The organism is Luteibacter sp. P1_D3, from assembly GCF_056406135.1.
The window spans coordinates 1-55,486 of the sequence record NZ_JBFUAT010000016.1 but is presented as its reverse complement, the minus strand read 5'-3'; the positions used below and the strand labels follow the sequence as shown (position 1 = coordinate 55,486).

Genomic DNA, 55,486 nt, shown 5'->3' with positions numbered 1-55,486 from the left:
CTGGAACAGGTGAGGGGCGACACCGAGGAAGCGCGAAAGATCGTCCAGGATGCGAGGGCCGCCGGCGTGGATGATGTAGAAGTCCAATGCGCTCGCGTTCCATCCGGCATCGGCCGCCACCGAGCGGAGCTCGGGTGCGAGCTGTTCCATGGTGCCTGGCACCCGACGATCCAGGTGGAAGTGAAATCCCGTGGCTTTTACCGCGTACGAAATCCAGTCTTCCGTTCCGGGCACCAATCGCGAGCCGTTTCCGGCGAGCCGGACGCCCGTGCCGCCCTCGCCACGAACGACGGCAGCGGCGACGGCATCGCCGAACAATCCATTCGAAAGAAGATTGCCCACCTCCGTGTCCGCGGGTTGATAACACAACGAGCAGAATTCGCATGCTACGACCAGGACATTCGCGCCGGGGTAGGCAAGGCAAAAATCATAAGCCCGGTTGATGGCGGCTCCGCCGGCGGCACAGCCCATCTGTGCGATGGGCAGCTGACGCGTATCGTTGCGAAAACCGATTTCGTTGATCATCCATGGGATCAGCGAGGGCATGGTGAAGCCGGTGCAGGAGACGAACACAATCGCATCGATTCGGTCGGCACTCAGGGCGGCATGCGCCAGTGCACGACTGACCACGTCCGGCACGCGGGCCTTGGCTTCCCTCACATAGATAGCATTGCGTCGCTCGAAACCGGGATGTCTCAGGGTAGCCTCGACAGGCTGGACGAGGTGGCGTTTAGCGACCTGTGTGTTCCTGATCAGACGCAGTATCAGAGACAACTGCTCGTGCCGCGCATGCAACCGGCGCGCGAGATGCAGTGTGTCGTCCAGCGTGATGACGTGCTCGGGTACGGCGACCGCGGGGCGGCAAAGCGTGGGCATAGTCGTACGTCCTTGTTGAACTCTTCCACTTCCGTGTGTGGATGTGCCTGGTGCGCGGAGCTGGGCCGGAAAGAAAGTCAGCGCATTACCGGGAGATCAGGAGGGAAGCGTTGCCACTGACGCTCGTGATGCCCGTGGGCGTCGCACACTGGTTGCTGAGCGTGGCTGCGAGGTTGGACAGCGTGAATTGCGCCATCGCATCCTGGCCTTTGTACCGCCCACCCGTGATCTTGCCGTCAGCGGAAACGATCATGTTCCCGTTGGACGGCGCGGCCTTGGCAACGAATACGAACGTGCTGGTCTGGGGCCAACGGTCGTCCGACCATGCAATGGTCCAGGTTGTCGGTTGCGTCGAGAAAATGCCGTCGCAGGAGAACGAGGTCGAGAATGTCGCGTGGGACGTTGCGCTGGTGGTGACCTCGCTCGATGGCACGCCTTTCCGTTGGCAGGTCCAGGAGGTGTCCGCCGTTACGGTGTGAAGAGCGACAGAATTGGTTACACCCGGCGACCATGTCGCATTGTGCATGCCCACGATACAGGCGACGGATTCGTCATTGTCATGCGCTCTCGACGGAGCAGACGCAAAAAGGGTCATGCCGAACAGCAAGGCGACAAGGACGAGGGTGAAAGGGGATCCGCAAGCCGGACAGCTTGCGAGTGATGTCGACATGGTGGTCCTCCTTGGACGCTTGACGATATTTCCTGTAATCGAGCCGTCGATCTTTCACGCCCGAACCCATGAAGTTACCTACGCTAGGCCGGGCCTTGTTACCTGTATGTGAGGATTTTCTAAGTAAAAGCAGGTGGTTACGCAGCTGGCACTGGCATGCTGCCTGGTAGTAGAAGCACTTGCAGGGCGCCTGCCGAAATCACATGGCGATGGCCTGTCAGTCGTGCGAACCAAGCTCGCGCGTATTCTTCTCGAGGACTTTCAGGCCGTCCTCGTTCTTGCGCTGCGAGGCGCGTTCGCGCTCGGACTGTTCGAGGACGCGCTGGCGTTCCAGCAGTTCGCGCGTCGGCGGCGGGGGCAGCGAGGACGAGGTCTGTGTGGCCACGAAGCCCGAGGTGTCGTTGGGCGACGGCGGTGGAGCGGGCGGCAGGTCGGGAATCGGTGCGCGTGCCGGTGCCGGCGTGGAAGCCGCCGCAGGGGGCAAAGCGTCTGCCACGGCGTCGCGGCGCGACATGACTTTCCAGGCGAACAGGCCGAGCAGCACGCCGATGCCCAGGACCAGCAGCGCCGGTAACAGGCGCGATCCGTGCGAGGAGGTGCCACGGCGACGTGCTGTCTTCGTGCCCTTCCTGGAGGCCGGTGCAGCCGCTGCGCTGCCCGGTACGGCCGTGTCGAGGTGATCGGGAAGCTTGAGCAGCACGCGCAAGACCTCGCCGTCCATCAGCTGCAGGCGCGGCTGGCGACGCTGGATGTTGATCGCCTCGCTGCTGAAGCGTCCGCGGGTGACGAGGATGCCCTTGGTCGCTGCCTCGTTGAGCATCACGCTGAGCAGTTCGTTGACTTCCTGGACTTCGACCTCGAGGGCATCCCAGTGCTTGCACTGCAGGATCACCGATTCGGTGCCGCGGGTCAGGCGCAGGTCGACACCGGCGGACAGGGCCTTGAGCGAGGTGGCCGGTGCGTGGTGCTCCACCCGGTAGCCCTGCGCACGGTAGTGCTCGGCAAGCAGGTGCTCGAAGTCTTGCCAGGTCAGGCGCGCAAGGGCGTCTGTGCCACCAGCGGAAGGCTGTCGAGCGGAAAACATCGTTGGGTAAGTCCTGCCGGAAATCGGATCGGCATCATAACCGCTCGCGCGGCCTCGTCGAAAAGGTTATCGGCGTCACGGAATGGGGCTTTAGCCGTCGCCGGAGGCGTCTTCACATTCGTGAGCGATTGCCGCTGGGGCGACCAACCGCTAAATTGGGAGGAATGTCTTGGGGGATTACAGGGGTTTGAGCACGTGATGAAGTACGCAGTAGTGAAAGGCGCGATGGCTGTCGCCGTGACGACGATGCTGTCCGCCTGTGGTGGCAAGAACCTGATCGAAAGCGACATGAGCCGCACCGTGGCGGCCAGCCCGGCCTCGCCGTGGCTGACGCTGGAAAACAAGGGCGACCACGTGGTGGCCGTTGGCGGCCTGTCGGGCCCGTCCAAGGTCGAGGTGTCGCCGAATATTCCGTCGGCGGTCGAAGCCGTGCTGCGCAGCTCGTTGCAGCCGAAGTACTTCACCGACCTGATCATCGGCTGTCGTGGTCTGCAACAGGCGACCGCCGTGCATACGCCAGAGGGTCAGACCTCGGTCGTGACGATGGACCTGACGGTGAATTGCCGCATCGTTGCCCGTGGGGTCGTGGTTTCGAAGATCTATCACGTCAGCCAGACCGCGCCGGTGGAGTCGGATCCGCCGCGGCTGGATGCGATCGTGCCAACGCTGATTACGGGAGCGTCGACGCAGTTGGCGGACCAGTTGTGGGCTGATGTGGTGGCTACTGGGGTGCGTCGCTGAGGATGGCTAGGGTGTCGCTAGCACCCTATCGCCGATGAATCGGCTCCCACAGGGGTGGCGGTGCGCAGGGCGTCGCGGCAGGCGATCAGCTGGGCCTGGGTGAAGGTCTGGCCGGGGCTCGCCAAGAGCGCGGAGTCCGGATCGGCCAGGCCTTGTTCGATCAATACGTCCAGCATCGCGATGCGGCTGGCGGCGAGCAGGGCGCGTCCCAGCGGCGTGCGTGCGCCGGCGTCGGCGGGATCGGCACGCTCGGCCAGTGCCTGCACCACGCGCGAGGGAAACGCCCAGTGGCGTGCCGCGTGCAGTGACAGCCGCTCGATCTGCTGGGCCAGGGCGGCGACGAGCGGACGGCTGAAGGCCTTGGCGCGGGTGTCGTTCTGTTCCTCGAGCTCGAGCAGGATCGTCTGCGCTCCGGTCTGGCTGATCAGGCCGGCAAGAAAGGCTTCGAACGGGTCGCAGACATCGCGGCCCAGGTAGATGCATGCGCGGGCGCAGCGTTCGGCGTGCTCCCACAACCGCTCCCCGGCGTGGTGGCTGGCGCCGCCCATGTTGGTGCGCAGGATCGGGCGCATCACCAGCTGCATAACCACGCGGCGCAAACCGTCCTGGCCGAGCAGGGTGATCGCCTGCGCCAGGCCGGCCACCGGTCGCGAGGTCTTGAAGAAGGCGCTGTTCGCCACCCGCACGATCTCACCCACCAGTACGGTGTCGCGGGCGATCAGCTCGGCCAGCGCGCGGCTGTCGGCATCGTCGTTGCGCAGCGAGCGCATGAGCTGCGGCACCACCGATGGCAGGCGGGGCAGGGAGCCGACATCGAAGCGCTCGCCACCGAAGGCGTCGCGCACGCGACGCAGCACGCCCTGTTCGGCCGGCGAGAAAGCCGCATCGTCCGATGGCGCGAGACCGAGCACGAGGCGATAGAAACGGTCTTCGATTTCTTCGGCCGCCAGTGCGCTGACCGGTGCGTCCACGGCGGGCACGTCGATGACCACCGGCGTGTGGGTCACGACGGTGTGCGCGGGCACGAAGGATGGGGCGGAAGGCGCGTCGCCGCCGCCGAACAACTTCCTGAAGAACCGGCCGATCACGCGGGTGTCTCGATGTGGGGACCCCGCCAGTATATGCCGCGACCGGGTGGGAAACACTTGGCGGCCCATGCGCTGACGAGTGGCTTCGCGGCCTGGCGTGGCCCGGTTAGGATGGCGCCATGGACCACATGCCACTCAGCAGGATCGCCTTGCCGCCCGGTGCCTGGCCAAGCGTGCTCGATTTCCTCTGCGAGCGCTTCCCGGCGGTCAGCCGCGAGGCCTGGGAAGACCGCATGGAGCGCGGGCTCGTCCAGGCGAACGGTCACGGCGTGGATCACCTCACGCCCTACCGCCCCGGCGACATCGTGACCTACCGGCGCGAGGTGCCGGCCGAGCCGCCCATCCCGTTCGAGGAAACGATCGTCTACCAGGACGACGACCTCGTGGTGGCGGACAAACCGCACTTCCTGCCGGTCATGCCGGCCGGGCGTTACGTGGAGGAGACGTTGTCGGTGCGCCTGGTGCGTCGCCTCGGCAATCCGGATCTGGTCGCGCTGCACCGGCTGGACCGCGGTACCGCTGGCCTGGTCGTCTTCTCGGCACGGCCGTCCAGTCGCGATGCGTACACGCGTCTGTTCCGCGAGCGCGCCATCGCCAAGACCTACGAAGCGCTGGCGCCACCGTTGCCCGGACTGACGTTTCCGCTGTCCCGATGCAGCCGCATCGAGCGTGGCGAGCCGTTCTTTCGAACCCATGAAGTGGACGGCCCGGCTAACGCGACGACCCACGTCGACGTGATCGAGCGCGGCGAGCACGCGTGGCGCTACCGGCTGGAGCCCGTCACGGGGCGCAAGCACCAATTACGCGTGCATATGACGGGGCTGGGTGCGCCCATCCTGGGCGATCCGATGTATCCGGCGCTGCGTGAGGAGACGGCGGATTTCAGCGAACCGATGCAGCTTCTCGCGCGCGAGCTCGCCTTCATCGACCCCTTCAGTGGCGACGAGCGGCGCTTTCTAAGTTTACGTTCACTCGACCTTTGACCCTTGCGGGCGCAGACTATGCGCTCCCCCGCCAACCCTTCCCGGATGACTCCCGCCCCTGGCTTCCGCACCGTAGCCCTGATCATCGCGAGTGCGATGTTCATGGAGCAGCTGGACGGCACCATCCTGGCCACGGCGTTGCCATCCATGGCGGAATCGTTCGACGTGTCGCCGCTGCACATGAGCGTGGCGCTTACCTCGTACATGCTCAGCCTCGCGGTGTTCATTCCCGCCAGCGGTGCCATCGCCGATCGCTACGGCTCGCGCAACGTCTTTCGCGCGGCCATCGCCATCTTCACCCTCGGCTCGATCCTCTGCGGTGTCTCGGGCAGCTTGCCTCTGCTGGTGCTGTCGCGTCTGCTGCAAGGCATGGGCGGGGCGATGATGGTGCCGGTCGGGCGCCTGGTGCTGCTGCGGTCGGTGCCGAAGTCCGAGCTGGTCAGCGCCATGTCCTGGCTTCTGGTGCCGGCGCTGATCGGCCCGGTGATCGGACCGCCGCTGGGTGGCTTCATCGTCACCTGGGTGTCGTGGCGCTGGATCTTCTACATCAACGTGCCGATCGGCATCGCCGGCATGTGGCTGGCCACGAAGTACGTGCCCGACGTGCGCATTGCGGAGCGGCAGCGCTTCGATCGCGTGGGCTTCGTGCTCTCGGGCATCTCGCTGTCATGCCTGGTGTTCGGGCTGGAACTGGCCAGTCGCGGCGGTACGTCGGGCCTGGGTTCCGCCGGGCTGATCGTGGGCGGCCTCATCGTCGGCGCCGTGTACGTCTGGCATTCGAAGCGCGTGGCCAACCCCATCCTCGACCTGTCGCTGATGCGTTTTCCCACGTTTCGTCTCTCGGTGATCGCCGGCTCGCTGACGCGCATTACCGCGGGTTCGGTTCCCTTTCTTTTGCCGCTGATGATGCAGCTGGGCTTCGGTTTTTCCGCGGCGCACAGCGGCGTGGTGACCTTCGTCTCGGCGCTTGGCGCGATGTTGATGAAGGCGACGGCCGCCCCTGTGCTGCGCATGTGGGGCTTCCGTGCGACCCTGGTCTGGAACGGCGTGTTGTCGATGGTCTGCGTCGCGTTGTGCGCTGCTTTCCGGCCTGACTGGCCGTTGTGGACGATCTACACGATCCTGCTGCTGAGCGGCTTCTTCCAGTCGCTGCAATTCAGTGCGTACAACACGGTCGCCTACGCGGATGTACCCAGTGAGCGCTTCTCCAGCGCGACCAGCTTCTACACGACCTTCCAGCAGCTGATGCTGTCGCTGGGCATCTGCGTCGCCGCCGCGGCCCTGCACGTGTCGGTGACCTGGAACGGGCACGCGCATGCGCAGTTGCCTGATTTTAGTGTGGCCTTCCTGGTGGTGACGTTCGTCTCGCTGATCGCCGCGCCGGTGTGTTTGCTGCTGCCGAAGAATGCTGGCGCGGAGATGAGCGGGCATCGCGGCCGGTAGGAAAACCGTCGGCGATCGGTAAGAAGAGCATCGCCGATGAATCGGCTCCTACCTAGCGGGGTGCTGCGATCCGAGCGGGGTGTTGCGATCTGGTGTTCTGCTCGGTAGGAGCCGATTTATCGGCGATGGCCGCGGCAGCGGCCGCCAGATGACAGCTACGGCAGGCTGATCGGGTGCTGCATCCACGAACCAACCAGCCCCGGCATCGCCGCCAGGCGTTTCGCCTGCGCGACGAACTGACGCCGCGGGATCTCCACGGCGCCCATCGACAGCAGGTGGTCGTTGGTCACCTGGGCGTCGAGGAAGGGGAAGCCCCAGCGATGGAGGAACTGGCACAGGCCGGCCAAGGCGACCTTCGAGCCGCCGGTGCGCGCCGAGAACATCGACTCGCCGCAGAACAGCCGACCGACGGCGACACCGTAAATGCCCCCGACCAGCGAGCCGCGATCCCAGACCTCGACGCTGTGTGCGTGGCCTTGGCGATGCAGCTCTTCGTAAGCGGCGATCATGTCGTCGCCGATCCACGTGCCGACCGCGCCGCCACGCGGCGCCGCGCAGGCGCGCATGACGCGGGTGAACGAGGTATCCGCCGTAAGGCGCCAGTTGGACTTCGACAGCTGCTTGCGCAGGCTGCGACTGATATGGACCGCGTCGGTGCGAAACACGCAGCGCGGGTCGGGCGACCACCAGAGGATCGGCTCGTCTTCGTTAAACCAGGGGAACACGCCCTGCGCATACGCCGCGATCAATCGCTCGGCCGAGAGGTCACCGCCCCAGGCGAGCAGGCCATTGGGTTCGATGAGCGCGTCCTCCGGATCGGGAAACAGTCCGGGGCGCAGGGGGTTCAGTTGCGGCAGGCGGATCATCGGTCCGCGTACGGCGAGTGGGCGAGCAGCTCGTCGCGGTACGCCTCGCGATGCAGCGCTTCCTGCTCGAGCGCGCCGGCCACGGCCTGACGGAAACCTTCGTGGGCGATGTAATGCCGCGAGTGAGTCAGCGTCGGCAGGAAGCCGCGGGCCAGCTTGTGTTCGCCCTGCGCGCCGGGTTCGAAACGGGCGATGCCTTCGCGGATCGCATAGTCGATGCCGCGGTAATAGCAGAGCTCGAAGTGCAGTCCGGACACTTCCACGCTGGCGCCCCAGTAGCGTCCGTACAGCGCATCGCCGCCGCGCAGGAAAAGCGCCATCGCGACGATTTCCTGGCCGTCGCGCGCCATCGCCACCTGCACCTTCGGGCCGAGGGTGCGGCCGAGGTACTGGAAGAAGCGCGAGGTCAGGGCGGCGTGGTTGCCCTTCAGGTCGAAGGTGAGTTCGTAGAGCGCGTGGATCTGCCGCCACTCGTCGTCGGAGAGTTCGTCGCCGCCGCGCATGCTCAGGCGCAGGCCGGAGGCCTCGGCATACGCGCGTTCCTGGCGGATGTTCTTCCGCTTCTTCGCCTTGAGCGAGGCCAGGAAGCCGTCGAAATCGGCGTAGCCCTGGTTATGCCAATGGAACTGGTAGTCGCCGCGGACCAGCCAGCGATCGTCAAAAGCGTCCAGATCGGCGTCGGCGAGGAAGTTGGCGTGGATCGAAGACAGGCCGAGACGATCCGCTTCGTCCACCAGCGCGRCCGTGAGCCGGTTGCGCAGGATGTCCGCCTCGAGGCCGTCACGCACCAGCAACCGGGGGCCGGGGACGGGCGAGTAGGGCGAGGCGACCAGCATCTTCGGGTAGTAATCCCCGCCGGCGCGTTCCCATGCCGAGGCCCAGCTCCAGTCGAAGACGAACTCGCCGTGCGAGTTGCCCTTGAGGTAGGTGGGCGAGGCAGCGACCAGTCGGTCGTGGCTGTCGAAGATGCCCAGGTGGTACGGCTTCCAGCCGTAGTCTTCGCGCAGGCAGCCCTTCGCTTCCATGCCGCTGAGGAACGCGTGCGAGACGAAGGGGTTGCCGTCGGGCACAAGCGCGTCCCAGTCGGCGGCCGGAATGCCGCCGAGGCTGTCGAGAAAACGGATGCCGGTCATCGGCGGTTGCCCCGCGCGCAAGGCGCGGGGCCGGTTCCGGTCAGGTCAGCATGTGCTGCTGGTCCAGCCAGCGCTCGGCATCGAGCGCCGCCATGCAGCCGAAGCCCGCCGAGGTGACCGCCTGGCGATAGACGTGGTCGGCGACATCGCCCGCGGCGAACACGCCCGGCACCGAGGTAGCCGTGGCGCCGCCGTGCAGGCCGGACTGGATCTGGATGTAGCCGTCCTTCATCTCGAGCTGGCCTTCGAAGATGCCGGTGGCCGGGGTGTGGCCGATCGCCACGAAGAAGCCCTGGGCATCGAGGTCGCGCTTCACGCCGGAGTTGACGTCCTTGACGCGGACGCCGGTCACGCCGGAGTCGTCGCCCAGCACTTCGTCGACCTGATGGTTCCAGAGCAGCTCGATCTTGCCGGCAGCAACCTTCTCGAACACCTTGTCCTGCATGATCTTTTCCGCGCGGAACTTGTCGCGGCGGTGGACCAGGTAGACCTTGCGGGCGATGTTGGCCAGGTACAGCGCCTCTTCCACGGCGGTGTTGCCGCCGCCGACCACGACTACGTCCTGCTCGCGGAAGAAGAAGCCGTCGCAGGTGGCGCAGGCGGAGACGCCGCGGCCCTTGAACTTCTCTTCCGAGGCGATGCCCAGGTACTTGGCGGTGGCGCCGGTGGTGATGATCAGGGCGTCGGCGGTGTACTCGCCGCTGTCACCCTTCAGGCGGAACGGACGGTTGCCCAGGTCCACGCTGTGGATATGGTCGAACACCATCTCGGTTTCGAAGCGCTCGGCGTGCTCGGCCATGCGCCGCATGAGTTCAGGACCCTGAACACCCTTCTCGTCACCCGGCCAGTTGTCCACCTCGGTGGTGGTCATCAGCTGGCCACCCTGCGCCAGGCCGGTGATCATGGTCGGCTTGAGATTGGCGCGCGCCGCGTAGACGGCGGCCGTGTATCCGGCAGGACCGGAGCCGAGGATCAGCAGGCGGCTGTGCTTGGGGGTGCTCATGTATAATCCTTGAGGTTTACTGCGGCGTGTTTCGGTCGTACCGCTAGCCCCTTGCGGCAGGATGCTAAAGCCGTGTCGAGGGTTTGCGAGGTGTGTCGACCCGGAAGAATGGGGAAGACCGGGGTGCGATTCAAGACTCAATGCAATGACGGCTCTCGCCTTGTCCCCACGGGGCGGCTTTTATCTCATTCAGGATCCTCCAAAAGATGCGCATTGGTATCCCCTCCGAAACCAAGACCCTCGAAGGCCGCGTGGCCCTCATCCCGGCCGCTGCGGCCGATCTGGTCCGCCGTGGCCATGAGGTCTTCATCCAGTCCGGCGCCGGCACCAAGAGCGGCTACTCGGACGCCGACTATTCGCTGCTGGGTGTCAACGTGGTGCCCGACGCCGCCGCCCTGTACGAAAAGGGTGAGCTGATCGTCAAGGTCAAGGAGCCGATCGAGGGCGATCTCAAGTTGCTCAAGAAGCACCACCTGCTGTTCTGCTACCTGCACCTGGCCGCCGAGCCGGCGCTGACCAAGAGCCTGCTGGACATCGGCCTGACCGGTATCGCCTTCGAGTCCGTCGACGAGAACGGCGTGCTGCCGCTGCTGCTGCCGATGTCCGTGATCGCCGGCCGCATCGCCACCCAGATCGGCACGACCCTCCTGCACCAGCCCAACGGTGGCAAGGGCAAGCTGCTCGGCGGCATGGCCTCCACCCCGCGTGGCAAGGTCGTCGTCCTCGGCGCCGGCGCTGCCGGTGGTAACGCCGCTGCCCTGGCCGCCTCGGCCGGTGCCAACGTCGTCGTCTTCGACAAGCGCCAGGACCGCCTCGCCGAAATGATGGCGATGGGCCCGAACGTCAYCGCGCTGTACGCCTACGAGTCGTCGGTCGCCGAAGAAGTCCGCAACGCCGACATCGTCGTCGGTGCCGTGCTGATCCCGTCCGCCAAGGCCCCGCGCGTCGTCACCGAAGCCATGGTCAAGACGATGGAGAAGGGCTCGGTGCTCGTCGACATCTCGATCGACCAGGGCGGCTGCTTCGAGACCTCGCGTCCGACCACCTGGAAGGAGCCGACCTACGACGTCCACGGCGTGACGCATTTCTGCGTGACCAACATGCCGGGCGCCGTCCCGCAGACCTCGTCCACCGCCATCTCGGCCGCCATCTTGCCGTACGTGCAGCGCCTGGCCGCCGGTAACGAGTGGCGCGACCACGCGGCACTGGCTGGCGGTATCAACATCGAGGCCGGCAAGGTCGTGCACCCGGCCCTTCAGGGCATGGCATGATGCCGAAAACCCGATTCGAGGTCCTCTGCTAAGTGGCGCGCAGCGCGAAAGTCGTAAAGAAACAGGCACGGAGCCAGGTCAAGGCCCAGCAGCGCGAGGGCTTGAGCGACGAGCTCAAGCGCCGCCTGCGTGAAGCCGGGGCGTTGCTGCTGTTGCCGCTTGCCCTGTACCTGCTCGTCTGCCTGCTCAGCTACAACGATCAGGACCCGAGCTGGGGTCACATGGGCATCGCCGAGCGGGCCACCAACTTCGGTGGCTCGATCGGGGCGAACATCGCCAACCTGCTCAGGTACATCTTCGGCCTGGTTTCTTACTGCTTTCCGCTGCTCCTGCTGGCTTTGGGCGTGCAGGTGCTCCGCGCGCGCGGCGAACGTCTCGTCGCGCCGTGGGAGCCCTCCCTGCGTCTCATCGGGTTTGTGTTTTTCTTCATCACCGGCCCCGCGCTGGTGTATCTGAACGTCGATTCGCCCGTGCTGCCGGAAGGCCCGGGCGGCATCGTCGGCAAGTGGGTCGGTCGCGGCCTGCACAGCGCGCTTGGCGACAAGGGCGCACCGCTGCTCCTGCTCGCCGTCTTCCTGATCGCCGTCACCCTCGCTACGGGTCTGTCCTGGTTCAAGCTCATGGATCTGACGGGGCAGGGCGTCGTGCGCCTGGGCGGCTGGTTCGGCGGCAAGGTGCGTCGCGCGCCGGAAGTGATGGCCGCACGCAACGCACGCGCCGAGCGTGAAGTGGTCAAGAAGGCCGAGGCGATCAAGCAGGCCAAACGCGAGCCCGTGCGCATCGAGACCCCGGTCCCGATGGTGGTCAAGAGCGATCGTGCGTCCCGCGAGAACCAGATTCCCCTGTTTACCGGTGCATCGATGAACGGCGAAGTCCCGCCGCTGTCGCTGCTCGACGAAGCACCGCCGCAAGGCCCGGGCTACTCCGAGGAAACCCTCGAAGTGCTCTCGCGCCAGGTGGAGCTCAAGCTCAAGGATTTCCGCATCGAAGCCCGCGTCATGGGCGTCTATCCGGGTCCGGTCATTACCCGCTTCGAACTGGAGCCCGCCGCCGGTGTACGCGGCAGCCAGGTCTCCAGCCTCGACAAGGACATCGCGCGCGGCCTCTCCGTGGTCAGCGTGCGCGTGGTGGACGTGATTCCCGGCAAGAACGTCATCGGCCTGGAAATCCCCAACACCAAGAAACAGATCGTCTACCTCTCCGAAATCCTGCGTTCGGAAAAGTACGACCAGATGAAGTCGCCGCTGGCGCTGGCGCTGGGCAAGGACATCGGCGGCAAGGCCGTCGTCACCGACCTGGCCAAGATGCCGCATCTGCTCGTCGCCGGTACCACCGGTTCGGGTAAGTCCGTGGCGGTGAACGCCATGGTGCTGAGCCTGCTGTACAAGGCCAGCCCGAAAGACGTGCGCATGATCATGATCGACCCGAAGATGCTGGAGCTCTCGGTCTACGAGGGCATTCCGCACCTGCTGGCGCCGGTCGTCACCGACATGAAGGAAGCCGCCAACGCCCTGCGCTGGTGTGTGGCCGAGATGGAGCGTCGCTACAAGCTCATGGCCGCGGTCGGCGTGCGTAACCTCGGTGGCTTCAACAAGAAGGTGAAGGACGCCGAGAGCAGCGGCCAGCCCTTGCTCGATCCGCTGTTCCGCGCCAACCCGGACATGCCGGGCATGGTCGCCGAGCCGCTCGAGCCGCTGCCGCACATCGTCATCATCATCGACGAATTCGCCGACATGATGATGATCGTCGGCAAGAAGGTCGAAGAACTCATCGCACGTCTGGCGCAGAAGGCGCGTGCCGCCGGTGTGCATCTGATCCTCGCGACGCAGCGTCCATCGGTGGACGTGATCACCGGCCTGATCAAGGCGAACATCCCGACGCGTATCGCGTTMCAGGTGTCGTCGAAGATCGACTCGCGCACCATTCTCGATCAGTCCGGCGCGGAAGCGCTGCTCGGCCACGGCGACATGCTCTACCTGCCGCCGGGCACGGCCACGCCCGAGCGCGTGCATGGTGCGTTCGTGGATGATCACGAGGTGCATAACGTAGTGGAGTGGCTGCGTGCGCAGGGTGCGCCGAACTACATCACCGGCGTGCTCGAAGAAATCCAGTCCACGTCGGACGGCAAGATCATCAACGACGCCGGCCTGCCGCAGGATGCCGAAGGCGATAGCGACAGCGACAACGCACTCTACGACCGCGCCGTGCGTGTGGTTACCGAGACGCGTCGCGCGTCCATCTCCGGCGTGCAGCGTCACCTGCGCATCGGCTACAACCGCGCCGCCCGCCTCGTCGAACAGATGGAGCAGGACGGCATCGTCAGCGCGCCGCAGCACAACGGCAACCGCGAAGTGCTCGCGCCGCCGCCCCCGAAGGACTGATTCCCCATGAACGACATGAAGCCAGGCGCGCTCCGCCAGCGCCCCTGGGGCTTGCTCGTCACCGGTGATCTCGCACCCACGTCCGAAGTACTGGACGAGGTCGAGAGCATTTTCGAGCTCAATCCCTCCATTCCGGGACTGGAGCTGCGCGCCGACGACGGCCGCGCCTGCTTCGTCACCCGCGATTACCCGACCGGCCATACCGCCGGCGTCGACGATGCGCTCGAAGTGATCTTCGCCGAACAGGAAGCCATCGCCGAGATCGTCGTGCTCGGCCAGGAAGCCCGGCCGGTCCACCACGCCACGCGTGCCGCGCCGTTCTGGCATCGTGACGGCAAGGCCATCGCCGATATCAGCGAGAAGATGGAAGCGGGCGAGATCAGCCCGACCGAAGCCATCGACATGCTTAAGTCGCTGTTCGAAACCGATCGCTGACAATCGCGCTGAACCTAACGGAATTCACCCCATGAAACGCTTCCTGCTCGCCGCGACCCTGTCCCTCCTCAGCCTGCCGACCTTCGCCGCCGCCGGTCCGGCACGCGAGCGACTGGATGCCTTCTCCAAGGGCCTGCACTCGGTGACGGGGCGCTTCAGCCAGACGCTGATCAACGCGAACGGCGACGCCGGCAAGACCACCACCGGCACCATGGCGCTGGAGGCACCGCGTCAGTTCCGCTGGGAGACCCTCGCGCCGTACAAGCAGACCATCGTCGCCGACGGCAGCCGCGTCTGGCTGTACGACCCGGACCTCGAGCAGGTCACGGTGCGCAAGCAGAGCAGCGAGGAAGCGCAGAGTCCTTTGACCGTGCTGACCGACCTGTCGCAGATGGACAAGGACTTCAAGGTCACCGAAAAGGGCGAACACGACGGCCTGGTCTGGTTGCGCCTGCAGTCCACCGGCAAGGACCCGCAGTTCGACTTCGCCGACCTCGGCTTCGACGCAGGCGGCCTCGCACAAATGGTCTTCAAGGATCAGCTCGGCAACACGACGAAGATCCAGTTCGCCGGCTGGGTGAAGAACGGCCCCGTCGCCTCGGGCACGTTCGACTTCGTCCCGCCGCAGGGCACCGATGTGATCGGCGACGCGCCGGTGCTGCAGACCCAGCCCGTCAAGTAAGCGGATAGCCGGTTGTGAACCGGGTAGCCGGCTCCGCCGGCTCATGTTTCATTGTGGGAGCCGATTCATCGGCGATGCTCTTGTAGGAGCCGATTCATCGGCGAAAGGGTGCTTGCCGTAACCGGGCCCGCTGCCGCGGGATCCGCTGAGAATAAGTTCAGACGATTCCGACGGTGGTGCCTGGGCATCTTGCGGCTAATTCCCGACATGCCGCGCCATGAAGCGCCCACGGTGGTTTACGAGGGGCAAGTCGGGAAAAAGCTGCCGCGCCGTTGTAGCCTTCAGTGCTGCCATGGTCGGCCTGCAGAGAACTCGCAATGACTAAAATCATCCGAATTGCCCAAGACTTTTCCGACGTCCCCAGTGGCCGCCATCTAGCGGATGGCGAGTTCAGCGGCGAACGGTTTCGTGAGGAATGGCTGGTTCCCGCGCTTGAAAAAGAGGATGTTGTCGATGTGGTCTTCGACGATGCCGAAGGCTACGGATCTTCGTTCCTGGAAGAAGCTTTCGGAGGCCTCGTTTGCGCCCACGGCTACACCAAGGAGTTTCTGGCAAAGCACCTCCGCCTGATCGCAGAATCCCGTGCCGCTCAGAGATATCGCCGGGTTGCCCAGTCGGTCATCGACGAAGCGTTGGTAACTGCCGGGCGGGAGTAACTAGCCGATGACTGACGGATATATCGATCAAGGCACGAGCGCGCTTATTTCCGTGGGTGTGAGTACGCTGGTCAGTTATCTCGTTGCGAAACGAACTTCCCGAGAAACGAGTGCACAGGCTGCACTCACGGCTGCCAGGGACGCGGTGGGGTCGACCATTGAGCAGATCGCTCTTGCCGTGAAACGTTATTGGCGCGCTGATGGACAGGATCCGAAGCTAGAGTCCGACATTGCCAGTTTGTTTGACGCGCTCGATCTTAGACTCGACGTGCTGTTTGCCCACGCGATTCCCATCGTCTTGCCTGAGGTCGTTCGGGYTCGAATCGACGGGTTGTACACCCTGAGCACCGGCACGACCTACGCTATCGAGCGTGACCTGATTGACTCGGCCCCCCTTCCAACGGGACATTAGATCCTGGGGAAGGAAGGGACACCATGACTGACGACGACGCGATCTGGCTCGGCCGAGATGGCCAAAAATTCGGTATACCGAAGCGATCATTCGCCAGTGGCTCCGCACTGGGCAACTGACCAGCGATACGCTTGCATGGCGCGAAGGTATGGCGGCGTGGGAGCCGCTATCAGCGTTTTTCGCTGTAGACCCCGTCTTTGAGGGCTCTCCGCCACCGCTGCCAGGCGCAGCGTCGATGGCCGCCCGGCAGACACTTCCACCTCCGCCGTCGCTCCATTGGTTTTTGATCGTGCTGTTGGCCTTCTTTACCTTCGGTATCTTTCCGTGGGTGTGGATGTTCGTGCAATCGATCTGGGTCAAGAGGATCGACCCGTCGAATCGCGCAACGGAAATGTTCGTGGCGAGCATGCTCATCGGCGCGCTCGGTAGCCTTGTCGCGAGCGTGATGTCGCGCTCGATAAGTTATGCGCTGCTGCTATCGCTTACCGCCTTTGCCGTGCAGATCGCTGCCTATTTCTCCATGGCGAGGTCGATGCGTGAAGATGCGGCCCGGCGAGGCATCGCGTTGAAGATCGGAGGTCTCACGCTTTTCTTTTTCCAGATGCTCTACCTCCAGAGTCAAATGACCTGGTTGGCTCGCTGGAAGGAAACGGGGCAGACCGAGCCAGAAGCGTCCAAGGAAGTGTTCTGGTTGCTGTTGATGATCCCGACGTTCTTCGGGTTGATCATCGCCATTGGCATCCTCACGCGACATTATCGATAGATTGGTCCAATGACGAGCCGCACGGAGTCGGAGCCGTTTTCGGCACGGTAGGAGCCGATTCATCGGCGATAGGGTGCTCGCCGTAACCTTGCCCGCTGCCGCGGGATCGCCGATGAATCGGCTCCTACAAGTGCCGATCTCGTGGGGCCGGCTCCTCCCGGTTCGCAATTTCATGCCAGACTCGCCGCACACAGGATGGTGGGGAGTGGGGAAGGCATGATTGTGGTCTGGGCCATCATTGGCGCGATCGTCGGGGCATTGGTTACCCAGGGCTGGGAGGGCGCGGTCGGTGGGTCGGCGATCGGGCTGGTCTGGGGACGGATGTCGGGGCTGAAGCGGGACCTCGACGAGGTTCGCAGGCGGCTGGCGACGCTGGGGACGATCGCTGGCAAAGCCGGCTCCCCCACAGAGCAGGGGGTTTCGTCCGAGACGTTCCTGGATGAACGGGCTGAGTGGCCTGCGTCCGGGACTGAGGCTGCGCCTCATGCGGTGTCCGGACCTCATACGCCTATCGCCGACGAAGTCGGCTCCTACCGAGCGGCACCTGCTGTGCCTCCTGCCGGCACAGTCGGCTCCCACAGTTCTGCCACGCCGCCGGCCATGCCGCCGCTACCTTCGGGCGGCGCGGCGCCTGCGCCGCGGCCGATCTTTCCGCCGTCGGTGGTGCCGGCTGGGCCCTCCTGGGTCGAGCGGCTGGTGGAGGCGGGCAAGCGCTGGATCACCGAAGGCAACGTGCCGGTGAAGGTGGGCATGCTGGTGTTGTTTGCCGGCGTGGCCGCGTTCCTTAAGTACGCCTCGGACCAGGGGCTGTTCCATATGCCGATTTCCGTTCGCCTCAGCCTCGTGGCCTTGGCCGCGATTGCCGGTGTGGCGTTCGGCTGGTTGCAGCGCGATAAGCGCCGTTCTTTCGCGCTGGCGTTGCAGGGCGGTGCGATCGGCGTGCTGGTGATGACGGTGTTCGCTGCCTATCGCCTGTACGGACTCCTTCCGGCGACGGCGACGTTCGCCTTGCTCATCGTCTTTGTCGCTGGCCTCGGCGTGCTTGCGGTGTTGCAGGATGCGCTGGCGCTCGCCGTGCTTGGCCTCATCGCCGGTTTCGCCGCGCCGATCATCGCGTCGACGGGGCAGGGCAATCATGTGGCCTTGTTCTCGTATTACGCTGTGCTCAATCTCGGCATCCTCGGGATCGCGTGGAAAAAAGCCTGGCGCGTGCTCAACGTGCTCGGCTTCATCGCGACCTTCGGCGTCGGTACGGCATGGGGTGTGTTGAGTTATCGACCGGCCTTGTTCGCCAGCACCGAGCCCTTCCTGATCCTGCATTTCCTGCTGTACCTCGCCGTGCCCTGGCTGCATGTGCTGCGCTCGCCGAAGCGCGAGCGCGCGATCCTCGATGGTTGCCTGATGTTCGGCAGTCCCCTCGCCAGCCTGCTACTGCAAGGTGCCTTGCTCGACTGGGCGCCGATGCCGCTGGCGATCTCCGCCCTGGTCGCCGCGGCGATCTATGTCGCGATCGCCTTCGCTATCCGCCAGCGCGAGGACATGGGCCTGTTGCGCGAGACCTGGGCCGTGCTGGCCGTGGCCTTTGCGACGATCGCCGTGCCGCTTGCGCTGAGTGCGAGTGTCACGGCAAGCGTGTTCGCGCTCGAGGGTGCGGGCCTGATCTGGCTCGGTTTCCGTCAAGCACGACGTCTGCCACGCTGGGCCGGTGTATTCCTGCAACTGGCGGCGGCAGCGGCGTGGACCCTCGCCACGCTGTTCACGCATCACGCCAACGATCTGCCCATCCTCAATGCCGTGTTCATCGGCAGCTTGTTGCTGGTCGTCGGTGCCGGCATCGGCGTGTGGCAGTTCGACCGGCATGGCATGTCGCGTGGTGTCTCGGGCCTCGCGCGGGTGGGCCTGATGCTCTGGGCGATGGCCTGGTGGCTGGTGAGTTTCGCCAACGAGATCGATACGTTCGTGGTCGATCGTTCCCTGGCCTTCGGTTACTGGCTGGTCGTGCTCGCGGTGACGGCGTGGATCCTGGCCGAAGCCTGCAAGCGCGTGCGCAAGCTCGATCTGGGCGTCGTCCTCGCCTTCAGTGTGCCGTTCTTCCTGTTCGCCGGCATGTTGGTGGCGTTGTCCGCCGCGAATGAAAACATCCAGCCGCTTGCCGGTTGGCCGCTGGCGGGCGTCGTGGTGATGCTGGCAACGGGCTGGTTCACGCTGCGTGCGCTCGTGGCGCATCGGGTCGCCGCCGTGCTCGCCGCGACGATCGCCTGGGTACGTTGGCTCGCCATCGGTACAGCAGCGATCGTACTGGCTTTCGACTTCGCCACGACAATGGGGCAGGGCTGGAAAGTGCTGGCCGCCGCGATGCCGACCCTGCTGCTTGCGGCACTCGTTCTGTGGCGTCCGCGCGTCATCGCCGCGCCGCTGGCGGTCTATGCGGAGGCCATTCGCAACGCCGTCGGCGGCTGCGCGGCGGTGGCCCTGTTCTTCGCCGGCGTCATCGCCCTCGGCACTGCGGGGGAGCCGCGTCCGCTGGTGTTCATCCCCGTCCTCAACCCGGTCGATCTGCTGTTGATCGCGGTGATCCTGTTCACGGCGCGTGGCATCTCCGATGCGAGCGTGCCGGTCGAGGTGCGTCGCGTCCGGCCCGCCGTACTCGCCGTCATGTTCTTCATCGTCGCCACGAGCATGACGCTGCGCTCCGTGCATCACCTCGGCGGCGTGCCGTGGGACAACGCCATGCCGGGCTCGAGCCTCGCCGAGCTGTCGCTCACCGTGGTCTGGAGCATCATCGGTGTGGTCGCCTGGGTGCTGGGTTCGAAGCGCGGGCAGCGCCTGTTGTGGATGGCCGGTGCGGGGACCATGGCGCTTGTGCTGGCGAAGCTCCTGTTGGTCGATCGCGGGCATCTCGGCAATCTGTTCGGCATCGCCTCGTTCATCGCCTATGGCCTGCTCTGCACGGTCATCGGTTACCTCGCGCCCGCGCCGCCGCGGCAAAGCGCTGAAACCCCGCCGGAGTCTTCGCATGCGTCCTGACGTTCGCCACGCGCTGCTGGCCCTTGCCCTGGTGGCGAGCGGCGTCAGGGCCGCTGCGCCCACGGATCAATTCGCCCAGGCGTATCCCATCAAGGCGGCGCCCGGCGCGCCGGCCTATGTCGTGCCGCTGCCGCAAGACGCATACACCTGGACCCGGCCGGATAGGGCGCTCGCCGATGTCGTCGTCGTCGACGCGACGGGCCAGCAGGTGCCGTCGGGTCTCTACCAACCGCTGCAATCGGTGTCGCGACCGGTGACCCTGAGCTTGCCGCTGCTCGCCGTACCGCCGGCAGAGGCGGGGACGCCCGGACCGCGTATCGAGCGCAGCACCAACGGCGACATCGTCATCCAGCCCGGTAACGACAACGGGCCGGGACCGGTGAAGGAATGGCTGATCGATGCGCGCACGCCGATCAACCTCACGCAGATCACCTTCCCGCCGACCCAGGTCAGCGAGGGTGCGGATGCGCAGCTGGACAACGTATCGATCGATGTCAGCGACGATCTGCAATCGTGGACCAGCCTGATCCGCCAGGCCACGATCCTGTCGATGGGACGCGGCGGCAATGCCGCCGATGTCTCCACGGTCAAGATCGAAGGCGCCACGGGTCGCTACTTTCGTGTGCGCATCGTCAGCGGCAGCGTGCATTGGGCGACGGCGGGTGACGCGAAAGCGACCCTCGCCGGTCGCGTGGAAGAAAAACTCGGCGCCGACGAATCCGTGCGCCAGTGGCTCGATGTGCAGCCGACCCGTTCGACGTCCAGCGGGCAGGGCGTCGATTACGACTACAGGCTTCCCTCCGCGTTGCCGATCAACGCGCTGCGCCTGAAGCGCGGTAGCGACGCGGTCGCACGCGTGGATGCGGCGTCGCTCGAGGGCGATCACCTCAGTGAGTCGCTCGGCACGCTCGTCGTCACCGCGGCGCAGGGCGATGGCAGTACCACGCTCGCGATCCCGGCCGGCCGCCGCGATGCGCTACGCCTGCACTCCGCCACGCCGCTGCGCGACCCGCCGCAGCTCGCCCTGGGATGGGTGCCGGATCGCCTCGTTTTCCTGCCGGAAGGGCAGGCGCCGTATCGATTGCTCGCGGGAAGTCGCCTGGCCAGTCGGCCGGCCTGGCCCATCGCCGATGCCCTGGCCGGGCTGCGCAAGCAGCAGCCGGAAGGCTGGCGACCGACGGAGGCCAGCACGGGCCCGGGCGAACGCATGGCGGGCGACGACGCCCTCGCCGCGCCGGATGCGCCTTTCGACTGGACACGCGTGATCCTCTGGGTGGTGCTTGCCGTGGGCGTGCTGGTCGTGGGTGGCATGGCGCTGAGCCTGCTTCGCAAGCCGCCTGCCGGGCCACGTGAGGACCCTTGAGCGCGCGTGCACGGTGAACGCGCGATAATGCCCGTTCACCCTCGGCACCGAGTCCCATGTCTTTCCAGTCTCCCGGCCTTTTCGCCGAACCCGAAGCCCTGAAGCCCCTGGCCGAGCGCATGCGTCCGCGCAGCCTCGACGAAATCGTCGGGCAGCAGCGCGTGGCCGGCGAGGGCAAGCCGCTGCGTCGTGCGCTCGAGGCCGGCAAGGTGCATTCGATGATCCTGTGGGGGCCGCCCGGTTGCGGGAAGACCACGCTGGCTCTTCTGGTTGCCCGGTATGCCGACGCGGACTTCCGTGCGATTTCCGCCGTGATGAGCGGGCTACCGGACGTGCGCAAGGCGCTCGCCGAAGCCGAGGGCAACTTCGCGCAGGGACGTCGCACCGTGCTCTTCGTCGACGAGGTGCATCGCTTCAACAAGGCGCAGCAGGATGCGTTCCTGCCGCACATCGAGCGCGGCGTGATCATCTTCGTCGGTGCGACCACCGAGAATCCGTCGTTCGAGCTCAACTCCGCGTTGCTCTCGCGCTGCCGCGTGCATGTGCTCGATTCGGTCAGCCCGGACGACATTGTCGCCGCGTTGCGTCGTGCGCTTGCCGATAGCGAACGTGGCCTGGGTGATCTCGAACTCACGGTGGAAGAGGCGTCGCTACGCATGATTGCCAGCGCTGCCGACGGCGACGTCCGTCGCGCACTCACGCTGCTGGAAATCGCCGCCGAGCTGGCCGAGGGCGGCCACATCGACGACGCCACGCTCGAGCAGGTGCTCGCCGATCGCACGCGCCGCTTCGACAAGAGCGGCGAGCAGTTCTACGACCAGATCTCGGCGTTGCATAAATCCGTGCGTTCGTCCGATCCGGATGCCGCCGTGTACTGGCTCACGCGCATGCTCGACGGCGGCTGCGATCCGCTTTACCTCGCACGCCGCATGACGCGCATGGCCGTCGAAGATGTCGGGCTGGCCGAGCCCCGTGCGTGGCGCATGGCACTCGATGCGTGGGATACCTACGAGCGGCTGGGCAGTCCCGAAGGCGAACTCGGCCTAGCCCAGTTGGCGATCTGGCTGGCGATCTCGCCGAAGAGCAACGCGGCGTACATGGCCTTCAACAAGGCCCGCGCCACGGTGAAACAGATGGGTACGCTGGACGTGCCGATGCATCTGCGCAATGCACCGACCAAGCTGATGAAGGGCCTCGGCTACGGCACGGGCTACCAGTACGACCACGATGCCGAAGGTGGCGTGGCGCTGGATCAGCAGTGCCTGCCCGATGAACTGGTCGGCATGACGTTCTACGAGCCGGTGGACCGTGGGCTGGAGTTGAAGCTCGGCGAGAAGCTGGCGGCGTTGCGTGCGGCGCGGGCGGCGGCCCGGGAAAAGAAGGGCTGAGATCCTAAGGGACAGGGAATCGGTGTCGACAGGCCTCTACGCTGCCGATATGATCGCAAAAAATTGCGCCTCCCGACGAAACAGAAGGATCTGCACATGGAAGCGAAGCGACCTGTTCGTTGGTGGCGTCTCTGGGTCATCGGTTCCCTCGCCTGGACCGTACTGATCCTCGCCCTGGGGCTGCGGCATATGCCGTGGCCCAACGTGGACGAGCTTCGCGCCGAGCGCGTTACCGATTACTGCACCATCACGCCATTTGGTAAAGATCTGGTATTGACCCAGATGTATTCCGAAGCCAAGGTCCGCGGATTGTTGCAAGACCCGGACGCCTTCGCCGCCCTCATCAAGGAAGCCGGCAAGAACGACGGCTCGTCGGTGTCCCCCGAACTGATGAAGATGGCCGACCGCCGCCGGTTGACTCCCGATGAGCGGGAGGAGCGCGAATCGGAACAGATCAGAAAGTGGACGCCGTGGCTGCAGCGATGTGTCCGGAAGATGGATGTCGATTACAAGGCGCTGCGCAAACACGAGGCTCTTCTGGCGTTGGCTCCGGAGATCAAGATGATCGTCAGCCCGGTGTCGTTCTCCTTCCTGATCGTGTTGATCCTGTGGGTATGCCAACGGCTATTTCGGACGAGGTGAGGCGGGAGGCTCAGGCTTCTGAACGATCAGACCAACTCAAGGGCAGGGGAACTGATCCATCAACCGTTCGAATCTCGGCAGGTTCTTCTCGAAGTTCTTGCCGGTTGCCTTGATCGTCAGCAGGCACAGTAACGAGCCGGAGCCTTTGGTCGCGACGAGACGACGACGCATGGCATCGCCATGAGACACGTACGCGATCTCATACTGGACGGTGGGATGACCTCGCCACGTGCCGTGTTCGGGCACTGGCGTGGCTAAAGCTTGTCCGCCTTTTTTTGCCGAGCTGATATCGCCTGCGATCAAGAGGTCGATGAAGTCGTCCAGTGAGCCCGGAGGATCCACCCATCCGATCGACGCATCGATGGAGGCGATGACCTTGCCGTGCTTTTTCAGGCGTGCGGTGATCTGCTCCGAATAGGGTCGCTGGGAACCATCGTCTGGGGTCACTTCCCAGCCGGCAGGCCAAGGCAGGTCGATGGGCGGCAGCGTATCCGGAGGCGGCGTGCGGACGCGATGCACTCGGGGCTTCGCTACAGCTATGGGTGGGTGTGGCCTGGCATAGGCGCCGAGCATCTTCAGCCCGGTGATGACGGTGAGGAGGCTGAGGAGAATCAGCAGGGCCCACGCAGCGTATTTCATTCCATGAGCCCGTTGGTTTCCTTGGGTGTTCTGCCGGATCGTTGGGTCGTGCTGATTGGCATTCTGGATGCGTTGGCTATTGGGGGGATGATGGCTTTTTGAGCAGCGTCCAGCAACTCGCTCGGTCATGGCGAAGCCTCGGCGGCTGTCTCCGTCCGCAAYACCAGTATCCCGTCCAGATAGTCCGACCACGGAAGGGACTGGAGCCTGCTGTAGACGAAGGCGCGGCCCGGGACGTTGCCCAGCTGTTTCAGCGCGGTAGAAGAAAGGAAACGCGCATTGTCCTGGTTGGCACGCGACGCAAAAGCGAAMGCTTCGAGCGATCCTGAGGGTGGCGGGGCCAGCTCATGGATCGGACCACGGCCGCCGATCGTCCCGTAGCTCCCGCCGAACGCGCTGAATCCCAACGCATAGGCCTGGTTGCCCATGGTTCGGTGGACATAAGTGCCAAAGGACGTTGCCCCGTGGCTCACGCTATCGATCGGTGTCTTCGATGCATGCACGGATGCCGTCCAGACCACCACCTTGGTATCGCTCGGCCACTGCGAGACCAGCCATGTGAGGTTCCGATGCATCGCCCGGTCACGCGCACCTTCATCGGCGCCATGCGGGTCGATCGATTGCAGGTAAGCGCGGTACGAGGACACCATGGCCGAGAGGCGCGACGATGCGGGCCCCGACTGGAGTGCAGGCGCAGCGGCTACCTTGCGAAGGCACTCCTCCAGAGTGTTGAACGCCGCCTGGTCGAAGGGGTGCGCGTCGTCGTACGTCCATTGGTTGTGCCGCGTCATGGCCTCCAGACAGCGACGGCGATCTCCCTCGTCGAGCACCGCTGCAAATGCTTTCGGCAACTCGGCGGGCGAGTAGCGCGCACCGATGCCACCGACCTGCGGGTCGACGCCCGCAAGCCATACACGACCAGCCGATGCCTCTTTGAAGAGCCATGCCTGGAAGGGCTGGAAGACGGCATAGCGCGACCAAAGCGCACCGATCGCGCTCGATAGCTGGGATTCTGTCGCTGCGCCGTCGGCCAGTGAATGCTGAAAGTCGAGCATGTCGTAGAACTGGCTTTCGAACACGACACCGCGAAAACCGCACTTCTGAACCAGTATTTCGACAAGCTGTGCTTTTACGGCGATCGTTTGCGCGCCAGCGTGGTTCGCATCTTCGCCGAGGAACACGATCTTCCTTGAGCACATCTCGCGCACGACCGGCGCCAGCGCTTGGGTGGGCACGGTGGGCGGGGCGTCGGCTGCCCACAGGGAGCCGAATCCAATGCCGCAAAGGCAGAGAAGCACAAACAGCAGGCGGGCCACATTGAGTCCTAAGCAGGGTGGGATTGTCGCTAGCTCCTTATCGCCGATGAATCGGCTCCTACAGGGGGGCGAGGCATGCGAAACGGCAAGGCCGTGCGATTTGGAAAGCCGCACCCTCCCAAAAGGCCGATAGGCGACGCCCCGGTTCCGGACGTACCCTCGAACCACCTCGGCCACGGAGAAGGACCATGCGCATTGCCATAGCCGCCTTGCTTGGCGGGCTTGTGATGTTCCTCTGGGGTGCGTTCGCGCACATGGTCATTCCCATCGGCGAGATGTCGATGCGGGCACCGGTCGACGAAGACAAGCTCATCACGGCGTTGCACGAGAACCTGCCGGCCGAGCACGCGATCTTCGTGCTGCCGTATTTCGACATGGCCAAGGCCGACGATCCCAAGGCGAAGGAGGCGTTTTCCACGAAGGCCAAGGCCTCGCCCTTTGCCTTCATCGTCTATTCGCCCTACGGCCGTGACTATATGGAAATGGGCGCCAACCTGTTCCATCAGTGGCTGTCCGACACCCTGGCCGCCTTGCTGATCGTGCTGATCCTCGTCCGGTCCATGGTTAGTGCAGTTCGAGGGTTGTATGTCGGCCTGGCTTTTGGCGTGTTCGCCTGGCTCTCGCTCATGGTGCCGTTCTGGAACTGGTACCGCTTCCCGGCCGCGTTCACCGTCGGCACCCTGATCGAGCAGGCGTTCGGCTGGCTGCTTGCCGGTGCGGTGATGGGGTGGTGGCTCGGCAGGGGCGTGAAGAAGGGCTTCGCGGCGCGGTAAACAGGCTCCGGCGGGAGACAGGTAGGGTTCGCAAGGTGTTCCGCGCGTCGTAACCTCCACGGGACCGATCCGGAAGGACCCCGCGTTTGACACTCTTCGAAAGCCTCCTGCTCCTGCTCATGGCCGCCGTCGCGTTGATGCAGGTGGCACGACGGCTGTCCCTGCCGTATCCCTCGCTGCTCGCGCTGGCGGGCGTTGGCGTGGCGCTATTGCCCGGTGCGCCGGATTTTCCGATCGATCCGCGCACCGCGTTGCCCTTGTTCATCGCACCCGCCCTGATGGATGCGGCGTTCGATTTCCCGGTCGCGCGTGCGAAGCGCTTCTGGGTCCCGCTGTTTACCCTGGCCGTCGGTGGTGTGGTTTTGACGGCGCTGTTGGTCGCCTGGGCCGGTTGGGCGCTGGCAGGTCTGCCTTTCGCCGCGGCCCTCGTGCTTGGCGCTATCGTCGCGCCGCCGGATGCAGCGGCCGCGACGGCCATCCTTTCGGGCATGTCCATTCCGCGCAACACCGACGCGATCATTCGCGGCGAGAGCCTGTTCAACGATGCCGCGGCGCTGCTGTTGTTTGGCGTGGCGTTGTCGGTGCAGACGGCGGGTGCGGTGACCGCGCCACAGATCCTCGGCTTTGCACTGGCGGCACCGGGTGGCGTGCTGTTCGGCATGCTGGTGGGGTGGTTGTTGCCAATCGCCACGCGATACATCAGCGGCGCACTCGACAGCAACCTGTTCCAGTTCGTCAACACCTTCCTGGTCTGGATCGTCGCCGAACATCTGCATGTATCGCCTGTGCTCGCAGTCGTCGCGATGGCGATGACCGTGGCCAGCAGGCGTTCGGATCCGTCCTCGCCGCGACTGCGGGTGCAGTCGTACGCGGTGTGGGGCGCGGTGGTCTTCGTGCTCAATGTCACGGCCTTCCTCCTGATGGGCCTGCAGGCGCGGCGCATCGTCGGAGCCATGAGCGGCGAGCATCTTCGCCAGGCTTTGATGTTCGCGGGGATCGTCACGGCTATCGTGGTGGTCGTGCGTCTGGTCTTTGCGCTGAGTTTCAACCGCACGGTCGCCTGGTACCGGGTGAAGCGCGGACGGGAGTCGCCCGCCAGCTGGCAGCAGGCGACGCTCGCCGGCTGGTGTGGCATGCGCGGCCTGGTGACCCTGGCCACCGCTTTCATCCTCCCGGAGAACTTTCCGCAGCGCGATACGGTGGTGCTCACCGCGTTCGCCGTCGTGCTGGCGACGCTCGTCGTACAGGGGATGACCCTGGCCCCCGTGATCCGTCTGCTTGGCCTCGACCACCGCGCCGTCGGCGAGCAGGAGCTACGTGCGGTGCGGCTGGGGCTGGTCAAGGTGGCGCTCGAGCGCATGGCCGTCGAAGCGGACGAGGAGGGCAGGCGCCTTGCCGCGCTCTATCGTATCGAGGCCGATGCCTTCGACGAGCCGGCCCGTACCGAAGCCTTCGATCGGCATTGCGGGCTGGCCCAGGCGGCGGTCGCCGCGCAGCGCGTTGAGCTGGAACGCTGCCGCGTGGACTTCCAGTTGAGCGACGACGACTACAACTTCCTCCTCGAACAACTGGATTGGCGCGAACTCACCGTGCTTCCTGCCGAGGCGACACGCATCACCGGCGGCTAGCCGAAGATGCATATACGGCAGTAAGACGCAGTTCTCAGTTACGCCGTTTCCGTCGTGAAAATCAGGTTTTGGCCGATACGGCCGGTGGGGTGCGGCGACATACGGTGCCAGCACCAACCACCGACTGGAGCTCACGATCATGGCAACGACCCTCATCACCTGGCCGCCCGGCTCCGCGGACGAACCCCTTCCCGGCAGCGAGATATCGAAAGATTTTTCGCACGCCAGCCACCTCTGAAGTTCGTTGGGGAGTTGGCACTAGGGATTAATGGGGGTCCAGGATGTCTTMGCATGACCACACCACCGCCCTCCGTGGCGGTGTTTTACGTTATGACCGCACGCTGCCGCTGGCAGGGTGTCTTCCGTGATGCCGGTCACCGTGCTGCTGGCCGATGAGCAGGCGCTGCTGCGTGAGGGCATCGCATCGCTGCTGACCGCGTTACCGCGCTACGAGGTGATCGGCAGCACCGCCGATGGACGCGACTGCGTGCGTAGTGCGCTGCGCTGCCAGCCGGGCCTCATCGTGTTCGACTGCGCCATGCGTGGCCTCAGCGGTCTGGAGGCCATCCGCCGTATCGCACCGCGTTGCCCGCGAACACGATTGCTGTGCCTTTCCTCTTACGACGACTCGCGCTGGGTGCGCGCCGCGTTCGATGCGGGTGCACACGGCTACGTGCTCAAACGCGATGGCTTCGAGGTGCTGCACGAAGCGATCGACAGCGTGATGCGCTCGCGTTTCTTCATCAGTCCGGATATCGCCCATCTGCTGGTGGATGGCATGCGTCGAAGCAGCTCACCGTCGTTCGCGCCGCGTGAGCCTCTCAGTCCACGTGAGCGCGAAATCACCCAGCTGTTCGCCGAAGGACTCAGCGCGAAGGACATCGCATCGCGGCTGCACGTTAGCGTGAAAACCGTGGGCACGCATCGTGAGCACATCATGGCCAAGCTCGGTATCAACGGCATCGCGCAGCTCACGCGTTATGCCTTGCGCGAAGGCCTCACGGCGCTCGAACCGTGACGTGAAGCGATCAGGCATCGCACGCGCGGGAATCAGGTTTTTCCCGATCCCGCGCCTGCGGTGCCGACCGGATAGTGGCTCCACCAGGACCCACCACGCCGCACCGGGAGATCACTCATGGCCGACTTCACAAGCTTCTTTCCCACCTTGCTCAAGCACGAGGGTGGGTTCGTCAACGACCCGGCAGACCCGGGCGGTGCTACCAACAAGGGCGTGACCATCGGGACGTTCGAGCAGTGCGCCCAGCGCCTGCTCAACATTCCGCCCACGCTCGACAACCTGCGTGCACTGACCGACGCCCAGGCCGGCATCATCTACAAGGCGCTGTACTGGGACAAGGTGCATGGCGACGAGATCGCGCTGCAGCCGCTGGCGAACATCGTCTTCGACTTCCAGGTCAATGCCGGCGGCAACGCATCGAAGCTGCTGCAACGCGTGTTGAACACCCTCGGTGCTACGCCGCTACTCGCGGTGGATGGCGCGATCGGTGCCGGCACCATGGCCGCCCTGGCAAAGGCAGATAGCGTGGCCGTCTACACGGCCTATAAGCAGGGTCGCAAGGATTACTACACCGATCTGGTGAACAGGAAACCGAGCCTCGGCAAGTTCCTTAAAGGCTGGCTGGCCCGCGTGGATTCGTTCCCCGACCTGGCGCCTGCAAAGGGAGGCGTCTGAGCCATGGCTGCACAGACCTCCCTGAACACCCTGATCGAGGCCATTGCCGGCGCCGTCGTCGACGCGCAGGACCGCATCGAGCAACACCAGATGTCGCACCTGAGCGACTTCTTCGACGAAGACAACCGGCCCAAGAGCGTCGTCATCCGCATGCCGTCCATGCATCCGGATGCCGGCGAGGATGACGAGGACCTCTACCGCGCGCCGATCCTGCCGCTGGTCTCGACCAACGTGCTGCGCATCAAGGAGGTGGAGATCACCTTCGATGCCGACATCGGGCCGCTGATCGAGGGTGATACGCCGGACGACGACTCGACGTCGCAGCCGGGCTGGAAAGGCAAGCCCGCCTCGTCGCGACCGCATCTTCGCGTCGATCCGGCCGCCAGCGGCAAGGACGGCCAGGGCGGCGCGGTGCACGTGATGATTCGTGTGGAAGGCAGCGAACCCACCGACGGTGCGGCACGGCTGATGAACCACCTCTCACAGACCCAGGGGGTCTTCAAGACGTTCAAGCCGGGCGACTGATCCGTCGATCGCGCTGAACCGCGGTGCGCATCCCGCGCGGCGCGTCAAACACCATAAGGAGTCACATCATGGCTGACGAACTCGTCAACATCTCAAGCCAGTTCAAGGGTCTTCCCATCGCCGACCTGATCGGCTCGCCGCTCACCGCGGCGTGCGAAGCCCAAGTCAAGCTTGCCCAGGCCACCGCGGATTTCATCAAGGTCATCGGTTTCCTGCCGCCGGCCGCGAACGATGCGAATGGCGTGGGTGCCACGCGTACCGCGAGCTTCAAGTTCAAGCGTCCCGTCGACGACCCGAACGGCGCTGGCATCGCCGAAGAAGAGGTCGAGCTGGAAGTCCCGCTGCTGGCCATCGTCAAGGTCCCGAACCTGAGCATCACCACGGTGGACATCACCTTCAACATGGAAGTGAAGTCGTCCTTCAGCCAGACCGAGAAGGATTCCAAGAGCGGCTCGTTCGATGCGTCGATGTCGATCGGCTGGGGCATCTTCAAGGCCACCGCGAAGGTGTCCGGCGCGGTGTCGTCCTCGAAGGAGAGCACCCGCGCGTCGGATAACTCGGCCAAGTACAACGTCGCGGTTCACGCCGAAGACGGTGGCGCGCCGGAAGGCCTGATGCGCGTGCTCGACATCCTGCAGACCGCCTGCGCGCCCCGCAAGATCAGCGCGCCGGTGCCTGTCACGGATACGCCGGCGCTTGCCGGTGGTGGTGCGGCCGCCGGTGGCGGTGCCGCGGCTGGCGGTTAAGCGTTTCGGTCCCAACCCGGATCGCGGCGCCCGCGAGGTCGCCGCGATCCCTTCCCGGAGAGACACAGGATGTTCGACCTGACCGACGTGAAGTTCGTCAAACGCGTGGTTGTCGGTAGCGACAACCCCAACCAGATGAACAGCGAGGCAAAGATCGAGGAAGCGCGTGCGCTGCTCAATCGTTGCCTGACCGATTCGCCGCGCGGCTCCATCATCGCCACGGAAAAGAGCTTCACCATCCTGCAGATCGGCGAGCACCAGGTGGTGCTGCAGTGGATCTGCTACCACGTGGGTTTTCCACGCAAGCCGTCCTGGCTGGTTGGGGAGTAGGGCGATGGCCGTCTGCACGTTCGACCAACTGCTGTATGCGCTACGCGTGTCGGTGGAAGCGGCCAACGAAGCCTTGCGGCGGCGTCGCGCCTTGCACGTCGAGGCGGGTGACACCGACGACCAGGCCCTGCACGTGGAGATTCCGCGTGATCCCGGCCCGGATGCGCCGCTGGAACCGGTGGTGATACCGCTGCGTGCCTTTCGCGATCCCCGCGTGCCGCAGGTGACCGAGCTGTCCGTGGCCTTCGACTGCCAGCTGCGCTATGAGCGCGGGCCCTTCGGCGTCGACGAACTGGTGATCGACATGCGGCCGCCAAAGCGCAGCTGGTTCCGGAAAAAGCGGGTACATCACATGAGCATCAGTTTTCGCAGCACCGATGCCTGGCAGCCGCGGATCGTCCTGGACGATCGGGTGGTGAATGTGCCGGCTGAGGCGGGAGTGGGGTGATGGACAAGCTTTCGGGGATGCGGATGTCGGGGCCGTGGGCGAGGGCGGTGCTGGCGTGTGTGGATGAGGTGCCGGCGGGGACGATGCGGCGGCGTCGGAGGTGGGTTTTGGGGACGGTGCTTTTGGGGACGGTTCTGGTGGGTGGTTTTGGGGTTTTCGTGTGGGTCCGCTGGGTTGGGGGCTTGGGTTTGATTATTCATTAGGAGGGGGTTTTATGACTTCGAACGTTGGAAAAGCATCGCCGATGAATCGGCTCCCACAGGGGGCTAAAGCATCGCCGATGAATCGGCTCCTACGGGGGGCGATCGTGTTGGCTGGGGTCTGCCTGTTTTCCGGGGCGGCGGTGGCGGCGCAGCCGCAGGGGAAGTGGAGCGGGCTGGTGCAGCAGGCGAATTCGGACGTGAGCGCGCAGCTGGTGTTTACGCCGGACAAGGTGGACGTGCATTTCGACGAACCGTTCGCGTGCAACGTGCCGGCGAAGTTCCTGAAGGATGGCGATGCGGGCGCTGCCGTGTATCGCTTCGGTGTGTCGACGAACGGCGGGAAGTTCTGCCAGGACCTTCAGGGTCGTGATCTGACCTTCAAGCCGGGTAAGGACGGCCGCCTGGCGATCGACTTTGCTTCGGCCAAGACCACCTGGCACGGTGACCTGAAGCCGTCGTCGGCGGTTCCGGCGCAACCCTGAGGGAGGTCGCCTTCATGGACACCATGCTGCTCTTCACCCGCTTCTGGCTGCTGCTCGCAGCCGTGGGCGGCGCCATCCTTCCGGTGGCGCTGGGTAACGAGGCCTCGCGCAAACGTGCCGTCGTGCAGGTGGTGTGCGGGGCGATGATGGCCATCTTCCTCGCGCCCATGCTGGAAAGGCGTTTCCTTCCGGATTCGCCGGCCGAGATCCAGGCCGGCGTTTCCTTCCTCGTCGGCTGTTTCGGGCTTCGCCTGACGATGATCGCCCAGCGGCTGATCGACTCGCGAGGCGAAACGCTGGCCAACCGTGTCATCGACCGTATCGCTGGAGGCGACAACCCGTGAACGATGGGCTTTTTTATCTCTATGCCGACCTTTCCTGCAGCGCGGTCATGATGGTCTGCGGCTGCTGGTTGCTGACCGACCGGCATCTGGGTCGGGTACTGCGGGTGTGTCACGCCTTCATCGCCGCGGGAGCACTGGTGAACGTGCTGGGCATCGTCGCCGACCGGGTGGGCTTTCACGACATCAGCTATGGCCATGTCTGGCCTGGCGAGGTGATGACCAATTTCGGGACGGCGGTGCTCATGAGTAAGTGGGTATGGCGGTCGATGCGTCGTCGCCAGGGTGCACTCGGCGACGTCGTTTGAGGTCGGGCCGATGTTCTCGCGGGAAGTCCCCGCGTGCTATGCGAGCACGTCGGTGGCTTCCTAAAGGACAGGTAATGGCATTCAAGAAGCGGATTGCGCTCAGGCGGGTGTCTGTGTCGCTGATGTTGGCGCTCGCTTTTCAAGCTGCCGCTGCGGATCTGCCGACAGAAGTCCAGGCTCAGCTGCCGAGGGGATTCGAGATCATGCAGTCCCGGAGCGGGCCGCAACTTGGAGACCACCGGGAGAGTCTACTTGTCGTCGTGCACCAGGCCACCGATACCCGCGAACAGCCATCGCCGCGTCCGCTCCTCATCTTCGAGCGTCAGGGGGACGGCGCCTTCAGGCTTGTGGCGCGTAACGACACCGTCGTTCTTCGGGCCGATCTGGGCGGCCAATGCGATCCGTTCGAGGACGCCGACGAGGGACTTGCCGTTAAAGGCTTGTATTTCACCGTCGAGAACGCGGTGTCGTGCGGGAGCCACTGGTCGGATTTCGTCACGTTTCGCTACGACGCGAGCGCTGGCAAGTGGCTATTCAGTAGCGAGATCCTGACCTCGTCATTCCCTCTTGAGGGGAAGCCAGACAAGACTTCGGTGACACGGGCAAACAAGGCTAGCCCGGTCTCGTTTGCTGATTGGCGGTCCGAGCATTGACGGCGATAGCGTAAGCGTAAGTGTCGCTATCACCGGCGGTCCGGTACGAAGTTCACGTTCTCCGTTTCCTGCATGCGCTCATACCGAACCTGTGCCCTGTGATCCTTCACCAACAGGATGACTGACGCGAAGTACATCGCCACCAGCAGGAAGGTCACAGGCCCGCGCGTGTTCAACGAGTGCCCGGCCTCGCGCATCCAGCGCGTCAGCCAATAGGTGACGGGGATCGAAAGAAAGAAACCGAACATCCATGCCGATCCCCAATGACCGCCTTGTACATCGAACGAGCGCCAGAACAGCACCAGCGGCGACCAGCTGAGCGCCTGGACATTCGGGCCCTCGTCGTTGGCGCGGCTATGCAGGTCGACGGCACCGTTGGTCGCTACGTTGATGGACACGGCGAGTAAGGGCATCGCCGCGACGATGAGAAACAGCGGCCAATGTAGTGTCGGTTCGTCGCCTAACCTCAGGGCCAGCAATCCGATCGGGATGGCGAGGAGGTTCAGGAAGTTAGTGCGACCCAACCAGGTACTGCCGTTCCAGCGGCGCTCCGCCTCGGTATCGCCGAGCCGTTCGTCGGTGGCGAAGCTGGCGTTCACCCGGTTGATGTCCCTCTGGTCGAGGTCTTCGATGCCTTCAGCCCAGGTGTCACGCAGGAGCTTCTGCCCGAGCGCGCTCGGTATGTAGATCCGTTGGCCCGACTTGTCGTAGAGCCACAGTTCGGTCCCGCGTCGGGAGTCGACGTAAACCTCGCGCGCGCCGCCGATGTCCGAGCGCTCGATGCGGCGCGTGGAGACGGCGTCCTTGATCACCACCGCATCCGGCTCGATGACGATGTGCGACTGCAGGCTGTTCACCCCGTAGGCGGCGCAGCCCAGGGTCATCACGCACAGGCTGACGCCGAAGGGGGATACGGTCCGGTCGGTGGCCGTCCACCAGTAGTAGATGACGAAGCCGCAGGCGCCGAGCGCCATCAGGATCAGGACGCAGATAAAGAATTTGACGAAGATGTCCGGCCGAAGCTCCTCGGAGCGTCCCCCGTTCCCTGGTCCCGTGTGCCTGGCCATGCCCACCCCCATCCCTTGGTGGCCCGATCATACCGACCCGGCCCAAGTTTGCGATAATCCCCGGCTCGTAGACCCACGGAAGCCCCTCTCATGCTGGATCCCGCCCTCCTGCGCGGCAAGCTCGCCGAAACGGCTGAGCGCCTGCGCGCCGCCCGGAACTTCGACCTCGACGTCCCGACGATCGAGCGCCTCGAATCCGAGCGCAAGGCGCTCTCCACCGAGACCCAGGACCTGCAGAACCTGCGCAACACCCGTTCCAAAGCCATCGGTCAGGCCAAGGGCAAGGGCGAAAGCGTGGACGCGCTCATGGCCGAGGTGGCCGGCATCGGCGACAAGCTCAAGTCCAACGAGCAGGCGCTCGCCGAGGTCCAGGCCAAGCTGGCCGACATCGCCCTGGGCATCCCGAACCTCCCCGACGACTCCGTGCCCATCGGCAAGGACGAGAACGACAACGTGGAGATCCTCCGTTGGGGCCACCCGCGTCCGTTCGACTTCCCGGTGAAGGACCACGTGGACCTGGGCGTCCGTCACGGCTGGCTCGACGGCGAAGCCGGGGCCAAGCTGTCCGGCGCACGCTTCACCGTGCTGCGCGGCCAGCTCGCGCACCTGCACCGCGCGCTCGCCCAGTTCATGCTGGACCTGCACACCACGCGTCACGGCTACCTCGAGCACAACGTGCCGTTGATCGTGAATGCGGCCGCGATGGAAGGCACCAGCCAGCTACCCAAGTTCGAAGACGACCTGTTCGGCACGATGGTCGACGAGGTGAAGCGCTACCTCATCCCCACCTCCGAAGTGACGCTGACCAACCTCGTGCGCGAGAGCATCGTCGACGCGGGCGAGCTGCCCATGCGCATGACCGCGCACTCCATGTGCTTCCGCGCCGAAGCCGGCAGCTACGGCCGCGATACCCGCGGCATGATCCGCCAGCACCAGTTCGAGAAGGTCGAGATGGTGCAGATCGCTACCGCCGAGACCAGCTTCGCCCAGCTCGAGGAGATGGTCGGGCATGCCGAGGCCGTGCTGCAGGCGCTGAAGCTGCCGTACCGCAAGGTGCAGCTGTGCACCGGCGACATGGGCTTTGCCGCGGCCAAGACCTACGATCTCGAGGTCTGGCTGCCCAGCCAGAATACGTATCGCGAGATCAGCAGCTGCTCCAACTGCACGGACTTCCAGGCGCGCCGCATGTCGGCCCGCTGGCGGAATCCGGCGAGCAACAAGCCGGAGCTGGTGCATACCTTGAACGGCTCGGGTCTGGCCGTGGGCCGGACCCTCGTGGCCGTGATGGAGAACTTCCAGCAGGCCGACGGCTCGATCGAGGTGCCGGACGTGCTGCGGCCGTATATGGCGGGGATTGAGGCGATTGCCTGATCGTCGGGTATGATTGGCGCCCCTGGGTTTTCCCCGGGGGAGCCAATGTTCGGAGCCGGGTAGGGTGCAATGCCCACCGGTGCGTTTGAAAATACGGAGAGATGGCCGAGTGGTTTAAGGCAGCAGTCTTGAAAACTGCCGTAGGTGTGAGCCTACCGTGGGTTCGAATCCCACTCTCTCCGCCAGACAGGTTTTTCTGTATTCTAATCAATAACTTAGAAGATTTCAGAAAAATCCACGTCGGGACACAAATCGGGACACAAAAGGTCCTCGATGCGCATCCCGCACTATCTCCAAAAAGCGCCTTCCGGTGTCTGGCATTACCGCCAGCGCATTCCCAGTCTTCTGATTCCCCTCGTCGGCCGGACCATGGTCAAGAAGTCTCTCGTGACCCGCGAGCTGGGTGTTGCGCGTGACCTCGCCCTGCGCTGGTGGCGTGCGTATGATGAGTTGCATATCAACGTCAGGCGCTTGGGGATGGCAGGGAAGACGAAGGATGTGCGGTTGCTCATCGAGCGGCTAAAAAGGGCAGGGCAACACTACCGCCTTATCCACAAGCCTGACGGCACCATTGAAGTGGAAGTGTTGGGTCCGGAAGACCATGCACTGGCGATGGATGCCGTGGCGCGCATCGGTGACATGACCCGCGAGCCCTTCATCCAGCAGGCGGTTGCAGCGTCGCGCAAGACAACACGTGCCGCCGCAGCAACACCCGTCGCGACACCACCGCCGGCACCGGTCGCAAGACAGGTCGTTCCCGAAACGTCGCACCTGCCGAACAAAGCCATCGGTAAGGCCATTGACGAGTGGGAAGCTGAAATCAAATCCGGCACGCGACCCAAGACCCTGGTCATCAAGCGTCTGGCGGTGGCCGACTTCGTCAAGGTGTTCGGATCAAAGCGTCCGGTGTTTGAAGTCACACGCGTCGAGATTGGCGCCTGGGTATCGGAGTTGCGCGCGCGGAATCTCGCCACCCCGACCATCGTCAACCGCCTGAGCTACTTCAAGGGCTTTCTTGAGTGGTGCAGGGGAAAAGGCTTCATTGAGTTCCCGCGCAACGATTCTCCTGCAACGGGACACGTGACGTACAAGACGCGCGAAAAGCGCATGCGCAAGAAGCACGGGTACAAGGCGTTCAACGATGCGCAGCTCAAATTGCTGTTCGCACCAGTCCCGATGGGCAAGATGCACAAAGATGCGCGTCTGGGCACCTGGATGGGGTTGTATCTCGGTGCGCGGGTTTCTGAAATCGGCCAGCTGGCTCTGGATGACTTTTTCGACGTCGAGGGCATTCCCTGCTTGCGCATCACGGACGAAGGCGAAGGGCAAAGCACCAAGAACCACTCGTCGAACCGCATTATTCCGGTCCATCCCGAGCTCATCAAAATGGGCCTGCTCAAAAAGGTCGCGCGCATGCGGTCGATGGGCGAGACAAGGCTGTTTCCCAAGGTCGGCAAGGGCGCCATGAATGGCGCAGGCGACTGGTTGTCGAAAGCGTTCGGTCGCTACGTGAAACTCGTCCTGCCTGCGCCGGACGTCGGCAAGCTCGGCTTTCACAGCTTCCGCAAGACTGTCATCCAGACTTTGCAGGCGGCAGGGGTGCAGGCGGAGCTTCGCGCTGCTTATGTCGGGCATGAATTGGACGACGAGCACCATGCCAGTTACAGCATGGACGCGCCGAAGCACCAGGTGCTCGATGCCATCGGCAAGCTCGATTATCCCGTTGCGCCTGAAACGAACGCGTTCGTCTGAGGCAAGATGGACGAGGCGGAATGGATCCTGGGTCGCAGGTCACGCCAACACCCATGACTGCGTTCGTCCCACCACGTGGCACGCTGGCATCAGTCCCCTGGCCGGGAAGGCGCACAGTCGACCACGGGGTCGCTTTCGGGCAGCTCCAGGCGGGCAGTGGAACGACGGTTGAAGGAGCTGGTACGACGGGCTTACCCGCGAAGTGCAGGTTGACAGGCAGTGCGGCTTGTCTGCCAGCCACTTTGCCCGCGCCTTTCGGGATTCTGTCGGGATGCCGCCGTACCAGTGGCTCATCGGGCGAGGGGTCGAGCGCACCAAGGACCTGATGAGAGAAAAGGGCCGGTTGTTGACCGGTGTTGCGTTGAGCGCAGGGTTTGCCGAGCTGAGCCACTACAGCCGTGTTTTCCAAAGTCACCGGCATGCCGCCAAGCGTCTGGCGACGGGCCGGGTCAGGCGGGCAGGCGCAGCAGCGCACTTGCACTGGCCGACCCATGAAGGCATCAATGTCCGCATGTGCCGTCGGAATCTGGCGACGGATTGAACCAAACGTGTCAGGGTAGGGGCGATGTCGGGCAGGGAGTACTTGTCGGATTCCGACGCCAGGCGGTTTACCGCCATGGCCAGCGAGCTTCGGAGGTTGCAGGCGTCGCCCGACGACCTCGTGCAGCTGACGGCGCTCGAGGTTGCCCTAATTGACCGCATCAGGCGCTGTGAGCGCCACCAGCGGCGTTACCGGACCATGCTGGCCGGGCTCAAGGCGAAGCGTCGCTCACGCCTGTCGAAGGCGGAATCCCTTGCCGTCAAGGACGCCATGGGCCGGTGTGTCGATGCCATCGACGCGCTCCAGTACAAGGCTCGCGTATGGCGGGCGTTTGGTGACGGGATAGCGCACATCTATCTCGACAAGTATGCCCTCAAGCAGACGTTGTACAACGCGACGGATTTTTCGCCCAAGGAGGAAGCCGGGTTCTTGGACGGCAAGGCGGGCTTTGACGGCGAGTGGGCATTGACCCTCGACGCCCTGGAGTCCGGTGTTCCGGCGCTGCTTTCTGATCTGACCAACATCATCCGCCATGGCGATGTCTGCCTGATGGGCGAGTCCACACCTGTCCTCATCGAGGTCAAGTCCAGTGGCAACCAGAACATGCGTACGGTCCGTCAGTCACGGTCACTGCAGGCCGTGCAGTCGTTTCTGCAGACGGACGTATCGACGGAGCTCCGGGGATTGGGGCGGATGATTCGACGGTCACTCCCGGCGAACGACGTCGAGGTCAACCACTACACCTCCATAAACGACGCGATGCGGGAAGCCCTCGCGGAGGGCTGGTCCATAGTCCAACCTGAGCCAGGTGTCCTGTACGCGTGCGGTCACGTCGACGCCAGCGACGGGGAGGCGTTTGGAGCCGCGTTGAACGAGGTGGTGATGGGCATGCCAGGGCCGCCGAGGATGGTGACGTACGCACTGAGCGAGGCGCGGCGGGACAACACCTGGGGCCATTACACCCCCTACGTGCTGTCTCTCGAGCCCACGCACGCGGGGCTGTTTATTGCCGGCAGGGTGTTGACGCTGGTGTTTGTCGACTTGAACCGTGTTGTCGAGCTGTTTGCCGGTTGCGGGGTGACCTGCACTGTCTTGCCGGAAGGTCCATGGATGTTTGAGATCGAAACGTTGGTCGACGGCAAACGACCGGGAGCGAGCCGCATATCGAAGGGACTTTTCGGTCGCATCGCGTTTGATTTCCAGTCCCTGGAATGGTTCGTCCGCACACAGGTGGCGGTGACGGTGGAGATGTCCGCTCAAGCCGGTGTCGACTGGAGCCTGCCCATCGAATGGCCAGCGCTGCTTGGCACGTGAGCGGGGGGTGCGGGGACACCGCGCGCCTCAATTGCCGGGGGTGGCCGGGCTTTGTGATATCCGGCCGATGACCCCCGCAAGCACATGCGCGACAGCATCGGCATCGATGTTGTGGCGGGCGTGGGGTTGTGGACGGACGATGGCCCGCAGCTCGGTCAGACGGATGCACTGCAGATACTGGGAGCGCGTCATGCCGGCCTGGTGACAGGCTTCGCGACCGAGTGCCGTGCCTGCCTCCCAGCAGTCTCCGCACAGGTCCACCCGGTGCGGCCCCTTCATTCCGGGTGGCGCAAGAAATACGCGCGGGGAAGCGAGGAAGGTGAACTGCACGGACTTGTTTGACGGCCGCACGACGAGCGCCTTTGCCCGGTTGCACCCGGGGCACTGCCAGTCGTCCGGCAATGCCGCCCAGCGGGCTTGCGACTCGGCTTTCGCCACATGCTGGATTTGAGCCGGCGTCGGAGTCCGTTTGGCCTTCGGCCAGCGCTTCGTCCTCCAGGTCTCGAAAGAGTGGTTGCCGGCGCGACGCGTCCCACAGAGGATCTCGACGCCGCCGATGTAGCCATGGGACTTGAGTTTGGACTCGGCCGCCTGTCTGACCTGGCTTGCTTTCGACCCTTCGTCCGACGGCTGGAACCAGTGTGTGTCACGGGCCGCCATGCGTGCGATGCCGTTGACGAAACGCATGCGGATTTCGAATGTGGGCAGGATTTCGTCATACACGGCACGCGCCGCATCTTCGTCGATACGGTGGTCCTCGTTGGGCCGGGCAATGACGAAGCGGCGAATCTCGGCCGGTGAAAACGATAGGTACTTCGGTGCGCCGACGAGTTTCTTTGCAGCAGGGTCTGCACTGTTGCAGTCCTGGCACATCAAAGTGCGGTCATAGGCCGAAACCATGTCGGCCGACCGTCTGGCAAACGTGCCGCACAACGCGTCTGCGACAACCTCGGCACCGGAGGTCGAGTGCAAGACGAAGTATTCCTCGAGCGCGTCGACCATGTGGTCGTGGTGCTCCATGAGGATGCACATGAGCTCGCCGTGCCTGTTGAGGCGAACAATTTCGGCTTTCTTCCGTCCGCAGCCCGGGCATTCCCACGCCTGGGGCGTCATGGCCCAGAGCTCGGTCATGTACAGGCTGCGGGTCTTGAACCGCTCGAGCAAGGCAACGGTTTGCGGCGACATGGCGCCGTCGAGTCTGCCGTTTCCTTCCCGGACTGCTTCAACCAGCCGGCTTGGGTCGGTCGTGAGCGTTGTGACGACGGTGATGGGCTGTGTCACCGCGGCACGCTGGCGACGTTGGCGACGTTGGCGATGAGCGAGGCGTAGTCGTCCTTGCTGTGGAGCGGACGGACCAGATGGAGGTCCTCATAGCTGCAATGAAGGAGGCTGCGCTGGGCACCTTTGTCCTGTCCGGTCAGGAAGACGTTGGCGCGGACTTTCGTTTCATCCGTAGCCAAGTCCCGTGCGGTGGGGACCGGGACGGCGAGCCACCGGCCATAGCTGACGGCGGCTCTCGATGCGTGGAGGCTTCCGCCGTCCACGTCCGATTGGACCATGACAACGCCCCGCGCAAGGCCCGCCTGCGTCTTGTCCCGTCGCACGAACTGTGCCGGGATGGGCTCGACGCCGAAGCCAAACTCGGAAACGAGGGCGCCTCCGGATTCGACAATCTCCTCGGCAAGTCCCTTGTGCGAGGTCGGTGCCACGGTTTGTAACCCATGGGCCAGCACAGCAACGGTATGGCCGCCCGCTGCAAGGGTTGCCCGGTGGGCGATGGCGTCACAGCCTAAAGCCAGCCCGCTGACCACGCTCCAGGCTTGCCGGGCAAAGAACTCGCTGATGCGTTCGGCAATCAGCGTGCCGTGATGCGTGGGCTTTCGGGTTCCGATGATGGCAACGGAGTGCTCCGGATGCGGGGCAAGCCGGCCACGTACCCACAGGAAGTAGGGCGAGTCCTTGGATGCTGCAAGGAGCCTCGGGAAATCCGTTTCGTCGAAGCCCAGGATACGGGTCCCGGTCGCTTCGGCCCGATCACGCTGGCGGGCGGCCGCCTCGATGGCTTTGTCCCACGCGCCCGGCTCGTTGAGGCTCTTGGCCAGCCTCGTCACGCGGTGCACGGTGTCGGCCCGGTCTTCGTCAAGCAAGTCGGGACTGGCACCAATGAGGCGCAGTGCCACAGGGCCGACGCCCTTGAGCATGGACCATTCGAGCAACCGCAGGGTTCGGTCCGAGATAGGGCTCACTGGGCAGAGACGGCCTTGGTAAACGAGAGGGGGAGGACGGAAGCGGCGCCATTGTCCACCAGATAGTGGTGCGCATAAAACAAGGTGGCCCCACTGGTCGTCACGTCGTCAAGGACGATGAAGCTTCGGCCCGCCACGAGAAGGGGGTTGACCACCCGGAAGTGGTCCCTGACATTGGCGAAGCGCTCGGCCGCGCTGAGAAATTCGCCGTGGTGCGAGCGAACGCCTTCCAGGTAAGCGAACACGTCTGGCTTGAACGACAGCATCTGCCGGTCGCGAACGCGGATGGGCATGTCCCGGTGGGATTGGGCCAGTTGGGCGAGCAGACGCTCGAGCCTGGGCTGGCGCCCAGGTTTCGCCGGGATCACGGTCACGACAGCGTGATTGCCCTTCGCAAACCGAGCCTTCTCGGTCAATGCTGCGCGAATTGCCCCTATCCAGTAATCCGGAAACGCCTCGGCGTCCTTGAGGCCTTCGATGTCCATCGACAACCGGTGCCAGGCACGGCGATGCTTGTCTTCGTCATCGTCCCTGAAGCGCCGACCGAGCACCTGGATGCGAACCGGGGCCCGCTTCTCGGGCGTGCGATCAAAGTGGTTGATGGCCTCGATGCGCGGCGGCCTCGCTGTCCCCGGTGCCTTGCCATAAACTGCCCACGCCTCCATGAGCGGCAGGTGCTCGACGCGCGATTGGAGAAACGCAAGCAGGTCAGCGGGGCCCTTGACCCGTGCGTCAGGCATGCGTTCGAGCATGCCGTACTGGTCAAAATGCAGCTTGGCGGGCCATGCGGATTCTTCGGAGACCATCCAGACTCCCGCACGATAGGCGGCCTGGAGGTCGACCTTGTCGTCGCCGATGACGGCGACACGCGAAGCGTCAGTCGCACCGGTTTTCAGCGCTATGTCCCAGATGCCATCCGGTGCAGGCTTGGGGTGCGCCACTTCGCGCGCGGCGACTGTCGCGTCAAAGGCAAAGCCCGGATAAAACAGGGCCAGCAAGACGTCGAGGTAGGCACGGGGCGCGCGGGTGAAGACGCCAATGCGCAGCTGGGGATGCGCACGTTTGAGCGCCTCGAAAAAGGTCTGGGGATAGATGGGCGTGACTGATGCACGTGCATGGGTGGCGAGTGACTCGCGGTAGTTGGGGGGTTGCTGGTCCACAAAATCCGCACCCCGGAAGTTGGCGATGGCGTCGGTGCGAAGCAGTGTGTTGTCGAGGTCGAAAACCAGCAGTTCGAATTCCATGTGAGTCCCTGTTCACTTCATTTGTTTCGGCCGTCCCTGCGGCACGGTCCTTCGCCGACCCTGTGAGCTCGGTCTTGTCCGGAGGGGTCGGCCTGACGCACCCGCGCAGGTGCACGTCGGGATGGTCTGGCGTCGGTGTGGTCCCTCCTGGCCGCCTTCGCTTCGTCCCTCTCGGCGCATGCGCCTGCTGTGCCGGTGCACTCCCCTGGAAGTCACACGGCGGCCGAAGCCTAACCGGATGACGCTCGCCATTCCATACTCGAAAGAGCGAAAAACGGGCAAATGTGGACGATGCCGAAAATGCATAGTGATGGGCCGCGGTTGCGGTGAAACCGCCCTAAAGTTCGGACCACTCCGGGCCGATGAGACAGGCATTTGGAATTTTGAATGGATCTCACCCACGAGGAGGCGGTGTCCCGTCTTGGTCAGCACAGGGCCGTGTTCGCTGTCCTCTTACTTGCCGCGCTCTCGATGTGGCTGGCGCTGGCTGCCAAGACCTTGGTGGGCATCTTCGTCCAGCCAGGAATGCCAACCCACATCGCGCGGCTCTTCGCGCCCCTCGAGGCTGTCAGCGGCTGGCCGGTGGCGTCGTACCTCTGGTCACTCGCCCCGGAAGCCGAAGTCCATGACGGACTGGCTTACGTGCTCTCCCCTTATGTGTGGGTGATGATGGTGCTCGCTTTTTTCACCATCAAAGAACGCGGGCTCATCCGGCGTTTGTCCGCCGCGCTGCGACAGGTTCGCATCGTGCCGCAGTCAAACACCAACCGCATCGGCAACGTGCAAGCGGGCGGCAACGTCACCATCAACCAGACGATTTACGAAAAGCCGTCCGAAAAGCCACTGATACGCTTGGTGTTGCCCGCCGTTGTCTCAGCGGTGGTCACCGGTGTGTTCACCCTCGTCCAGGCATGGCTTGGACTCTGAGATGACAACGGACGCCGAGCCAGTCCTGCCTGACACCGACCCGGCACAGCCGATGGCAGAACCAGCAACACCCTTCTCGATTTTCGACGAACTCTCGTCGTTTCTCCTTTGGCTATCCAAACGCTGGCCGGGGCTGGGCCTTGGTGGCCTCGTGCTGGCCATGCTGCTGTGGATTGACTTCATCAGTCTGTTTGACCTGCCGGTGAGCTTCATCTCACCGGGCATCCTCTCGGCCTTGCCCATCCTCGGGCTGTCGGTCGGTGTGCCGGTAGTTGGTGCCATCGTCATCGCGGCCCTGATGGCCTTCGTCCTTTGGCAACCGCTTCACAAAGGCGGCCCGTCGCTGGTTACTCCGGTGTCCACACCGGACGACGGTGTAAAGCGCCCGGATGTCTTCATGCGCTGGCTGGTGCTTTGCCTGGTGCATGCCTTTTACTGGGTGGCATACCTTGGCGTTGTGAGCTTGCACTTCAAGCCGTCGGGCGAATGGGTCTGGCTGCTGGCCTTTGTCTTGCCGGGCATCTACGGCTTTTTCTCCTTCTGGCCGGTCTTTCGCGCAGCAAGTCCGAAGTATCCGTCCGGTTGGTTCATCATCCTGTTTGCCGGCTGTCTGGCTTCACTGACTGCGTTTTCAGGCTTGCTGTTTCTGCCGCTCGTGTCAGCAGCAGGTGCGACCGGTTCTTTGGGCACCATCGTGCACCTTGAGGCCTACGTCGCCATCATGGTCGGCGTCGCGCTCGTCCAGCTGGTGACAGCAAAGCTTGTGATGCGAGGTTGGCGCCGCGGATTGCTTCGTAAGGTATTTCTCTTCGTCATGGCTTTGCTTGTCCCCGTCCTCGCGTTTCCGGGCGTGGGTGGCCAGTTCGCGTCCTATCGTCTGCGGCTCAGTGGTCCTGCACACGCTCCTTGCATGGTGCTGGTGTTTCGTCAGGGCCAGACCGTGACCGACAGCATCCCGCAGGCCGTGGTCGGCGCCGGGGCGGGGCACTCGGTGCCTTTCGAGTTCGTCACGCGTCTCGATGACCAGTACTACGTCAAGGCGCACGTGTTCGAAGGACCCACCTTTGTTGTGCCCGTCAGTGCCATCGGCGGTTTTGAGGCGTGCCCGAAGGGTGCGTCGATGACACCGTAGCAGAGGCGACTGTCGGAAAACGAAGTTCACCAGGCGCGGGCGACAACGTAAACAGGAACGCCTGCCACATCTGTCAAACACGGAACAGGGAAAGAAATGGACACTGAACACATTGAACTCAACGGGCCGGACACCGAGGCAGACGCGTCCCCGGGCGCGCTTTCGACCTTCGTCACAGGCCTGATTGAAACGGTCCAGCCAGACGTCACCGACGTGCGCCGCCACATCATCGACCTGCAGCAGGCACACCCGGGTCTGACCCGCGAGGAATTGGCCGAGAAGTGGGCGGACCGCGTTTGCTGGCGCTACGCGTCGGAAGGCGCAGCGACCGCCTTGCCTGGCGCCATTCCTGGACTCGGTACCGCCGTGATGGTTGGGGTCGAGGCCGTGGCCATCAGCGCGGACCTCGCCTACATGATTCGGTGCATGGCGGGTTTGACCATTGGCGTGGGGCTGGTCTTCGACCGTGACGTCGAAGCGTCCTTCAACCAGGACTTCGTGCGCGTACTCGGTCTCTGGTGCGGTGTGCTCAACCTCTCAAAGCCTGCCGTCACCCGGGTTGCCACAAAGGTTGCCGTCGCCCAGTTCAAGCGCTTGCCGGCTGAGATTTTCAAGCGAATCAACCGGCGTGTAGGCACGACCATTGTCACCAAATACGGCGTCAAGCGCGGTGGCATTGCCGTCGGTCGCCTGATCCCGTTTGGTGTTGGTGCACTCGTGGGCGGCGGCTTCAACCTTGCAACCATGAAAGCATTCAAGGCATCAGCGCTCAGTTACTACGGCACCGACAATGGTGAGCTGTTCGAAGCCGAAGGCTAAACGGGTCAGCCTGTCGCACACCCCTAACCACAATCCCATCAGGCAAGGACGACAAGGCATGGATCGCATCCAGGACATCGCACCCGCACTCGAAGACCTCCTTAAAGGCGGGCCGCTTGAGCATTTTCAGGAGCGCCGCCGGGCGCTGAACGGCGGGAACGCCTGGCGCGACGGGCTGTTTTCCGAACAAAAAGGTGTTGAACAGCCGCGTCAGGGTTACGCGTTCCATAAGGGCGGGCGCTCCGAACTGCAGTTCAACATCGGCTTTGAAGACGACAACCACTTCCGCTTTGGCGTGGCCTTTGGCATCCAGGCAGGTCAGTCGCTTCCTGACCCGGTGTCTGTGCTCGGGGCGAGAATAAAGCGGTTCAACGCCGTGCTCGCGTCCCGCCATGATTTTTCTTCCTTGCAGATGTGGCACTACGAGAACGGAAAAATGCACGGCCCCTATTCGCCTCGTCCGGTTCCGGATGCGCTTGTTCGCGAGGGTGTGTTTGTCTTCCTGGGCGAGCGTGTCAAGGTCGGCACCGCTGGCGTGACCGTYGAGATTCTCCAGCAGGCCAAGGGTACGCTCGAGAGTCTCTGGCCTTTGTTTGAAGTTGTCGAAGGCAAGGACCGCCCGTTGCCGGCACCACCGGGCGACAAGCGCGTTGCCCGGCTTTGCTGGAACGCGCACAACTGGACGAGGCCATCGGGCCGCCCCGGAAAGACAAGCTCGAAGAATGCATTCGAGGGCGTCAACGGTTACGGCCATGAGGAATGGCTGTTTGACTGGGAGAATGTGCACGAGGGCTGGCAATACGGGTTCATCCAGGGCGTCAAGAGAGCGCACTGGGGCGAGGTGTTTGACCTGCTGCTTTACTCCCTCAATACCCCGAACCACACGCGCTACTGGGTGGGCACCATCGAAGGTGTTGAAGTGCTCGATGGAAAGGCTGCGCTCGCCGCGAGCCGCCGCATGGAACGCCTCGGCAAGCTCGGCCGCATGCGCGGGCAGATTGAAGCGTTCGGTCTCGAGCCCGGGACCCTTGTGGCGCATGAGGGGCACAACGTCATCAACGTGCGTTTTCGCCCGGCGCAGGCCACAGTCTTTGACGAGCCGGTGGAATTTGACCATGACGAGCTCCCGATGGGACGCTACGTCCTCCAGGAACCGAAGACGTCGCAGCAGGTGCTGTACCGGCCGGGCCCCGGGCGCGACAAGGTGGTCAAGCGCGGCGTGCACACTTCCGTTTCGCAGCGCACCACGTACGCCAACGTCATCGACATCGACCCGGTGCACGCCAAATGGCAAGTGCGTCTGGAGCAAACCGTCCCTGAGGACCTGCCCGGAGCCAAGGCGGACAAGGAACGGGTCATTGAAGACCATCGCATTGATCTGGTCGTTGAGCGCGACGGCTTTTGTGCTTTTGTTGAAATCAAGACCGACCCCTCGCCACGCAAGGTTATCCGGGCAGCGCTGGCCCAGTTGCTCGAATACGCTTACTGGCCGGATGACCAGCGTTGTCACGTGCTGCTGATTGCTGGCGCCTTGCCTGCAGGAAGCGATGACGAAGACTTCCTTTCGATGCTGAGGGCCTCGTTTGGCATCCCTGTGTACTACATCCACATCGACGACGGCCGCCTCGCCGGGCTCGCCCAGCGGTGGCCGACCTGGGTGGCTGCCCACCCACCCGGAGGGAGAACTGGCGCGGCGGACTCAAAATCCGGTGGTCGGTGACAGTTGCACCAGCGACTCTGGCTGCTTTGGGGGGGGTACTCGGCTGGCGGCAGCCGTTGTCGTTCGAAGTCCGTCATTGCCGGTTTTGGAATTGATGATTGGATAACGACAAAATGGCTTCCACGTCCAATCGTCGCTCGCAGGCCCATAGGCAAATTGAGTGCCTGTGCGCGGGTGGCATGTCGCCCCGGCGTTGGTTCAATCAGGGGATTCGAATGCAAGACATTTTCGCAAACGGGCGTCGCGTTCGCGCGTGCCTTCTCGCTGGCCTCGGTATTGCGGTTTCTGTTCCAGCAAGCGTGGTCTGTGCCCAGGGAACGGCAGGCAGCATCTTCGGTCACGGTCCGGCCGGTAGCGACGTCATTGCGGTCAGCGCGACCGGCGCGCAGAGACATGCAACGGTTGGCGCAAAGGGCCGTTACTCAATTGACCACGTGCAGATGGGCACGTATGCCGTCACCTTGCAAAAAGACGGCAAGGATATCGACACCCGTAAGAACGTTGGTATCACGGTGGGGCGGGGGGCGGAAGTGGATTTTGCCTGTCCCGGGGACAAGTGCGCGGCTGCCGACTAGGTAGATGTGTGGTTCCGGCCATCCGGCGCCTCCATGCGTTGGACGGGACGACGAAAAGAACGCGCGTAATGGAGGCCGGACCGGTCAGAAGGAAGAGCAAGCCGGCGGCGCGGGCCAGCCGGTCTGAGCGGTATGGGATTGCATTGGCCGCCCTGCGTGTGCGACGAAACCAGAGGCTTCCTTGATGTGGACGCCGGTTTCGGTTGATCGCAGTTGATCGCCACGCAGGTCGGGACCACTCTTGCCCGAATTCACCGGATGGCCGCACTGGTGGGACAGGTTGGGTAAGGTGCGCTGCGCAGAACCCGGAACAGAGGTGTCCTTCACGAGGGGTTGCCATTCGTCCGGGAATGAATTTTGAACGCACACATGAGGTGTGCATGGGGAATGGAAGATGTCCAAACAGTGGATTGTGTTTTGGGTGGCAGCCGTTGCGGCCACAGTCGTTGTGACGTGCATCTGGCTCTTGCACACCGTGCATGCACGAAAACGGGCAGGGGTCGTGCCTGAAGGCATCTGGCATCTTCTTGACCGGGCACAAAGCCGTCCGCACGCAGCAGAACGGCTCGCGACCAATCTGGTTTTCTGGATCGTTCTCATGGGCGTGCTCTGGGGCTTCAGCACGTGTTTTCCGCGCCTCGGTCCGCTTGCCGTCGAGTCCTCTACACCCCTTGGCATCACCAAGATGGTCGACTATGCCGACGGGGAGCTTTGGCTGTTGCAGGTGCTGGCCGGTATGCTCGTGTTTATTGGATACAAGCTCATTCAGCGCGTCGTGCGATGGCGAAACGAGAACGTAGTCTGGCTCGAAGACAGCAGGCGATACATCATTGATGACTTCTGGAGTGCCTTCCTGAACTTCGGCTCGCTTTTCATCATCAGTGGGTTCGTGCAGGCATTCGAGGGCAGGTTCCATTTTCTCATTACCATGCTCCTCGGCTTCTTTAACGTGGTCGTCTACGCATTCTGGTCAAATCTCGCAAGCGAAACTGCGCCTGCCTGTGCGTGCAGCCAGCATCTCCCGACTTGCGGTCGGGTTTCAAACGAAACGGTTCGGCAGGAACGTGAAACGCAGCCTGCGCCTTGTACTCACGCTGAGCCAAACACGAACGCCGCGATATAGCTTGCGGCGAGCGCAATCGCCAGGGTGAGCACGCCGGCGATGACCATGCATGCAATGAAGAGGGCGCCGTCGATGAGATTGTTGCGGATGGACGAAGACATGGGAAACTCCGGTCGGGAGTTCCACCGTAACGTCGCACCGGAAGTCGTCAAGTCGCGCCCCGCCCTGGATTCGTCCAATGCGACATATTGCCCACCTGAAGGCGCCTGCCGCCGCCGTTTATAACCAAAAAGCCAGTTTCCGTGGCACCGCCTTCGCTCGTCGGTCAGTTTGCCGGGATGGACCTGTGAATGAATCGCACGCCAGGGCGGGTGTTTGGCTTGTCGGTGGTACATGCGCCTCGCGCAGCCGCTTCTTGCCGTGGCGCCCGTCAGTCTTCGTCGACTCGAGCGCCAGGCGTGCAGCGACCCGGCCCAGAAGGCGACTCGCGCCCGTCCGTCAATCCTTCGCCATCCACGACACGCCATTGAACATCCAACCAGGAACAACCTTTCATCATGATTTTTGCAAGTGCAGACGAATTTAATGCAATCCTGACCCGGCTCTCGATCCTTCGCTACGTGTTTGTATCCCGCACGAAGGGGTCGGAATACGACCTCAACAAGCAGTCGGAAAAATTTTTCGCGCGCCTCCTGAACCTTGTTCTCGACAAGAATCTCAAGGTCATGGAAAAGGAGAGAAAGAACTTTCCCGCAATTGACCTTGGTGATGACGAAGCAAGGCTTTGCATCCAGGTCACAGCAGAGAACCGGTCAAAAAAGATACGGAAGACTCTTGAAAAATTCGAAAAGCACTCCCTCTCGACACGGTTCGAAAGGCTGGTCATTCTTGTCATCACGAACAAGAAGAAATATACGGCAACGTTCGACGACGTTCCCGGTCTCGATTTTTCTGTTGAGCGGGACGTCTGGGATATTGATGACCTGCTCCTTGAGATTGATGGCCTGGAGCTCTCTCGGCTGAAAGAGGTGGGCGCTTTCCTCGAGCAAGAGTTGCCATCCCTGCTTGCCCCGTTCATGCCAAGCAACACGAAGCTGCGTCTGGCCGAAGACCGAATTCACCAGCCACCGACGCATGCCGGTGCGTTCCGCAAGGCCTGGGGGGACGAAGAAGATGAGGCAGCCTGGCAGGCAGACTTCAAGGACGTCATGCGGTTTTACAAGAAGCTGACCGGGTTGCCACCGCTAACGCGCCAATATCTTTACCTGTTCATGACGCGCGGTACCGTGGACAAGGGCGAGGATCGCATCGGCATGTCGCCGGGAAAAATAAGGGGATTGTTGGAGAACGGCAAAGACAGCGATGCCCAGCTGGAGATCCTGGAAGGAGAGAAATTCGTCGACTATCCCGAATCAGGTGTGTATCCCGAGCGGATACACATCAGCTTTTTTCTGGATTCGGGGACAGAGCTGTTTGCACTGCTAAAGGCGTTTTGCAGAGCAAGCAAGAAGGGGCCAAAAGACCGCGAGGCGATGCTTGAACGCCTGATTGTGGACTGCCGGTTCGACCTCTTCGACGACCCTTCAGCCTAACGAACAGGCGGCCCGCTAGTGAGGTAGCTCGCGCCCATTCCCTGGGCGCCGGCTGCTGAAGCACCAAGCCCCTGGCTGCGCAGCTTTGGCCGGCCCACCTGAGGTCGACGTCGGGCGCCGACATTGCCTGCAGCAACACCAGTTCGTCCCGCGCGACGCCCCTCAGTCTGGTTCGGCCAGACCAGGCACCCGTTCAAGGTCAGCGACCAGAAATTCCACCAGCGCCCGTGCCGCTGAGCGGGTCGCGCGGCCGAGCGGAAAGTAGGCGTGTACCGCCACATCGGTCGTTTTCCAGTCCGGCAACACCCTCACCAGGGTGCCGTCGGACAGCTCACCTGTGCACGCCCAGGAAACGGTCGACACAATGCCGTAGCCAGCGACAGCCGCAGCCACAGCCCCTTCGTTTTCGTTGGTCATGAACCAGGGTTGCACCTCGGGCATGACGGTCTCGCCGTCCTTTTCAAATACCCATCCCGTCGGCACATTCGACGCTGGCCCCCCGACGACGCGGTGCCCGAGGAGATCCATCGGGGACGTCGGCGTACCGGCCTCGGCAAGATAGGCAGGCGAGGCGACCACCACACGCGACACCGTCGCAATCTGGCGTGCGGTGGCACCCGAATCGGGCAGACGGCCGAGCCGGATGGCCACATCCACAGCGTCGCGCACGAGGTCTTGCCGGCGGTCTTCCAGTGACATCTGCACCTGCAGCTGCGGATGCCTTGCAAAAAAAGGCGACAGGCGCGGAATGATTTCCCGCACCGCAATGGAGGTCGACGCACCGATGCGCAGCACGCCCCGCAAGTCGGTCCCTTCGCGGATGGATAGCTCTGCCTCGTCAAGGGCGACGAGGATCGGTTCCATGCGGGCGAGAAATTCTGTGCCGGCTTCGGTCGGCACCACCGCCCGGGTGGTGCGAAGAAGCAACCGGACGCCGAGGTCGCTTTCGAGATCGGCAATGGTGCGCGACGCCTGGGATTGCGACAGGTGGCATTCGCGGGCCGCAGCGGAGAAGCTGCCGAGTCGCGCAACACGGGTGAACAGGCGCAGGGCAGTGAGGTCTTTCATGGGCTGCGAGGCTCCTTGGCCTGCATTGTTGCGCTGGCTGCATAAAACATAGCGGAAACGGATGGCTACTGGCCGTGGCCCATGGGCGTGAAGATGGTTCATCGCCACCGAGGACGAATCCCGTGCAGACCACCATCGCTTCAATGTCGCTCCCCCGCATCCCTCAACCTGCCATCGCGACCACGTTGGGCCGCACGGAGCGGGGCGTCTTGCTTGCGCTGTCCCTTGGCGCATTTGCGGTGGGCACGGAAGGCTTCATGATTGCCGCGCTGTTGCCGGGCATGGCCACTTCCCTCGATGTCACCATTGGACAGGCGGGGCAGCTCGTGACCCTCTTCGCCCTGGCCTACGCGTTGAGCTCGCCTGTGCTGACCATAGCGACGGCACGATGGTCGCGCCACCGGGTCTTGCTGGTGTCCCTTGGCGCCTTTGCCCTGTCAAACATCGTCGCTGCAGTGGCCGGCGGCTACGGGGCGCTGGCCTTCGCCAGAATCTTGTTGGCCTTGGCCGCAGGGCTCTTCGTGCCGAATGCCAATGCGGTTGCAGGGCTGATTGTGCCTGTGGAATGGCGTGGGCGGGCGCTGGCCATCGTCAACGGCGGCAGCACGGTCGCCATCGCACTTGGCGTGCCGTTTGGCGCGCTCGTGGGCGCCCACTTCGGCTGGCGGGCGACCTTTGGCATCGTTGCCTTGATGTCCGGCGCGGCGCTCGCTGTGCTCGCCTGGGTCCTGCCGCGCAATCTGGCCAATCCGCCTGTGGCGACCCTTCGCCAACGCGTCAGTGCCATCGGCCAGCCCGGCGCGTTCCGGGCCCTGGCAACCACCACCGTGTGGGCGGCCGGTTCGTATGCCATGTACACCTACATCGCCCCTTACCTGCATGAAGCGGCAGGTCTCGACGGCGCCTCTGCCGGCTGGGTGCTGACCCTGCTCGGATTCTGTGCGCTCATCGGTGTCACCCTGGGCGGGATGGCCAGTGACCGCCTCGGGGCCTCGCGCGTCCACGCAATCAGCCTGCCGGCCACTGCCTTTGCCTTCGCGGGGCTCAGCGTGGTCGCTTTCTTCTTCGCACCGCATGCCCTTGCACCCGTGCTTGCTCTCGTCGTCGTATGGGGAGCCGGGGTGTGGTCGTTCCTCCCGCCCCAGCAGCAGCGGCTGGCGACCCTCGCAGGCCCTGCCAACGCCGCAGTCATGATTTCGCTCAACGCCTCTTTCATCTACCTCGGCTTCTCACTGGGGGCAGCCGGCGGTTCCCTCGTCATCCATCTCTCGTCCATCGTCTGGCTGGGCCTTGTGGCTGCGGTGTGTCAGCTCATCGCGCTGGCCTTGTCCCAGCACCGCGCCGACGCCGTCGCTACCGCCCCAAAGACGGCGTGAGACCAACGACAGGCATGCCTGCCATCACACACCCGTTTCGCCGGCCGCAGGTGCGCCGCACCGGCTCTCTTCACCACGCCAGGACAATGACCCCATGAATCGCGACGTCTTGTTCCAACCGGTTGACCTCGGCGCGTTGCGCCTCCGAAACCGCATCGTGATGCCGGCCATGATGCGCATGCGGGCCACCGATGGCATTCCGCACGCGGCCACGGCCGAGTACTACGCACAGCGCGCAGCAGCAGGGCTCATCATCGCCGAGGCCACTGCGGTGTCGGAAGACGCACCGGGCTACCCGGGCATGACGGGTCTGTATACCGCAGCGCATGTCGAAGGGTGGCGGCGCGTGGTCGACGCGGTCCACGACGAGGGCGGTCTCATTGTCTTGCAGCTCGTCCATCACGGCCGGCTCGTCCATTCGAGCGCGGTGCCGAATGGCAAGCGCCCGGTGGGCCCGTCCGCCGTCCGGGCAGGGGGCCTTGCCATTACCGAGGGGTTTGTTCGCAGGCCCTTTGAGGTGCCGCGAGCGCTGACCACCCTGGAAGTCGGCAGCATGGTGGCGACCTTCTGGCGGGCGGCGCGGATGGCCATCGATGCAGGCTTTGACGGGGTTGAAATCAATGCCGCCAACGGCTCACTGCTCGACCAGTTCCTGCATGATGACGCCAATACAAGAACGGACGCCTACGGCGGCAGTGGCCCCAACCGTGCACGGCTGCTGTTTGAGGTGGTTGACGCCATCAGTGACGCGGTCGGTCCCGACATGACTGCTGTGCGCCTGTCACCCTTCGGCCGGCTCGGCGCCTTGCGAGACTCGGACCCGGTTGGGTTGTACCGGACCGTGTTCGATGGCCTGTCCGGGCGCAACCTTGCCTACCTCAATCTCATTGAACCGACACTCGCGACCGAAGAGGTCGATTTGTTCACCGAGCAGGTCCGTGCCGCCTACACGGGCCGCATCGTCAGCGCTGGCGGCCACACGCCCGAGAGTGCGGCGCACGCCATCGGCGATGGCATTGCAGACGCGGTCGCATTCGGCAGATTGTTTGTGGCAAACCCGGACCTGCCGCTGCGCCTCCAGCTTGACTTGCCGCTCAACGAAGCGGAGGACGCGACCCTGTTTGGCGGCGGCGAGCACGGGCTGACCGATTACCCGTCCGTGGCCCGGCGCTATCCACCGCAAAAGCCGGCGTCCGGGGCGACCGAAGTTTCATCCGGACTGACGGCCGGGCTCTGCCGTCGTTAGGCGCGATGGGCGAGAACGGTACGCTGGTGGGCGCAGGTCTGGTAAAAGGGCTTTGACGGTCGCCGCACTGGGCGCTGACCCCTCGACAGGGATTTCGCGATGATGTTGCCGCGTACAGCCAAGAGCCAGGGGATTTGCGTCGTAGTGGGTTTCATCGTGCTGGTGGTGCTCCTCGGTGGCCTTTACGCGTACGGCACACCAACGCCCTGGTTCGATGAAGAGGCGCCGAGTCACGCATACCTCGACGCGCTGGCTTATCTCTTCCCCTGTCTTGCGGGTGTATGTGCAGGGGCGGGTTTGTTTGTCCGCCTTCCCGGAAGGGTGACAGAAAATCCGACAGCGGACGCGAAGGACACGGACAAGGACGACAGTCTCACCGAGCGGATTTTTTATATCTGCTCAGTCGTATTTCTCGTCGGGGGCCTGGCCAGCTATGCACTCTGTCATCCTTGCAAGATGCCCGCGCTGGTGATCATCATCAGCGTGTCACTGATGACCATGGCGATGGTCTTGTTGGGCCGGGTCTTCGCCGAGAGTAGCAAAGGTCGGGGAGCGACAGCTGCAAAATGGATCGGGGGCGTGATGGTCGCCGTTGCCACTGCAGCCGTCTTTTACGGAGTGGTGAACTTCGACTCCTTCTTCATGTGTGGTGTCTGTGCATCCTGATGAGGCCGTCGCTTGCGCGAGCCCAACAGGTAGGCCTTCACGGGGACCGACATGGTTGGGCAGCGAACCGCACATCGGTACGCGCGTGCTGCATTCGCAGCTCACACTGAGCCGGCGCCCGAGTATTGGCGCTGGGTCTTCGGCCAGCTTGAACGCGGCAATGGACGCCAAGAGTGCAAGTGCAAAAAAAGCAAACACGGCTAGCCAGAATGCAGGGAGGCGGCATATTGCCTGCCACGGTTCGTTCGTGCTGGAGGTCGCAGAGGAAACGGGACAGCGGGCCATGGTCGCTCACGGTCAGATCGGGCCTCTAGATCTAACCAGCTCTTCGACGCCGTCAAGACGCGCCGAGGGGACAAACGGTCGCAGTACACCAGCGATTTCTACGGCGCCGGCTTGCCGCGCCAATCACGGCTCTGCGCGGCAGCGAATACGGATACGTTAGTCGCGCTTGCCGCCTGAGGGCCCGCGGCCTCTTTCAAACCAGACAATGGCGGCGCTGACGCCGAGGGCGTAGACGACGGCGCAAACGAGCAACAGCAAGAGCTTGGGGACAAACATGGACGGACTCCGTTGGGAAAGGTCTATCCATAACCTGATGTCAGTAGCCGTCAAGGGCGCAGGACCCCCGCTGCGGCGTGTTGTCCAGGCGCGATGACATCGATTTCCGACTGGCGTGCAGTCAGCTGGCAGGAGGCCCCGGCACCAGACCCTTGTAGGAAGCGACGACGGGCATGACGCCGCCGACGAACACAAAGGCGAGCAGGGCAAGAAG

General features: G+C 63.9%; 55 protein-coding genes, 1 tRNA gene and 2 pseudogenes (1 of these 58 cut by a window edge). 43 read left to right on the top strand and 15 right to left on the bottom strand.

All coding sequences use genetic code 11. From position 1 onward, the window contains the following. On the bottom strand, positions 1-876 hold the 5' portion of the coding sequence (locus AC1DYM_RS12220; RefSeq protein ID WP_477338623.1) for a type III polyketide synthase. The gene continues 228 nt to the left of window position 1, outside the view; 876 of the gene's 1,104 nt are visible here — the first part of the coding sequence; its start codon is at positions 874-876; the stop codon falls past the left edge of the window. An 85-nt stretch (positions 877-961) separates the two neighbouring features. Then, positions 962-1,129 (bottom strand): hypothetical protein, encoded by a 168-nt coding sequence (locus AC1DYM_RS12215; protein WP_477338621.1) that lies wholly within the window; start codon positions 1,127-1,129, stop codon positions 962-964. On the opposite strand from AC1DYM_RS12215, the gene AC1DYM_RS12210 reads away from it, so the two are divergent. Next, on the top strand, positions 1,128-1,355 hold the full coding sequence (locus AC1DYM_RS12210) for a hypothetical protein (RefSeq protein ID WP_477338619.1): 228 nt from the start codon (positions 1,128-1,130) through the stop codon (positions 1,353-1,355). The two genes, AC1DYM_RS12215 and AC1DYM_RS12210, sit on opposite strands and share 2 nt — an antisense overlap. Positions 1,356-1,763: 408 nt before the next feature. Here AC1DYM_RS12210 and AC1DYM_RS12205 read toward each other — a convergent pair whose 3' ends face one another. Further along, on the bottom strand, positions 1,764-2,630 hold the full coding sequence (locus AC1DYM_RS12205; RefSeq protein WP_477338618.1) for a restriction endonuclease: 867 nt from the start codon (positions 2,628-2,630) through the stop codon (positions 1,764-1,766). Between the two features lie 198 nt (positions 2,631-2,828). Between AC1DYM_RS12205 and AC1DYM_RS12200 the strand changes: the two genes are divergently transcribed. After that, positions 2,829-3,371, top strand: a complete 543-nt coding sequence (locus AC1DYM_RS12200) for a hypothetical protein (RefSeq protein ID WP_477338616.1) — start codon at positions 2,829-2,831, stop codon at positions 3,369-3,371. 17 nt (positions 3,372-3,388) lie between these two features. On the opposite strand, the gene AC1DYM_RS12195 is transcribed toward AC1DYM_RS12200, so the two are convergent. Continuing rightward, positions 3,389-4,459: an HDOD domain-containing protein gene (locus AC1DYM_RS12195; protein ID WP_477338614.1), complete on the bottom strand. Its 1,071-nt coding sequence runs from the start codon at positions 4,457-4,459 to the stop codon at positions 3,389-3,391. A gap of 119 nt (positions 4,460-4,578) precedes the next feature. On the opposite strand from AC1DYM_RS12195, the gene AC1DYM_RS12190 reads away from it, so the two are divergent. Continuing rightward, a complete protein-coding gene (locus AC1DYM_RS12190) occupies positions 4,579-5,442 on the top strand; it encodes a pseudouridine synthase (RefSeq protein WP_477338612.1) in 864 nt (287 codons plus the stop codon). 18 nt (positions 5,443-5,460) lie between these two features. After that, on the top strand, positions 5,461-6,885 hold the full coding sequence (locus tag AC1DYM_RS12185) for an MFS transporter (RefSeq protein ID WP_477338610.1): 1,425 nt from the start codon (positions 5,461-5,463) through the stop codon (positions 6,883-6,885). Positions 6,886-7,040: 155 nt separating this feature from the next. Here the strand turns inward: AC1DYM_RS12185 and aat are convergent, their stop codons facing one another. Genes aat through trxB form a run of 3 tightly spaced genes read right to left on the bottom strand, consistent with a single transcriptional unit; the run spans position 7,041 to position 9,887 of the window. Further along, positions 7,041-7,751 (bottom strand): leucyl/phenylalanyl-tRNA--protein transferase, encoded by a 711-nt coding sequence (gene aat / locus AC1DYM_RS12180; RefSeq protein ID WP_477338608.1) that lies wholly within the window; start codon positions 7,749-7,751, stop codon positions 7,041-7,043. After that, positions 7,748-8,884, bottom strand: coding sequence for a GNAT family N-acetyltransferase (locus tag AC1DYM_RS12175; RefSeq protein WP_477338607.1), 1,137 nt, complete (start codon positions 8,882-8,884; stop codon positions 7,748-7,750). The genes aat and AC1DYM_RS12175 overlap by 4 nt, the downstream gene beginning before the upstream one ends. Before the next feature lie 40 nt (positions 8,885-8,924). After that, positions 8,925-9,887: a thioredoxin-disulfide reductase gene (gene trxB / locus AC1DYM_RS12170; RefSeq protein WP_477338605.1), complete on the bottom strand. Its 963-nt coding sequence runs from the start codon at positions 9,885-9,887 to the stop codon at positions 8,925-8,927. 206 nt (positions 9,888-10,093) lie between these two features. Between trxB and AC1DYM_RS12165 the strand changes: the two genes are divergently transcribed. From AC1DYM_RS12165 to AC1DYM_RS12115, 11 genes are all read left to right on the top strand, one after another. Further along, on the top strand, positions 10,094-11,158 hold the full coding sequence (locus AC1DYM_RS12165) for an alanine dehydrogenase (RefSeq protein ID WP_477338603.1): 1,065 nt from the start codon (positions 10,094-10,096) through the stop codon (positions 11,156-11,158). Between the two features lie 32 nt (positions 11,159-11,190). Then, positions 11,191-13,539 (top strand): DNA translocase FtsK, encoded by a 2,349-nt coding sequence (locus AC1DYM_RS12160; protein WP_477338601.1) that lies wholly within the window; start codon positions 11,191-11,193, stop codon positions 13,537-13,539. 6 nt (positions 13,540-13,545) lie between these two features. Beyond that, positions 13,546-13,974: a hypothetical protein gene (locus AC1DYM_RS12155; protein WP_046969256.1), complete on the top strand. Its 429-nt coding sequence runs from the start codon at positions 13,546-13,548 to the stop codon at positions 13,972-13,974. Positions 13,975-14,005: 31 nt separating this feature from the next. Beyond that, positions 14,006-14,656 (top strand): outer membrane lipoprotein periplasmic chaperone LolA, encoded by a 651-nt coding sequence (lolA, locus tag AC1DYM_RS12150; protein WP_477338599.1) that lies wholly within the window; start codon positions 14,006-14,008, stop codon positions 14,654-14,656. A 317-nt stretch (positions 14,657-14,973) separates the two neighbouring features. Continuing rightward, positions 14,974-15,312, top strand: a complete 339-nt coding sequence (locus AC1DYM_RS12145) for an STAS-like domain-containing protein (protein WP_477338597.1) — start codon at positions 14,974-14,976, stop codon at positions 15,310-15,312. A gap of 7 nt (positions 15,313-15,319) precedes the next feature. Beyond that, the gene (locus tag AC1DYM_RS12140) at positions 15,320-15,724 is read left to right on the top strand and encodes a hypothetical protein (protein ID WP_477338595.1); all 405 of its coding nucleotides are present in this window, start codon (positions 15,320-15,322) and stop codon (positions 15,722-15,724) included. A 235-nt stretch (positions 15,725-15,959) separates the two neighbouring features. Continuing rightward, positions 15,960-16,487 carry a hypothetical protein gene (locus tag AC1DYM_RS12135; protein ID WP_477338593.1) on the top strand — a complete coding sequence of 176 codons (528 nt, stop codon included), beginning with the start codon at positions 15,960-15,962 and terminating at the stop codon, positions 16,485-16,487. 600 nt (positions 16,488-17,087) lie between these two features. After that, a complete protein-coding gene (locus AC1DYM_RS12130) occupies positions 17,088-19,514 on the top strand; it encodes a DUF2339 domain-containing protein (RefSeq protein WP_477338591.1) in 2,427 nt (808 codons plus the stop codon). Beyond that, positions 19,504-20,877 (top strand): DUF3999 family protein, encoded by a 1,374-nt coding sequence (locus AC1DYM_RS12125; protein ID WP_477338589.1) that lies wholly within the window; start codon positions 19,504-19,506, stop codon positions 20,875-20,877. The genes AC1DYM_RS12130 and AC1DYM_RS12125 overlap by 11 nt, the downstream gene beginning before the upstream one ends. Before the next feature lie 56 nt (positions 20,878-20,933). Next, the gene (locus tag AC1DYM_RS12120; RefSeq protein WP_477338587.1) at positions 20,934-22,265 is read left to right on the top strand and encodes a replication-associated recombination protein A; all 1,332 of its coding nucleotides are present in this window, start codon (positions 20,934-20,936) and stop codon (positions 22,263-22,265) included. 96 nt (positions 22,266-22,361) lie between these two features. Next, positions 22,362-22,907, top strand: coding sequence for a hypothetical protein (locus AC1DYM_RS12115; RefSeq protein ID WP_477338585.1), 546 nt, complete (start codon positions 22,362-22,364; stop codon positions 22,905-22,907). A 36-nt stretch (positions 22,908-22,943) separates the two neighbouring features. On the opposite strand, the gene AC1DYM_RS12110 is transcribed toward AC1DYM_RS12115, so the two are convergent. After that, on the bottom strand, positions 22,944-23,675 hold the full coding sequence (locus AC1DYM_RS12110) for a hypothetical protein (protein ID WP_477338583.1): 732 nt from the start codon (positions 23,673-23,675) through the stop codon (positions 22,944-22,946). Then, entirely contained in the window at positions 23,672-25,039 is a 1,368-nt protein-coding gene (locus AC1DYM_RS12105) for an erythromycin esterase family protein (protein ID WP_477338581.1), read from the bottom strand. The genes AC1DYM_RS12110 and AC1DYM_RS12105 overlap by 4 nt, the downstream gene beginning before the upstream one ends. An 11-nt stretch (positions 25,040-25,050) precedes the next feature. Between AC1DYM_RS12105 and AC1DYM_RS12100 the strand changes: the two genes are divergently transcribed. From AC1DYM_RS12100 to AC1DYM_RS12040, 13 genes and pseudogenes are all read left to right on the top strand, one after another. Then, positions 25,051-25,635 (top strand): hypothetical protein, encoded by a 585-nt coding sequence (locus tag AC1DYM_RS12100; RefSeq protein WP_477338579.1) that lies wholly within the window; start codon positions 25,051-25,053, stop codon positions 25,633-25,635. A gap of 86 nt (positions 25,636-25,721) precedes the next feature. Beyond that, positions 25,722-27,263 (top strand): cation:proton antiporter, encoded by a 1,542-nt coding sequence (locus tag AC1DYM_RS12095; protein WP_477338577.1) that lies wholly within the window; start codon positions 25,722-25,724, stop codon positions 27,261-27,263. A gap of 367 nt (positions 27,264-27,630) precedes the next feature. After that, positions 27,631-28,281, top strand: coding sequence for a LuxR C-terminal-related transcriptional regulator (locus AC1DYM_RS12090; protein WP_477338685.1), 651 nt, complete (start codon positions 27,631-27,633; stop codon positions 28,279-28,281). Between the two features lie 117 nt (positions 28,282-28,398). Then, positions 28,399-28,956, top strand: a complete 558-nt coding sequence (locus AC1DYM_RS12085) for a glycoside hydrolase family 108 protein (protein WP_477338575.1) — start codon at positions 28,399-28,401, stop codon at positions 28,954-28,956. A 3-nt stretch (positions 28,957-28,959) separates the two neighbouring features. Next, a pseudogene (locus AC1DYM_RS12080) lies at positions 28,960-29,382 on the top strand (DUF2589 domain-containing protein); the annotation flags it as partial. Further along, positions 29,362-29,481 (top strand): annotated as a pseudogene (locus tag AC1DYM_RS12075) (DUF2589 domain-containing protein); the annotation flags it as partial. The pseudogenes AC1DYM_RS12080 and AC1DYM_RS12075, both read left to right, overlap by 21 nt. A gap of 68 nt (positions 29,482-29,549) precedes the next feature. Beyond that, positions 29,550-30,227, top strand: a complete 678-nt coding sequence (locus tag AC1DYM_RS12070) for a DUF2589 domain-containing protein (RefSeq protein ID WP_477338573.1) — start codon at positions 29,550-29,552, stop codon at positions 30,225-30,227. 69 nt (positions 30,228-30,296) lie between these two features. Then, a complete protein-coding gene (locus AC1DYM_RS12065; RefSeq protein ID WP_046969269.1) occupies positions 30,297-30,557 on the top strand; it encodes a hypothetical protein in 261 nt (86 codons plus the stop codon). Positions 30,558-30,561: 4 nt separating this feature from the next. Beyond that, complete coding sequence (locus tag AC1DYM_RS12060) at positions 30,562-31,005, top strand: hypothetical protein (protein ID WP_477338571.1); 444 nt, start codon at positions 30,562-30,564, stop codon at positions 31,003-31,005. Positions 31,006-31,285: 280 nt separating this feature from the next. Further along, positions 31,286-31,690 (top strand): hypothetical protein, encoded by a 405-nt coding sequence (locus tag AC1DYM_RS12055; protein ID WP_477338569.1) that lies wholly within the window; start codon positions 31,286-31,288, stop codon positions 31,688-31,690. A gap of 14 nt (positions 31,691-31,704) precedes the next feature. After that, positions 31,705-32,034 carry a hypothetical protein gene (locus AC1DYM_RS12050; RefSeq protein ID WP_477338567.1) on the top strand — a complete coding sequence of 110 codons (330 nt, stop codon included), beginning with the start codon at positions 31,705-31,707 and terminating at the stop codon, positions 32,032-32,034. After that, complete coding sequence (locus AC1DYM_RS12045) at positions 32,031-32,339, top strand: hypothetical protein (RefSeq protein WP_477338565.1); 309 nt, start codon at positions 32,031-32,033, stop codon at positions 32,337-32,339. Before AC1DYM_RS12050 ends, AC1DYM_RS12045 begins: the two co-directional genes overlap by 4 nt. 74 nt (positions 32,340-32,413) lie before the next feature. Next, on the top strand, positions 32,414-32,992 hold the full coding sequence (locus tag AC1DYM_RS12040) for a hypothetical protein (RefSeq protein WP_477338563.1): 579 nt from the start codon (positions 32,414-32,416) through the stop codon (positions 32,990-32,992). 29 nt (positions 32,993-33,021) lie between these two features. On the opposite strand, the gene AC1DYM_RS12035 is transcribed toward AC1DYM_RS12040, so the two are convergent. Next, positions 33,022-34,059: a hypothetical protein gene (locus tag AC1DYM_RS12035; protein WP_477338559.1), complete on the bottom strand. Its 1,038-nt coding sequence runs from the start codon at positions 34,057-34,059 to the stop codon at positions 33,022-33,024. Positions 34,060-34,149: 90 nt separating this feature from the next. Between AC1DYM_RS12035 and serS the strand changes: the two genes are divergently transcribed. From serS to AC1DYM_RS12010, 5 genes are all read left to right on the top strand, one after another. Then, a complete protein-coding gene (serS, locus tag AC1DYM_RS12030; RefSeq protein WP_477338557.1) occupies positions 34,150-35,430 on the top strand; it encodes a serine--tRNA ligase in 1,281 nt (426 codons plus the stop codon). A gap of 95 nt (positions 35,431-35,525) precedes the next feature. After that, positions 35,526-35,615: transfer RNA gene (locus AC1DYM_RS12025), tRNA-Ser, on the top strand. Between the two features lie 88 nt (positions 35,616-35,703). Next, the gene (locus AC1DYM_RS12020) at positions 35,704-37,182 is read left to right on the top strand and encodes a DUF6538 domain-containing protein (RefSeq protein ID WP_477338555.1); all 1,479 of its coding nucleotides are present in this window, start codon (positions 35,704-35,706) and stop codon (positions 37,180-37,182) included. Positions 37,183-37,408: 226 nt separating this feature from the next. Beyond that, entirely contained in the window at positions 37,409-37,723 is a 315-nt protein-coding gene (locus AC1DYM_RS12015) for a helix-turn-helix domain-containing protein (RefSeq protein WP_477338553.1), read from the top strand. Between the two features lie 75 nt (positions 37,724-37,798). Then, positions 37,799-39,037, top strand: a complete 1,239-nt coding sequence (locus AC1DYM_RS12010; protein WP_477338551.1) for a hypothetical protein — start codon at positions 37,799-37,801, stop codon at positions 39,035-39,037. A gap of 27 nt (positions 39,038-39,064) precedes the next feature. Here the strand turns inward: AC1DYM_RS12010 and AC1DYM_RS12005 are convergent, their stop codons facing one another. The 3 genes from AC1DYM_RS12005 to AC1DYM_RS11995 are packed head-to-tail and all read right to left on the bottom strand — an operon-like array spanning position 39,065 to position 42,527. Next, positions 39,065-40,318, bottom strand: a complete 1,254-nt coding sequence (locus AC1DYM_RS12005) for a hypothetical protein (protein ID WP_477338549.1) — start codon at positions 40,316-40,318, stop codon at positions 39,065-39,067. After that, the gene (locus AC1DYM_RS12000; RefSeq protein WP_477338547.1) at positions 40,315-41,238 is read right to left on the bottom strand and encodes a DNA-processing protein DprA; all 924 of its coding nucleotides are present in this window, start codon (positions 41,236-41,238) and stop codon (positions 40,315-40,317) included. Before AC1DYM_RS12000 ends, AC1DYM_RS12005 begins: the two co-directional genes overlap by 4 nt. A gap of 41 nt (positions 41,239-41,279) precedes the next feature. Continuing rightward, positions 41,280-42,527, bottom strand: coding sequence for an HAD hydrolase-like protein (locus AC1DYM_RS11995; protein WP_477338546.1), 1,248 nt, complete (start codon positions 42,525-42,527; stop codon positions 41,280-41,282). Between the two features lie 387 nt (positions 42,528-42,914). On the opposite strand from AC1DYM_RS11995, the gene AC1DYM_RS11990 reads away from it, so the two are divergent. The 6 genes from AC1DYM_RS11990 (at position 42,915) to AC1DYM_RS11965 (ending at position 48,823) form a co-directional block, all read left to right on the top strand. After that, the gene (locus AC1DYM_RS11990; RefSeq protein WP_477338544.1) at positions 42,915-43,454 is read left to right on the top strand and encodes a hypothetical protein; all 540 of its coding nucleotides are present in this window, start codon (positions 42,915-42,917) and stop codon (positions 43,452-43,454) included. A 1-nt stretch (position 43,455) separates the two neighbouring features. After that, on the top strand, positions 43,456-44,586 hold the full coding sequence (locus AC1DYM_RS11985) for a hypothetical protein (RefSeq protein WP_477338542.1): 1,131 nt from the start codon (positions 43,456-43,458) through the stop codon (positions 44,584-44,586). A 96-nt stretch (positions 44,587-44,682) separates the two neighbouring features. Next, positions 44,683-45,405, top strand: coding sequence for a hypothetical protein (locus AC1DYM_RS11980; RefSeq protein ID WP_477338540.1), 723 nt, complete (start codon positions 44,683-44,685; stop codon positions 45,403-45,405). 58 nt (positions 45,406-45,463) lie between these two features. Next, positions 45,464-47,125 carry a hypothetical protein gene (locus AC1DYM_RS11975; RefSeq protein ID WP_477338538.1) on the top strand — a complete coding sequence of 554 codons (1,662 nt, stop codon included), beginning with the start codon at positions 45,464-45,466 and terminating at the stop codon, positions 47,123-47,125. 215 nt (positions 47,126-47,340) lie between these two features. Next, positions 47,341-47,700, top strand: coding sequence for a carboxypeptidase-like regulatory domain-containing protein (locus AC1DYM_RS11970; RefSeq protein ID WP_477338537.1), 360 nt, complete (start codon positions 47,341-47,343; stop codon positions 47,698-47,700). A gap of 394 nt (positions 47,701-48,094) precedes the next feature. Further along, a complete protein-coding gene (locus AC1DYM_RS11965; protein ID WP_477338535.1) occupies positions 48,095-48,823 on the top strand; it encodes a hypothetical protein in 729 nt (242 codons plus the stop codon). Here AC1DYM_RS11965 and AC1DYM_RS11960 read toward each other — a convergent pair. After that, entirely contained in the window at positions 48,790-48,924 is a 135-nt protein-coding gene (locus tag AC1DYM_RS11960) for a hypothetical protein (protein ID WP_477338533.1), read from the bottom strand. The two genes, AC1DYM_RS11965 and AC1DYM_RS11960, sit on opposite strands and share 34 nt — an antisense overlap. Positions 48,925-49,320: 396 nt before the next feature. Here AC1DYM_RS11960 and AC1DYM_RS11955 point away from each other — a divergent pair, with 396 nt between their 5' ends. Next, complete coding sequence (locus tag AC1DYM_RS11955; RefSeq protein WP_477338531.1) at positions 49,321-50,355, top strand: SMEK domain-containing protein; 1,035 nt, start codon at positions 49,321-49,323, stop codon at positions 50,353-50,355. A 162-nt stretch (positions 50,356-50,517) separates the two neighbouring features. On the opposite strand, the gene AC1DYM_RS11950 is transcribed toward AC1DYM_RS11955, so the two are convergent. Beyond that, the gene (locus tag AC1DYM_RS11950) at positions 50,518-51,423 is read right to left on the bottom strand and encodes a LysR family transcriptional regulator (protein WP_477338529.1); all 906 of its coding nucleotides are present in this window, start codon (positions 51,421-51,423) and stop codon (positions 50,518-50,520) included. Between the two features lie 122 nt (positions 51,424-51,545). On the opposite strand from AC1DYM_RS11950, the gene AC1DYM_RS11945 reads away from it, so the two are divergent. The 3 genes from AC1DYM_RS11945 to AC1DYM_RS11935 all read left to right on the top strand — a co-directional run bounded on the left by AC1DYM_RS11945 (position 51,546) and on the right by AC1DYM_RS11935 (position 54,711). Next, positions 51,546-52,799: an MFS transporter gene (locus AC1DYM_RS11945; protein ID WP_477338527.1), complete on the top strand. Its 1,254-nt coding sequence runs from the start codon at positions 51,546-51,548 to the stop codon at positions 52,797-52,799. A gap of 94 nt (positions 52,800-52,893) precedes the next feature. Then, the gene (locus AC1DYM_RS11940) at positions 52,894-54,045 is read left to right on the top strand and encodes an alkene reductase (protein WP_477338525.1); all 1,152 of its coding nucleotides are present in this window, start codon (positions 52,894-52,896) and stop codon (positions 54,043-54,045) included. Between the two features lie 99 nt (positions 54,046-54,144). Next, the gene (locus AC1DYM_RS11935) at positions 54,145-54,711 is read left to right on the top strand and encodes a hypothetical protein (RefSeq protein WP_477338523.1); all 567 of its coding nucleotides are present in this window, start codon (positions 54,145-54,147) and stop codon (positions 54,709-54,711) included. Positions 54,712-55,486: the final 775 nt, after the last annotated feature.

Coding starts and splice junctions, on each gene's coding strand:
- serS (WP_477338557.1), top strand. CDS start 34,150: ATGCTGGATCCCGCCCTCCTGCGCGGCAAGCTCGCCGAAACGGCTGAG.
- AC1DYM_RS12130 (WP_477338591.1), top strand. CDS start 17,088: ATGCCGCCGCTACCTTCGGGCGGCGCGGCGCCTGCGCCGCGGCCGATC.
- AC1DYM_RS12055 (WP_477338569.1), top strand. CDS start 31,286: ATGAATCGGCTCCTACGGGGGGCGATCGTGTTGGCTGGGGTCTGCCTG.
- AC1DYM_RS12190 (WP_477338612.1), top strand. CDS start 4,579: ATGGACCACATGCCACTCAGCAGGATCGCCTTGCCGCCCGGTGCCTGG.
- AC1DYM_RS11960 (WP_477338533.1), bottom strand. CDS start 48,924: ATGTCTTCGTCCATCCGCAACAATCTCATCGACGGCGCCCTCTTCATT.
- AC1DYM_RS12000 (WP_477338547.1), bottom strand. CDS start 41,238: ATGCTCAAGGGCGTCGGCCCTGTGGCACTGCGCCTCATTGGTGCCAGT.
- AC1DYM_RS12060 (WP_477338571.1), top strand. CDS start 30,562: ATGGCCGTCTGCACGTTCGACCAACTGCTGTATGCGCTACGCGTGTCG.
- AC1DYM_RS12100 (WP_477338579.1), top strand. CDS start 25,051: ATGCGCATTGCCATAGCCGCCTTGCTTGGCGGGCTTGTGATGTTCCTC.
- AC1DYM_RS12070 (WP_477338573.1), top strand. CDS start 29,550: ATGGCTGACGAACTCGTCAACATCTCAAGCCAGTTCAAGGGTCTTCCC.
- AC1DYM_RS11990 (WP_477338544.1), top strand. CDS start 42,915: ATGGATCTCACCCACGAGGAGGCGGTGTCCCGTCTTGGTCAGCACAGG.
- AC1DYM_RS12200 (WP_477338616.1), top strand. CDS start 2,829: ATGAAGTACGCAGTAGTGAAAGGCGCGATGGCTGTCGCCGTGACGACG.
- AC1DYM_RS11980 (WP_477338540.1), top strand. CDS start 44,683: ATGGACACTGAACACATTGAACTCAACGGGCCGGACACCGAGGCAGAC.
- AC1DYM_RS11955 (WP_477338531.1), top strand. CDS start 49,321: ATGATTTTTGCAAGTGCAGACGAATTTAATGCAATCCTGACCCGGCTC.
- AC1DYM_RS12215 (WP_477338621.1), bottom strand. CDS start 1,129: ATGATCGTTTCCGCTGACGGCAAGATCACGGGTGGGCGGTACAAAGGC.
- AC1DYM_RS12115 (WP_477338585.1), top strand. CDS start 22,362: ATGGAAGCGAAGCGACCTGTTCGTTGGTGGCGTCTCTGGGTCATCGGT.
- AC1DYM_RS12120 (WP_477338587.1), top strand. CDS start 20,934: ATGTCTTTCCAGTCTCCCGGCCTTTTCGCCGAACCCGAAGCCCTGAAG.
- AC1DYM_RS11940 (WP_477338525.1), top strand. CDS start 52,894: ATGAATCGCGACGTCTTGTTCCAACCGGTTGACCTCGGCGCGTTGCGC.
- AC1DYM_RS12110 (WP_477338583.1), bottom strand. CDS start 23,675: ATGACCGAGCGAGTTGCTGGACGCTGCTCAAAAAGCCATCATCCCCCC.
- AC1DYM_RS12090 (WP_477338685.1), top strand. CDS start 27,631: ATGCCGGTCACCGTGCTGCTGGCCGATGAGCAGGCGCTGCTGCGTGAG.
- AC1DYM_RS12035 (WP_477338559.1), bottom strand. CDS start 34,059: ATGGCCAGGCACACGGGACCAGGGAACGGGGGACGCTCCGAGGAGCTT.
- AC1DYM_RS12185 (WP_477338610.1), top strand. CDS start 5,461: ATGCGCTCCCCCGCCAACCCTTCCCGGATGACTCCCGCCCCTGGCTTC.
- AC1DYM_RS12040 (WP_477338563.1), top strand. CDS start 32,414: ATGGCATTCAAGAAGCGGATTGCGCTCAGGCGGGTGTCTGTGTCGCTG.
- lolA (WP_477338599.1), top strand. CDS start 14,006: ATGAAACGCTTCCTGCTCGCCGCGACCCTGTCCCTCCTCAGCCTGCCG.
- AC1DYM_RS12085 (WP_477338575.1), top strand. CDS start 28,399: ATGGCCGACTTCACAAGCTTCTTTCCCACCTTGCTCAAGCACGAGGGT.
- AC1DYM_RS11935 (WP_477338523.1), top strand. CDS start 54,145: ATGATGTTGCCGCGTACAGCCAAGAGCCAGGGGATTTGCGTCGTAGTG.
- aat (WP_477338608.1), bottom strand. CDS start 7,751: ATGATCCGCCTGCCGCAACTGAACCCCCTGCGCCCCGGACTGTTTCCC.
- AC1DYM_RS12020 (WP_477338555.1), top strand. CDS start 35,704: ATGCGCATCCCGCACTATCTCCAAAAAGCGCCTTCCGGTGTCTGGCAT.
- AC1DYM_RS12010 (WP_477338551.1), top strand. CDS start 37,799: ATGGCCAGCGAGCTTCGGAGGTTGCAGGCGTCGCCCGACGACCTCGTG.
- AC1DYM_RS12210 (WP_477338619.1), top strand. CDS start 1,128: ATGTTCCCGTTGGACGGCGCGGCCTTGGCAACGAATACGAACGTGCTG.
- AC1DYM_RS12155 (WP_046969256.1), top strand. CDS start 13,546: ATGAACGACATGAAGCCAGGCGCGCTCCGCCAGCGCCCCTGGGGCTTG.
- AC1DYM_RS12050 (WP_477338567.1), top strand. CDS start 31,705: ATGGACACCATGCTGCTCTTCACCCGCTTCTGGCTGCTGCTCGCAGCC.
- AC1DYM_RS12145 (WP_477338597.1), top strand. CDS start 14,974: ATGACTAAAATCATCCGAATTGCCCAAGACTTTTCCGACGTCCCCAGT.
- AC1DYM_RS11965 (WP_477338535.1), top strand. CDS start 48,095: ATGTCCAAACAGTGGATTGTGTTTTGGGTGGCAGCCGTTGCGGCCACA.
- AC1DYM_RS11995 (WP_477338546.1), bottom strand. CDS start 42,527: ATGGAATTCGAACTGCTGGTTTTCGACCTCGACAACACACTGCTTCGC.
- AC1DYM_RS12125 (WP_477338589.1), top strand. CDS start 19,504: ATGCGTCCTGACGTTCGCCACGCGCTGCTGGCCCTTGCCCTGGTGGCG.
- AC1DYM_RS11985 (WP_477338542.1), top strand. CDS start 43,456: ATGACAACGGACGCCGAGCCAGTCCTGCCTGACACCGACCCGGCACAG.
- AC1DYM_RS11970 (WP_477338537.1), top strand. CDS start 47,341: ATGCAAGACATTTTCGCAAACGGGCGTCGCGTTCGCGCGTGCCTTCTC.
- AC1DYM_RS12065 (WP_046969269.1), top strand. CDS start 30,297: ATGTTCGACCTGACCGACGTGAAGTTCGTCAAACGCGTGGTTGTCGGT.
- AC1DYM_RS12135 (WP_477338593.1), top strand. CDS start 15,960: ATGGCCGCCCGGCAGACACTTCCACCTCCGCCGTCGCTCCATTGGTTT.
- AC1DYM_RS11950 (WP_477338529.1), bottom strand. CDS start 51,423: ATGAAAGACCTCACTGCCCTGCGCCTGTTCACCCGTGTTGCGCGACTC.
- trxB (WP_477338605.1), bottom strand. CDS start 9,887: ATGAGCACCCCCAAGCACAGCCGCCTGCTGATCCTCGGCTCCGGTCCT.
- AC1DYM_RS12205 (WP_477338618.1), bottom strand. CDS start 2,630: ATGTTTTCCGCTCGACAGCCTTCCGCTGGTGGCACAGACGCCCTTGCG.